Consider the following 57,671-nt stretch of genomic DNA (forward strand, 5'->3'; position numbering starts at 1 on the left):
TCAGAGCATCGGCGGGCAGCAGGTCGGCAGCGTCTGGGGGCACGGCGCTTACCAGGCGCCGGACTGGTCGGCCGACTGGCTCCATCGCGAGGCCGAGGCGCAGCTCGCGCTCTGGAGCCAGCGAGAGCACGGCGCGGCGTTCGCGGCGCTCCCGGACGAGGCGCAGGCCGCGCTCAAGGCGCGGCTCCAGCGGACGATGCGCCAGAACGGCTACGACGCCGCGACCGGCGCGCTCACGGTCTCCGAGGATCGCGCGCTGGCGATCGAGCAGACAGCGGCGCACTACCGCGCGCTCTTCGGCGACGAGCCGAGCCTCACCGGCCTGCGCGAGAGCTACGCGCTGCACACGAGCGCGGTCCCCGACGCCGGGCGGCGCGACAAGCTGACGGCTTTCTTCTTCTGGACCTCGTGGGCCACGGCCGCGGAGCGCCCTGGCACCGGCGCCAGCTACACGAACAACTGGCCTCATGAGCCGCTCGTCGGAAACGTCCCCACGGCCGCCAACGTGATCTGGTCGATCGTCAGCGTCGTGCTGCTGCTCGCCGGGATCGGCGCGCTCGTCTGGTACCACGCGTTCCGCCGCGCCGAGGAGCCGGTCGTCGCCGCGCCGGCGCGCGACCCGCTCTCGGGCTGGGTGCTCACCCCGTCGATGCGGGCGGTCGGGAAGTACTGCCTCGTCGTGGTCGCGCTGCTCGTCCTTCAGGTCGCGCTCGGCGCCCTGACCGCGCACTACACGGTGGAAGGACACGAGGTCTTCGGCCTGCCTGTCGCGGACTACCTGCCGTACGCGGTGACGCGCACCTGGCACGTCCAGCTCGGCGTCTTCTGGATCGCGACCGCGTTCCTCGCGACGGGGCTGTTCCTCGCGCCGGCGGTGGGCGGGCGAGAGCCGAGGGGGCAGCGGCTCGGCGTGAACGTCCTCTTCGGGGCGCTCGTCCTCGTGGTCTTCGGCTCGCTCGCCGGAGAGTGGCTGTCGATCAAGCAGCGCTTCGCGCTCGAGCACTCGTTCTGGTTCGGGCACCAGGGGTACGAGTACGTCGACCTCGGCCGCGCCTTCCAGATAGCGCTCTTCGGCGGGCTCGCGCTCTGGCTCTTCCTGATGCTGCGCGCGCTCTGGCCCGCGCTCGCGCGGCGCGACATGAGCCGGCACATCGTGCTGCTGTTCACCGGCGCCACGGTCGCCATCGGGATGTTCTACGGCGTAGGGCTGTTCTACGGCGCCAAGACGCACCTGTCGGTCATGGAGTACTGGCGCTGGTGGGTCGTCCACCTCTGGGTCGAGGGGTTCATGGAGGTGTTTGCCACCGCGGCGATCGCGTTCCTGTTCACCCGGCTCGGCCTCGTGCGTCCGGACAGCGCGGCGCGGGCGGCGATCCTGTCGACCTGCATCTTCCTCATCTCGGGCATCCCTGGCACGTTCCACCACCTCTACTTCAGCGGCACGCCGGTCTCGGTGATGGCGGTCGGCGCGAGCTTCAGCGCCCTCGAGGTCGTGCCGCTCGTCCTCGTGGGGATGGAGGCGCACGAGACCTGGCAGATGCAGCACCGGAGCGCGTGGATGCAGGCCTATCGCTGGCCCATCCAGTTCTTCGTCGCCGTCGCGTTCTGGAACTTCGTGGGCGCCGGGGTGTTCGGCTTCCTCATCAACCCGCCGATCGCCCTCTATTACATGCAGGGCCTCAACACGACCCCGGTGCACGCGCACGCCGCCCTCTTCGGCGTCTACGGGCTCCTGTCCCTCGGCCTCGTGCTGGTGATGCTCCGCCGCCTGCGCCCCGACGCGGTGTGGAACGAGGCGCGGCTCCGGGTGGCGTTCTGGGGGATGAACGGCGGCCTCGGCCTCATGATCCTCCTGAGCCTCCTGCCGATCGGGCTGGCGCAGGCGTGGGCCAGCGTCGAGCGCGGGCTGTGGTATGCGCGGAGCGCGGAGTTCATGCAGCAGCCGGTCCTCGAGGCGCTGCGCTGGATGCGGCTCGTCGGAGACACCCTGTTCATCGTCGGCGTCCTGGCCTTCGTGGGGTTCGTCGCGGGGCTCTTCACCCGCCGGCCGGCGGGCGCTGCTTCGGCGAAGCCCGCGCCCGAAGGTGAGGCGGCAGGGATGGCCGCGCCGGCTGCGAGCGGCGCGCCGGCGGTCTGAGCACCCGCGCGCCAGCGCCCTGCCGGGCGCTGGCGCGCCTCCTCGCCGCAGCGCCGAGCGGCGCCCCGAAATGTGCGCGTGGCGTCGAGCACAGCCTTGATCCTCCACGCTATGCTCGGGTCCTGGAGCGCCACGGCGCTCGCCCCCGGGAACCCAGCATGTCCACCGAGCACTTCGACGTTCTCATCGTAGGCGCCGGCCTCTCCGGCATTGCGGCCGGCTACCACCTCCAGACGCGCTGCCCCGGCAAGCGGTACGCGATCCTCGAGGGGCGCAGCGCGATCGGCGGTACCTGGGACCTGTTCCGCTACCCCGGCGTCCGCTCGGACTCGGACATGTTCACGCTCGGCTATTCCTTCCGCCCCTGGAAGGAGGCCAAGGCGATCGCGGACGGGGCGTCGATCCGCGAGTACGTGCGCGACACGGCCCGGGAGCTCGGCATCGACCGGCACATCCGGTTCAATCACCGGGTTCGAGCCGCGTCGTGGTCGTCGGAGCAGGCGCGCTGGACCGTCGAGGTGGACGTCGGCCCAGGCGAGGAGCGCGTCCGCATCTCCTGCAGCTTCCTGTACGTCTGCAGCGGCTACTACCGCTACGAGAGCGGGTATACGCCCAGCTTCCCTGGGCGCGACGACTTCCAGGGACAGCTCGTGCACCCCCAGCAGTGGCCGGAGGATCTCGACTACCGGGGCAAGCGCGTCGTCGTCATCGGCAGCGGCGCCACGGCCGTGACGCTGGTGCCCGCGATGGCCGCCGACGCGGCGCATGTGACGATGCTCCAGCGCTCGCCGACGTACATCGCCTCGCTGCCCTCGGAGGACCCGATGGCCAACGCGATCCGCGAGCACCTGCCGGAGCACATCGCCCACCGCGTCGCCCGCTGGAAGAACGTCGCGCTCAGCCTGCTGATCTACCAGATCTGCCAGCGCGCGCCGCAGCTGGCCCGGCGGATGCTCCGCGGCGGCGTCGCCCGGCATCTGCCGCCCGACTTCGACATCGATACCCACTTCAACCCTCGCTACGATCCGTGGGATCAGCGCCTCTGCCTCGTGCCGGACGCCGATCTCTTCCGTGCGGTGAGGGAGGGGCGCGCCTCGGTGGTCACCGACAGCATCCGGACCTTCACGAAGAGCGGCGTCCTGCTCGAGTCGGGCAAGGAGCTCCAGGCGGACATCATCGTGACGGCGACGGGCCTTGAGCTCCTGCTCTGCGGCGGCATCCAGCTCGCCGTCGACGGTGACGTCCTCGAGCCCGGCAGGTCGTTCATCTACAAGGGGTTGATGCTGGGCGGGGTCCCGAACTTCGCGCTCTGCCTCGGTTACACGAACGCCTCGTGGACGCTCCGCGCCGAGCTGGCCTCGACGTACGTCTGCCGGCTGCTAAGCCACATGGATCGCCACGGCTACCGGCAGTGCTTGCCGCGCCCTGAGGAATCCATCCCCGATCCTCGGCCGCTGCTCGGCCTGACGTCGGGCTACGTGCGGCGCTCGGCGGACCACCTGCCCAAGCAGGGATCGAAGGCGCCGTGGTGCTTCCGCCAGAACTACGTGCTCGATCTGCTCGCGATGAAGCTCGGCCCGGTGGACGACGGCACCATGGTCTTCTCCAGGGAGGCGGCCGAGATCCCTCAGGGGGACAGGATGAGCACCTTGACCTGACTCGGCACGATCCGCATTCCGGGGCAGTTCGTGGAGTTCTGCAGGCTCATGCTGGTCAGCCGGGTGGCCGGCATGCCGCCGACGAGGCAGGTGAACGCGGCGGTGATGTGGCGGGAGGGCCCCATGACCGAGCCGGACGCGACCCCCAGGGCGACGCCGGGCTGATCGCCGACGGAGATGAGCTGCGTCGTCAGCAGGTTATGCGCGGGCGCGCACATGAACAGCACGTTGTACGCGGCCGGCGCGCTCACCGGGCCAAAGGACATGTTCGGATAAGGGATCGGGGCGGGCACCGGCGGGGTGAGGCACACGTCCGGAAACCCGAGGTTCATCCCGCCCATCTGCGTGTTTGCGAACATGATGTCTCCTCAACCCAGGTGGATCTGCTCGCCGTCGATCTTGACGAGCTCCTGCGCGGTCACCAGCGTGTTCTCGCCGCGCAGGCTCATCGTCTTCTTCGCGACGTAATCGACCCGCTCGGCCCGGAGCTGCTCGAGCTCCTCGACGGTGCGGTAGGAGCGCTTCACCCGCTGCGAGAGCCGCTCCAGCACGGAGTCGAGGCTCCCGGCGAGGACCTTGGCCTTGCTGATCTCCGCGCGAAGGAATGTCCCGACAAACGAGAGGCGTTGCAGCGCGACGTTCCCGTCGACGGCGTTCACCGAGAGGCCCGCCGAGACCACAGCCACCTCCTTGGCCGAGACCAGGCCGATGCCGTCCTGCGCGGCGACGCCGAGGCGACCGGCAGGCAGCTTGATGTTCAGGTCGCCGTCCGCGACGATGCTCCCGGGCGCGCCGTCCTCCCGCTCCAGCACGGAGAGCACGTAGCAACGCCCGTCGGTCGCCACGGCAACGAGCACGAGGTCGCCCGCCTCGGGCTCGAGGAGGCACCCCTTGGCGCGCTTCGCCCGGAGCTCGCCCGCGTCGGTCTCCACGACGAGCGCCGCGCCGTCGGCGCGCACCACGGTGCCGAACTCCTGAGTGACCAGAGCCCTGGGCTCCTGCTTTCTCGCCAGACTGCGCATGATTCCCTCGTCAACGTGTAGACGTCTCGACACCCACGGCCGGAGGCTCCGAGCTCCCCCGGCCGCTGCTCAACACCCGTGATTGCCACTGCTCCGCCTCGGCGAGATCCGCGTCGTCGCCGAGGGCGGCCGCCCGGCTCGACCACACGGCCCCTTCGTCCTTGATCCGATGGAGGCGCGCTCGAAACAGGGTCGCCCTCGAGAAGTCGCTGGCCGAGACGTCGGCGTGGGAGAGGTCGGCGTACGTCAGGTTGGCGCCGTTCCAGCGCGCGCCCGTGCACGCGGCCCGGGTCAGGATGCACATCTCCAGGTTGGCGCCGGAGAGGTTGGCCTCGATGAGGCGAGCGCCCACGAAGACCGACTCCTTGAGCACGGCCCCGGCGAGGCTCGCGCGGGTGAGGTTGGCATTCACGAAGAGCGCCCGGCCCGCGAGCGCGCCGTCGAGCTTTGCGCCGGAGAGGTTCGCGTCCTTGAAACCGCATTGCGTCAGCGTCGCGCCGGAGAGGTCGCAGCCGCTGAGATCGGCGCCGGTGAACTGCGTCATCGTGAACGACATCCCGCGCAGGTCCTGGCCCGCGAGCTTCCCCTCCACGAGCACGGCGAGCTCGAAGACGGCGCCGCCGAGGGTCGCGGTCGAGAGATCGGCGCGCACGAGCGCCGTCTGCTTCAGCACGGCGCCCGAGAGGTCGATCCGCTCGGTCCGCACGTCCAGGAGGGCGGCGCGGTCCAGGTTGGCGCGCGCGAGCCGGGCGCCCGAGAGGCTCGTGTTGATAACGCTCGCGAGGGTCAGGTCTGCTCCGCTCAGGTCGATCCCCGAGAGATCGCCGCCGGTGAGCTGCGCTGCGATCAGGGAGGCGCCGTCCAGCTTCGCCCCCGTGAGGTCACAGTCCACCATCGCCGCGAGGTGCAGGTTGGCGCCGGACAGGCGCGCGCCGCTGAAGCTACAGCCGGTGGCTGTCGACTCCTTCAGCCGAGCGCGCGAGAGGTCCGCGCCGGCGAAGCTCACCTTGTCGAAGATCGCGCCGGAGAGGTCGGCGCCCGAGAGGTCGACGCCCGAGAGGTCGACGTCGGAGATGATCTCGCCGCCCTGGACCAGCTCGACCAGATCATTTCTGTCCATGGTTCTCCGGCGGCGCGACGAAGCGCACGTACTTCACATTGGCCCCCTTCAGGCTCGTCGCGGCGTTTCCGCGCATCTTCGCGGCGTCGACGCGGAACAGGTTGGCCCTCTCGAAGTTCGCGTCATCGACCTTCGCCTTCTGCAGCACGGCCTCCATCAGATCGATGCCGGACAGCGAGGCGCCCGTGAGGTCTGTCCGCGTGAGCATGGCGCCCACCGCGACGGCGCGATCCAGGCGAGCGCCGGTGAGGTCGCACTCGCTGAGATCGGAGCTCCGCAGGTTGGCCTCGGTGAAGTCGCTCCCCCTGAGGCAGGTGCCCCGAAGGTTGGCCTGCTCGAGCGAAGCGCCGCGGAAGTCGGCGCCGGCGAACGACGAGCCCGCGATGATGCGGATGTTGTCGAGCCTGGCGCCGCGGAAGACGGCGCCGTCTCCCTTGCCGGTGATGAACACCGATGCGCGGAGGTTCGCGCCGCGAAAGTCGACGCCCTCCACGCTGGCCTCGATGAACGTGCACTGCTCGAGGTCTGCGCCGGCGAGCTGGGCGCCGGAGAGGTTGGCGTTGATAAGGACGAGGTTGCGCGCGGTCACGCGGCTGAAGTCGGCCCCATCGAAGGTCGCCTCGGACAGGTCGGCGTCCGACAGGCGCGCGCCGGTCAGGTCGGCGCCCGACAGGTTGGCCCTGGCCAGCACGGCGCCGGTGAGGTCGAGCCCGCCGCCCATCTTCACGTCGGAGAGGTTCGCTCCGCCGAAGTTCGCGCCGGCGAGGTTCGCCCCGGTGAGATCCGCGCCGAGGAGGTTGGCCTTTGCCAGGACCGCGCCCGCGATGTTCGCGCCGCACAGCCGGGTGCCCGTGAGGACCGCGGCCTCGAGCAGCGCGCCCTCGAGATCGATGCCCGGCAGGTCGAGGTGCGAGAGATCGGCGCCCGTGAGATCGCGCCCCGCGAAGCTCTCCCCGGCCCGGTGCCCGGCGATCACCTCTTCCCGCACGCGAGCGGCCTCCTCGCCGCCCAGCCGGGAGGCCGCCGGGTAGTGGTGTGCGAACTTCCGGTAGGCAGAGCGCATCTGCTCCTCGACCTCGAACAGGCGCGCCGCGAGCTCCGGATCACCGAGCTGCGCCTCGAGCTCGGGCCACTCGACCCCGCCGTTCCGCGCCATCTGGGCGACCTCCTCGAGCCGCTCGATCTCCTTCCTGGCCGAGAAGCGGGGCGGGCCGCCGGCTTCCTTCTGCCGGTCGCCCATGATCGCGTCGTAATCGAATCCGTGCTTCGCGCACTCGGCGCGCGCCCTCTGCTCCTCGGCCGCGCGGCGCGCCTCCGCGTCCGCCTTGGCCTTCTCGGCCTCGGTCATCGCCCGCTCGACGTACGCCGGCAGCTCGTCCAGGCTGGGCTCGATCACGTCCTCGTCCGGCGGCAGCGGCGCGACGAGCGGCTCCGGATCGAGCCCCTGCGCCCGGATCTTCGCCTTGAGCTCCTCGACGTCGCGCTCCATCTTGGTGCGGGCGCGCTGCTGCCAGAGCCGTTCCGACTGGAGCAGCCTGGTCATCTCCGCCTGAGGGTCGTCCGGCAGCGGCCCCGCGCCCGGCTCCGGAGGCGGCATCAGGTCCGCGTCGCGCAGCAGGAACAGGTGCCCTTTCTCCTTGTCGAGTCGCTGGGCCATGACGGTTCGGTAATGCTCGCCCGGCCTGGGCTCGCCCATCGCCTCGCAGGCCGCGACGATGTGGAGCACGTCGGCCGCGTCGTCTTCACGGATCTTGAGCGCCCCGCGATAGACGAGGATCCCGCGCTCGTGGTGGGGGAAGAGCCGGACCGTGTCAAGGCGGGTCGCGATCTCCCGGAAGGACTCCCCCTCGCCGGTCTTCTGGTTGATGAAGCACCGCGTCGCCACCCCAGGCAGCGCCCCTTCGATCCGGGGCTTCCCGGGGTGCATGTTCTCGATGACGAACGCCTCGTCGCCCCGGAAATACCCCTCGATCTGCTGGTCCGGCGGCGCGGTGTTGAAGAAGCTCCAGTCGAGGTCCCTGGCGAGCTCGGGGAAGCGCTCCTTGAGCCACGCTTCATCGTACGTCCCGACCTTGGAGAAGCGCTGTGGCCATGTCGGATCGTAACCTCCGAACCCGGCGGGCGGGGGCCGGTCGCCGGGCGACCGGACGAGGCGGCGCGGATCCTCGATGTTGGGCAACGGGTGGACCGTGCCATTCTCGCCGCGCACCGGCGCGAAGCCTTTGCCGAGCGGGTTCGGCGCGTAGCCCTCGCCGCCGAAGGCGTTCCGCCATGTGATCGGCATCTCGGTGAACGGCTCCGGATCGGTCATCCCCAGGAGCTCGAAGCGGCGGTCTCCGACGACATAAAGCGTCTTGTCGATCGCCCCGAGCTGGACCCGCACCGAGCACGCGGCGCGCGGCACGGCGCCCGCGGTGAAGCAGCGGCCGTTCACGAGCAGCTCTCCCCGGAGCTTGGGCATGCACTCGTCGAGGATGGCGTCGCTCCCGAGCTCCGCGCCGGCGAACCTCCAGAGGCTCTGCTCGTAGAGCAGGCGCCTCGGCGCCTCGAACGGGAAGAAGACGAGGAGCGTCACGACGAGGTACGGCTCGCCGTCGTTCTCGAACACCTTCGTGAGCAGCCCCAGCCGGTTCGGCTTGATCGTCTTCATGAGGTTCGCAGCAGGCTCTCGCGGTCTTCTGCTGGGCGCCGCGCTAGTTCCGCCCGCCAGAAGTCCGGCCAACGTTATGGGGAGAGATCTCAACGCAAAGACGCAAAGGCGCAAAGACGCAAAAAAGAACAGATTTTGTGCAGGTTTGCGCCTTTGCGTCTTTGCGCCTTTGCGTTGAAATCTTTCTCCCCTCGCGACACCGATCCCTGACAGGATCTCTCACCCGAGGCACTAGTGGAACATGTGGATGAAGGATTGCCAGACCTGAGCCCCCGTCGAGGTCACCCTCGCCCCAGCATGCCTGGTGACCGTCACCGCCGAGCTACCCAGCTCGACGCCCTTCTGCCAGACCTCGAGGTAGTTCTTGTTGACCACCAGTTTGGCGTTCTTGACGTTGAGGCCGAGGACCGCCTCCGCCTTCACCCCGACGATGACATCCAGCTTCACCCCCGCGACCAGCTCCGTCCTTTGCGGCGCGACGACGTTCAGGGTGCCGTAGCCGTACGTGAAGTTGAACAGGCCACCTTGGGTCTTTTGAATCCTGAGGCCATTGATCTCGCGATAGTCGGATTTGGCCTTCGCTCTGAAGTGCTCTGCCTGGATAATGTAGTCACCCTTCGCGATGTGCTCGACGTTGCCGCCCGGGATGTCGACCTTCCAGCCATCGTTGAACTTCTGGTCGTGAAGGCCGGTGGTCTCCTCGTACCGGCCGCCCGTCGTCACCTTCGTCTCGTGATGGCCCTCGTACCGCTCCGTGACCTTCCCGTGGACGGTCGTCTCCTCGGTGCCGTGCTCGGATTTGCGCAGGTTGGTGACCGTGGTGGTCTGGGTGTCCAGGTATTTTTCCGTGACGGGCTTGGTGACCGTCTCGTTCTTCGCGTCCTTGTAAATCTCCGTGACGGCGCCGGTGACGGTCTCGCTCTTCGTGTCCTTGTAAATCTCCGTGACGGCGCCGGTGACGGTCTCTTTCAGGGTACCGCCGACCTCGATCTCCATTTGATCGACGACGTGATCTTTCCTCCAGGTGCCCGTCTCGATCTCGAGCGACTTGCCCGTCTTGATCAGGGCGGTGCCGTCCGTCCTGGAGATGAAATTGTGGTGATCGTTGGGCGCGCCCATGCGCAGGATCGTGTTCTCGGTCGGCGTGCTGACGGTGATGCGCTGCGAGCCCGCCTGGTCCTCGAGCTCGATGCGGTTCCTGCCCCCGGTCTGGATGACGTTCCTCGTCCTGTTGGCCGAGGTGACGGGGCTCGGCGTGAGCGCGTTGGGGGCGACGCCGGCGATGACGGGGCGGTCCGGATCCCCGCCGAGGAAGGTGCACATCACCTCGGTGCCCTTGCGCAGGGGGAAATGGAATCCCTCGGTGCCACCGCCGTGCGGCTGGAGCATGCGCACCCAGGTCGAGGCCTTGCCGCCCCGCAGGTCGCTCTCATCGAAGCTCAGCTTGACCGCGTAGCGACCGTGCTGGTCGATCTGCGCGTACTCGCTGTCCGCCGCGCCGTCGACGACGGCGTGCTCGGTCCCGTAGATACGAGGCCACGGCGTCCGCTGCGGCGCCCGGTACTGGACCGTCGAGGAGACGGCCTTGACCTCCATCCGATACACCTCGTCCCAGGTGAGCCCGATGATCTGCATCAGCTCGGGCGCCCAGCCCGTCTGGTTGCCCCAGTGCTCGACCTCGGTGGCCAGATACACCGCATTGAGCGCCGGCCTCGGATGCTCTTCGAGCTCGAACGTGTACCCGGGGCGCATGCTGAACGCCGCCCCGGTGCCGTGGTAGACGACCTGGCCCGCGAGCAGCTCCTGCGCCTTCACGGCCGCGAGGCGGCTGCCCTCGGCCGGCGTGAAGAAACGCGCGCCGTGGACGCTGATCTCGCCGAGCCCCTTCGCCGCGACGGGCGCCCTGCCGGAGATCTCGATCGCCGGATTGTTGTAATCATAGTCGCTCATGCGGACCCTGGACGGCATCGACGTGTGCCGGCACGTGAAGGTCCAGAGCACCTCTCCCTTGGCCCTGTGCTCGCCGAACTGCGGGACGTACCGGACCGCCTTCTGGCCGAGCGGGACGTGGACGCCCTTGTCGTCGGTGATGATGAGCGTCTCCCCGTCGTCTCCTTGCTCGAAGTAATAATAGAGCCCCTCGCGCTCCATCCACCGCGAGATGAAGTCGAAGTCGCTCTCGCCGTACTGGCACACGTGCTCCTGCGGCTTGTAGCTGCCGATCAGCCTGAGCTCGTACTCCGAGACCCCGGCGCCCGAGAGCACCGTCTTGATGATGTCGGGCACCGTCTGGTCGGTGAAGACCCGGCTATGCAGCGAAAGGGTGAGCTTCCAGAGCTGCGGCACGAGCACGGCGCGGAAGACGGAGCGCTCGCCGAACGCGTGGATGAGCTCCACCGTCGCGAAGATGCCGTTCACGAGGAGGGGAGCCCCGCCGTCCGGCGGGGAGAGGCGGAGTGTCGCCTTCGTGCCCACGGCGTCGGCGAGGTCGAGATCCTGGCCCGCGTAGTTCGTCATCACGAGATGGATCTCGAAGACGTACGGCTTCGACAGCCCCTCTGTTCCTCGAAATCCAATGACCCGCGTGGCGGCAGGGAACGCGCCGGCGCTGACGGTGAACGCATCTTGCATGGTTGTAATCCCCGTTGTCGGTGCGCGTTAGCTCCTGGCGCAGGAAGAACGTCGACTGTGGAGGCGATTCCTGGAAAGCAAGGCGATGATTGCATGCCGCGACGGCGCGGCGCCGTCGTGCGATCTGCATGCCTGACGTCGCATCGCGCGGATCATCCGGCCTGCGCCGCTGGGGCATTGCTGCCCTCGGGCCGCCGCGGCGCCCCGCGCAGCGTCGCGATCTCGGCCTCGACGTGGGCTCTCAGGCGCGGATCGCCGGCGAGCCGCCTGGCCCAGAGCCGCTTCATCTGCGCCCACACGGTGCGTCGAATGGCGAGCGGATCGAGCGCCGCGGCCGCACCGTCGCGCTCGGTCGCGACGACCAGCCGCGCATAATCGGTCGGATGCAGGACGCCGCGGATGGCCTCCCAGGCGGCCAGATAGGCTGCGTCGAACCGATCGCGGAGCGGTCGCTCGGGGCGTCGGGCCTCCTCCGCCATCGCCTCTTGCCATCGCGCCTCGGCCTGCTCCCAGCGCTCCTCGGAGAGGCCGTGCGCGCGGAGCACGTCGGCCCGGGGGATCGGCCGCTCCGCGAGCTCCGCCGCGACGATCGCGCACCGCTCGACGCTGACCTCGTCGCCCTCGCCCAGCGGCGGGAGCGGCCCCACGGGCGCGGAAGGCGCCGGCGAAGCGCGCTCGCCGGACCAGGGCGCGCCAGGGATCGGAAGCTCGGGCGCGACGCGCGGCGGAAGCGGCGGCGCGGCAGGGAACGGCGTCGCGGGCTGACCGGTGGCCCGCGCCTCGTCCTCGCTCGACAGGAGCGTCGTGCTGGTGAAGATGGCAGGGATTGGATCTGCGACCGGCCCAGGCTGGCCCTGCTCCTCCGGCGCAGGGGCTGCAGGCCCGAAGGGGAGCGCCGGCGCGCGCATCGACGGCTCGTCCGGCTCCACGGGGAGCGCGAGCGTTTGAAAGAGTGACGCCGCGGACAACGGAGGGTCGACGATCTCGACGTCCTCTGCGGAGAGGCTGATCGGCAGATCCGGGGCGAGCCGCGCCTCGCCCGCCCCGCTGGGAAGTTCCTTGATCCGGGCGGTCTCCTGGGGGCCCAGGCGGAGGGAAGGCGGATGCGCCGGCTGCGCGCGCTCCTGCTCCTCGAGGCGCACGTCGGGCCATGCGATCTCCTCGCCTTCGATCTCGACGCCGGCCACGATCCGCACGGACGCGAGGGCGTCCTCGCCGGAGACGGGGAAGACCCGGCGCCACACGACCGTGCAGCGCTGCTCGACGCCGTCGATGCGAAGCGTGTCGGCGTTGAGCTCGAGCACCTCGCCGTCTGCCGCGGCGGAGTCGGCGAGCCCCCGGATCCGCGCCACCCCGCGCGCCCCGGGCAAGCGCATCTGAAGCCGTGGAGCCGCCGGATTCACGTGCTCGAGCACGATCCACTCATCGCCTTGCAGGAATGCGATCCGCTGGTCCGCGGGCGCCGCCTGGAAGTACGACCAGTCGAAGCCCGCGGGGATGTCGGCGTTCGGCCCCTCGAGCGCCTTGCGAGGCGTGCTGCCGAGCAGCCGACGGCGCACCGGCGAGGCGTGCGCGAGCGGCGCGAAGCCAGCGAGGCGCGCGGGATCCTGGAGGTCGAGGATGCTGGCCGGGCCGTCCAGCGGCTCCCCATCGAACGGGTTCTCCCACCCGTTCGCGCCGCCAACCGCCCTCTCGTACACGAGGGGTAGGTGCCGGAAAGGGACCTTGTCGCGGACGAGGAGGCGCTTGTCGAGCACCCAGCCCCCCGCGCTGTAGACGGCGACCCGCACCGGCAAGGACTGGACCTCGGTGCCGCGCGGCGCGTGCGCGTCTCCGGTGAAGACCACATCGGCGCGACCGAGGTAGGGCGCGAGGTCCCCGCTCCAGCGGACGCTCCGCGCCGGGTTTTTGCCATGGTGGACCTCGGCGCGGAGGATCTCCTGCGGAGCGGTCCGCCACATCACCGAATCGATCGCAAAGGCGAAGCTCGCCTTGGCGATGACGGTGATGTGGTGCCGGCCCTGCGTGCGCCAGGCGATCGCGGCGGCCGCGGCGCCTTGCAGCGGCGTCACGGCGCCGCGCAGGAGCGCGCTCATGATCGTGCTCTCCGACGGCCGCGCCCGGCCATGGCTCGCCTCGGCACCATGAATCGCCTCCCGCGTTGAGTACCCTCGCTTGTGTTAAAAGCGCGCGGCAATCTCGCGATCTGTCTGTGACTGCAGCGCCGGCGCGCGGCACCTCTCATCGCCGGCGGGTCGAGCAGCAGCGTCCCCGCACGCCTGCGCTCGGGCGTTCAAGCGGGATGCGCCGGAAAAATGAGGAGCCGGTGCGTCGACGCGCGTCCACCGCGCGCGCTCATGCTAACAACCGCGCCGGTCGTCCGAACGCAGACGAGCTGGCCATGGACGACCGTGAGCGGCCCGCCTCACGGCCGAGTCGACGCGCGGGCCAGCGATGCATGGAGCTTTGAATGAAGTACTGTCTGTTCGCTGGATTGCTTGCATTGCCCCTCCTGGGTTGCGGATCGGATCCCGCTGACAACGCGGGCGCGACGACGACGGGCGCGACGACGAGCGCGGTCTCCACGGGGACGGGAGGTGCGGGCGGGGAGTCGCCGGGCTGCGCGCCGACCGCGGCGCCGGACGTCACCGATGTCTCCGGCACGTGGGCGTACCGCGCCATCGGGTCGCAGCTCACCCAGGCGCAGGGTCTCCCGCCGTTCCAGACGCGAATCGCCAGCGTGATGCTCATCACGCAGCAGCAGAATGGAGACGCCATCTCCCTGCAGGGCACGTATTGCGACCATTACACCGAGGACCCGGATGCGATCGTGCACGCCGTCATCCCGGACAGCTTCCGCGGGGCGCTCGCGCCGGTGACCCGCGAGGGCACGTTTGCGGCGAGCGAAGGGGGGCTCCGCTACAAGCTCGGGCCCCTCCACGAGGTGATCGGCGCGGCGCTCGGCGATCCGGCGCAGGACGAGCTGCCCACGGATCCGGAGGACGCCCGCGTCGTCGATCAGGACGAGGACGGGCACCCGGGGATGACGGTTCAGCTCCAGGGGCTCATCGACGGGTCGGTGTACGTGGCCGAGCGGGCGCGGACCGAGCTCGACGGCGTGGCGGTCGCGACCGATCGCATCGAGGGTCGACTCGGGTTCGTGTCGGAGCAGAGCGTGCTCGAGACGGATCCTGCGAGCCTCAAGGCGACCATGGCCGCCTCGAGGACGTATCCCGATCCGGAGGAGTGCAACAGCACCTTCGTGATGGTTCGTATCCCTGATGACGCGGACTGCGCCTGGATCAAGGAAAGGGCCGACACGCTCTTCCAGTAAAGCCCCTCCGGGCGCTCGCGGCGCCCCGCGTGACCGAGCGCCTCCGGGCCTACGCCTACGATCGAGAGGACGCCGGCTTCGCTGCGCTGCTCACTCGGGCAGCCGCAGGACGAAGCCGGCGCCGGCCAGCCAGCCGCCGCTGGAGAAGCCGGGATAACCTGGGTTGTTCGTCTGCAGCCCCTCCACGCCGTCGAGCGGCTCGCCGCTCACGATGTCGACAAGGTTGTCGGGGACCTCGTCGAACACGGGGTTCCTGGCGGACGGGCTCTTCGACACCTCCCGTGGCAAGAGCAGCTGGCCGTGCAGAAACGCTCCCACGCCGAAGTCGGCGCCGAAGAGCGACACAGGCGTCTCGAACGAGGCGCTGGCCGCGAGGCGCGCGTTGTCGACGTAGTTGGTCCTGCCGGTCTGGTCCGGCACGGGAGACGGCGTGAAGGCGACGTCCGCGGAGAACCTGCGACTCCCCAGCACGACCGCGCCGCCGAGCCCCACGGACACCGTGCTCGACCACGGGTCGGGCGGGGTCTCCGCGTGCCGATCGCGGTACTCTGACCATCGCGTCAGGAGCGCGTGCCCGCCGATCTCCCAGGAGGGCGGCGCCGGGCCCTTCGAGCGCGCGGCGCGCTCGCCCCCTCGGTCCTCGCTCGGCGGGCCCATGACCGAGGCCCCGACGCCGACGCGGGTCGGCTGGTGCCCGAGCGTCAAGCGATAGGCCTGGGGGACCGAGGTCTCGCCCTCCGGATAGGTCGTGTTCCAGAAGCGGATCCTGTTCTCGCCGTCGGTGTCCGACGCCGAGGCGAGGTGGAGCGTGGCCGAGAGGCGCAGCCAGGGGGCCGGGCTGGTCGTGAAGGCGAAGTAAGGAGCGAAGACGCTCTCGACCTCCACGTCGGGGTTGATGAGGGCGGTCCGCTGGTCGCTCGCGTCGGGCACGTGGACGGCGGTCCGCGCGCTGGTGCCGATCGTGACGTCGACCCCCGCCCCCACGGATAACCAGCGGGTGAGCCGGCCAGCCATCGACACGGCCAGGCTGGTGACCGACAAGCGATCTCCCAGCAGCTCGAACTCCAGCCGATTCGAGAAGTACTGCGCGCGCTCGTCGGCGAAGAAGGCCCGCTGCTCCTGGAAGCTCCTGAGCGGCAAGAGGGCGTAGAAGCCCAGGACGAGGCGGTCCTCGTAGAGCGGCCGCACGAACCCGAGCGTCGCGTAGCTGTTGATCTGCCGATCGCGCGTGTCGCCCCGCGGGCTCGGGAGCTTCGATCCCGGCAAGGGCCGGTGGGTGAGCCGAGAGGTCGAGCCGTCCGGATTCCGGATCTGGCCATCGTACACCGACTCGGGCACGTCGACGCCCGGGGGGCGCGGGGCCAGGGTGATGTCGCCGTGCGTGACGAGCACGAAGAAGCCCGCTTGCGTCGTCGCGGGCGCGTACGGCAGGAGCGCCGGGTTGAAGAACGCGGCTTCCGGTCCCCGCGCGAGCGCCCGTGCGTTCAGCCCGTTGGCGCTCGTGGGAGCGCCGGTGATCTCCAGCGCGCCCGACGCGCGGGCGGCTCCGGCCTGGAGGAGCAAGGCGGACGCCAGCGCGAACGGCGTGGCGACGCAGACTTTGTGCGGCATAGGTGCTCGAGGCGCGGGAGTCTGCCGGAGGGCCGGCCGCGAGGTCAAGCCCTGAGCCGCGCAATTCTCCGCGTCGTCACGGGCTCACCACGCCGATGCACGCCGAGAAAGAGACGCAGGTGTCACCGAACCTCCCTCTCGGAGCCATCTTCGCCGGCCGGCACCGGAACGAGCGGTGCATCGGGCGGTGAGGGAGGGGGACCGGAGATGAAGAGACGGCCGCGGACGATTTGGTGAAGGACGGCCCGCCACCGGAGCATCCACCAGACGCGAGGGAGACCGGGATGGGGACGGTCCCCTCCATCAAGAAACTCCCAGGAGAACAAAAAGACGAGCTTGTTCCGAGAAATGGTCTTCCCGCTCACGCTCCTCGGCGCCGCAGCAGCGGAGGCGGCTGATCCCGCAGCGCAGCCCGAGAGCGTCGGCGCGCTCCGGGCCGCCGCCTGAACCCTTTACTCACCCGTGAGGTTCCCCCATGTCCGAACTGTTTGTCGTTCACTCGAGCGCCTTGCCCTCCTCCACCAAGCTCGTAGCTTTTCATGGCACCGAGGGCATCTCGAAGCTCTATCGCTTCGAGCTCTACCTGACGATGACCAACGACGTCGGCCACGATCTGGACATGGCCGCCGCCGTGGGCAAGCCGGTGACCCTCTCCCTCGACCGGAGCGACGGCGGCCCGCGCTTCCTCCGGAGCGGCGTGCTTGAGAGCATCGAGCTGGTCAACGATCTTGCCGGTCGGTGCGTCTTCAGGGCCACCATGGTCCCGCGCCTCGCGTTGCTCACCCTGTCGCTTCACAGCCGTGTCTTCAGCGAGAAGACCGTCCCGGCGATCATTCAAGATGTCCTTCAGAAGGGCGGCGTCACGGACTGCGCGTTCCAGCTCCGGGGCGCCTACGGCGCCGAGGAGCATGTCTGCCAGTACCGCGAGAGCGACTATGCCTTCATCGCCCGGTGGATGGAGCGCGAGGGCATCTACTATTACTTCGAGCACGGGGAGGGCGGCGAGACGCTGGTGCTGGTCGACGATCGGTCGGTCCATCAGCCCCATGGCGACAAGCCGGTCCGTTATTACCCGCAAAGCGGCGGCGTCAACACGGCGAGAGACGCCTTCCGCGCCTTCACGTGCCGGCATGGCGCCACGCCCGGCTCGGTCCGCCTCAAGGACTATGACTACACCAATCCGGCCGTGGCGGTCGCCGGGCAGGCGCCCGTCTGCGCCAGCGGATTCGGCGAGGTCAGCCTGTACGGCGCGCGGTTCTTCTCGCCGGGTGAAGGGGCGCGGCTGGCGCGGATCAAGGCCGAGAGCCTCTCCGCCGCCGGCGTCGTCCACCAGGCGATGGGCGCGGCGGGGACGCTGATCCCTGGGTTCACGTTCGAGCTCGACGACCATCCGCGGGCCGCGTTCAACACGAGGTATCTGACCACCGAGATCGAGCACTGGTCGAACCAGGCCCCGGGCGTCCCCGAGCTCCGGGAGCTCGCGCCGTGGGAGGAGAGCTACCGCATCGAGGCCAAGGCCATCGCCGCGACGACGCAGTTCCGCGCGCCGCAGGTCACCGAGTGGCCGCGCATCTACGGCACCGAGACCGCGATCGTCGATGGCGCGGCGGTCAGCGACTACGCCCAGATCGACAGCCATGGTCGCTACCGGGTCAAGTTTCACTTCGACGAGAGCGACCTGAGCGGGGGGAAGGCGTCGACCTGGGTTCGGATGCTCCAGCCCCATGGCGGCGGCATCGAGGGCTTCCATTTCCCGCTCCGAGCTGGCGTCGAGGTCATGTGCGCCTTCGCGGGAGGCGATCCCGACAGGCCGGCCATCGTCGGGGTCGCGCCCAACGCGCTGACGCCGAGCCCGGTCACGGCGGGGAACAGCACGCGGAACGTGATCCAGACGGGCGGGCGCAATCGCCTCGAGCTGGAAGACCAGGCGGGGCAGGAGCGGATCACGCTGTCGACGCCCCATTCGAACACCTACATCCGGATGGGGGCGCCCAACTTCGGAGCGACGCTCGAGTCGAAGACGTGGGGTAACGCGTTCGCGTTCGTCGGGCTCTCCGCCGAGAACATCGTGGGTCTCAACCGAACGACGGTCACCGGGGGGTTCTCCGAGAATGTGGTGCTAGGCTTCGGTCTGTCGGTCACCGGGCTCTACTCGTGCAACGTCGTCGGTGGATACTCGGACAGCGTGGTCGGGCGCTGGCGCAGGACAAACATCTATGGTCACGACAAGATAACCGTTCGTGGGTACCGGGAGACGCTCATCAGGGGGAAGCGGACCACGACCGTCGATGGTGACGACAAGACCACGCTCAACGCCAATCGCAATGTCGAGATCGATGGCCATAGCCGATTGCACGTCGGCAAGACCCGCACCACCACCATCCAGGGCAAGGACACGGGCATCTTCCGCGATGATCGCGAGACGACGGTCGTTGGAGACAACGAGACGACGATTCGAGGCAACAGCAAGACGACCGTTCAGGGGACGAGGACCACGGAGATCCGTCGTCGCGCCACCACCGACTTTCACGACGGGAGAACGACCACCATTCACAAGGGGGGGAGCGTCACGCAGATCACGGGCAGGACCACCAGCACGTTCAACGGCGGAGTCACCTCCACGGTGAACGCGTGGAGGAAGAGCACCGTCACAGGCAACGCCACCAGCGTGGTGAATGGTCTCTATAAAACGGAGATCGGGAGACGGGTCGAGAGGATCAAAGGGACAAAGTACGAGAGGATCGATGGGCTGGCGTTCAAGAAGGCCCCGAACGAGGTGAAGGAGATCAGTATATCGAAGCTGAAGGCGAAGGGGATCAATGTCGGTGTCGAGATACACAGGATGAAGTGCCACCTCGACCTGAGGCACTCACAGCTGCATATCCTCAAGTGATCCGTCGATCGAAGACCGTCGGCGCTACTTCAGGATCGGGTCGCAGTTCGTGAACCTGAACGACGTCATCATCGTGAACACCGCGCTGCTGCCGCGGCGCTCCGCGTAGAAGAAGTCGAGCGGATACTCCTTGCCGACCTCGATGCCGAGCTCCTCGGCGTGCGCGTCGAGCTCGAGGAGCGCCGAGGTCGGGACGTGGAGCCCGCCCATGTCGATCGCGAGGCGCCTGTTGATGAACACCCAGAGGTCGTCGTCGCCGTTGAAGAAGAAGACGCCGCCGCGCTGGTAGTCGAACGTCATGTGGAGCTCGTACGTGAAGCCGAAGTTGTGGTCCCGCCCCTCGTTGCCCCACCCCTGATCGTCGATGGGGAAGAACTGGTCTCCCGAGAAGAGCCCGAGGCCGCTTTCGCTCACCTGGAGCGGGACGTCGTACCGGATCGGTACGTTGACCGTGGGGTCGTCGTGATACCACTGATAAAACGCCTCGGGCCCGGTCGTGTGCTCCGTCCCGCCCTCATGGGCATAGACCGGCTTGTCGTCGGGGCCGAGCTCGGGCTCGACGATCCCTTTCAGGCCGTCGCCCGCAAAGGTCTCGAAGTCGGGGTGCCCGCCGTCAAGGCCGAAGGCCTTGAAGTCGCGCACCACCCCCGCGAGCTTCGGCTCGCAACGCTCGTCCCCGCCAGCGCCGGCGGTGCCTTGGAGAGAGCCGCCGCCAGCGCCGGGATCGAGGATGCCGGGGTCATCACCGCCGGCGGTGGACGAGGCGGGCGACGACGATGTCGTGGCGCCGAGGTCGCGACCGATGACGGCGATCTCGGTGGTGCACCCCGCGAGCGCCGTGCCCGTCGAGAGAAGGACGGCCAGGAATCGCGGGGTGCCCGCGCGGTTGGCCGCCGTGGGCTGGGCTAGCTTCATCGAGATCGTCTCCTGTCGCATGGATGCCTCCGAGCTTGCCGGTCCGGCAGGCAAGCTCATGTGAACGCGTCGTTTCGAGGGGCGGCGCCCGAAGGGGCCCTGCCGATGAGGCGGCGCACCCGACGGGCGTCATCGGCCGCGGGCGCGCGGCCGAACGCAGCAGCTCGCGCGCCCCGGCCGGGGCGCCTCCCTCCTCCTCGATCCACCGCTTCGGTTCGCTCATGTGCCCCGCTCGTCTGAATGCCGGCATCCGACGGGTCCTTCATCAAAACGCGATCCCACCGACCACGCGCACGGCGAGGCGCGCGCCCTCACCGGGGCTGATCCAGCGCCGGGCTCCCGGGTCGCAGCCCTCCGGCTCGTGGATGGGGAGCGCGACGTCGTGCTCGCGTGGCCGCGATCGCTTCACCGACGCCCCGCACGGGGCCTCAGCTCCAGTGAGCCGTCAACTCGAGGTGATCGTCGTTGTCGCCACCGCCGGAGATGATGCGCTGGCGGACGTGGTCGGCGCCGCCGATCACGAGGAGCTGCTCGCAGGAGCCGATGACCTCGGTCCACATGTTCTCGTCGAAGCCTTGGCAGCCGATCCAGAGAGCGCGGGTGAAGCCGCGGCGGGATTCGAGGACACGGACGTGGCCGGCGGAATAGTAGTTGGAGAAGACGCGCTGGCCGAGGGAGAAGAGGGTGGAAGGGGAGATGAGGTTCGCGATGACCTTGTAGATACCGCTCATGTCGTCGTGCGTGCACTGGCGGCCAATCTGGTGGATGAGCTCCTTGCCTTCGCCGGTCGTGCGCCGGATGGCCTGGAACAGGTCCTTGTACCAGGCGATCGGGTACCAGCCGGTGGAGACGAGGCTGCCGTAGCGGATGCCGTCGCGCAGCGGTTCACACATCTCATCCAGGCTGCGCTTCTGGACAGGCTCGCCGCGCAGCTTGCCAAAGCTCGCCACCACGGAGCGAAACGCCACCCCCTTGACCTTCGGTTCGTCGGTCATCCCATCGCGCGAGCGCGCTCGGCAAGGAAGGTACCGCATCCGGCGGGGGCAGGCCAGCGCCCCGGGTGGCAGCGACGGGCCCGGACAGGCGCGAACCGCGGCTTGGCAGTGCTCAAAATTGAACATGAAGGCGGGAAGAAGAGATCAATGATCTTCCCGCCTTCCCGCCTTCATGTGAACTCTCTCCGGGCAAATTTGAGCACTACCCAGCGCCGGGTGTCCCCTCAGGTCCTCACCCATGACTCCCGCCGCCCGGTACACGATCCTCGAGACGCTCTCCGGCGAGGGGAGGGCGGTCGTTCATCGCGCGCGGAGGGACGCCGATGGCCATCCGGTCATCCTCAAGGTGCTCGACCCGCGCCGCAGCGGACCGAAGGAGCTCGAGCAGCTCAGGCGCGAGTACGAGCTCGGAACGTTGTTCGACACCCCCGCCGTCGTCCGGCCGCTCGCCCTCGCGACGTACCAGGGGATGCACGCCCTCGTCCTCGTGGACGAGGGCGCTGACTCCCTCGATGGCCTGCTCGGCGAGCCGATGCCCATGGATCGGTTCCTCCCGGTCGCCATCCGCATCGCCGGGGCGGTCGCGGAGATCCACGGCAAGGACGTCATCCACAAGGACCTGAAGCCCCAGAACATCCTCGTGAGCCCCGCGAGCGGCGAGGTGAAGATCACCGACTTCGGCCTCGCGTCGCGTCTCCCCCGGGAGCACCGGCCAACGCAGCCGGCGCGCCTCATCGAGGGCTCGCTCCCCTACCTCGCGCCGGAGCAGACGGGGCGGAGGATCGCTATCAGAGCGCTCGCGGCCTCCGGCGCGATCTGGAGAGATGCCTCGCCGAGTGGACCCGGAACGGCACGATCAAGCCGTTCACACCGGGGGAGCACGACGCGCCCGATCAGCTCCAGATCCCCCAGAAGCTGTACGGGCGGGACGCGGAGATGGCCGTCCTGAAGGAGGCGTGGGGCCGCGACCGCGGTCCTGGCCCTTAAGGCACAGGCGCGGTCTCCGGCGGCGCGGGCGCCCCCAGGCCTGCCGCGGGGCGGCGCAGCGTGAGCACCGCGCGGCAGCCGCCGCTCGGCGCGGCCTCGAGCCAGCACTCGCCGCCGTGGCGGCGCGCCACCTCGCGCGCGAGCGGCAGGCCGAGGCCGAGGCCGGCGCGGTTGCGGCGCCGCCCCTCGCCGGTGCGCGTGAAGCGGTCGAACACCGCGTCGCGCTCGCCGGGCGGCACGCCGGGGCCTCGATCGTCGACCTGGAAGACCACCCGGTCGGGCTCGGGCACGACCCTCAGGATCACTGGCGCGCCCGCGGCGTAGGCGGCCGCGTTGCGGAGGAGATTCGCGAGCGCCGCCTCCACGAGCGCCGTGTGCACGCGCAGATCGGCGTCACCCTGCGCGTCGAGCTCGAAGGCGCAGCCCGCGCGGACCAGCCCCGGCCGCTCGTGGGCTGCGGCCTCTTCCGCCAGCGCGACGGCGCCGGCCGGCTCGAGGCCCTGCTCGACCTGGCCCGCGTCGACCCGGGCCAGCGCGAGCAGGCCCTCCACGAGGCCCCGCAGGCGCTCCACCTCCTCGCGCACGGACTCGAGCACCTCGCGGTACTCCTCGGCCCCGCGGGACCGGCGCAGCGCCACCTCGATCTCGCCGAGCATCGCCGTCACCGGGGTGCGCAGCTCGTGGGCCGCGTCGGCGGTGAAGCGGACCTGGGCGCGGTGCGCGGCGTCCAGGCGGTCGAGCAGCGCGTTCACGGCGGCGAGCAGGGCGCGGAGCTCCGCCGGGCCCGCCTCGGTGAGGCGGTCGCCGCCCGCGAGCGCGGTCACGCGCGCGGCCTCGGCGCACGCGCGATCGAGCGGCGCGAGCGCGCGGCGCACCGTGCGCCGGAGCAGCAGCGCCGCGGTCAGCGCGGCGGCGGCGGCGAGCGCGCCGTAGATGGCGGCGAAGGGGCCGACGCTGCGCGCGAGGGTGACGCGCGGGGCAGCGGCGGCGATGAGCACGTGCTCGCCATGTCCGTCGCGCACGGCCTCGACCTCGGCCGGCAGGACCAGGAGGCGGAGATCGCCGACGTCGCCCGCGGTCGGGCGCTCCGCGGCGAGCGCTTCCCGCGCCAGATCCGCCGGGACGCGCCGGTCGCTCTGGCGCGAGACCCACACCGACGCCGGCGAGCGGCTGTGCTCCACCTCCCACGCGCCGGGGGCCTCCGGGTGGGCGTGCTCGTGGGCCGCGGCGAGCAGCGCCCGATCGAGCGAGCGCACCTCGGCCTCGTGCAGCAGCGCGGCGGTGCCGACGCCGACGCCCGCGAGCGCGCCGAGCACCACGGTGACCGCGCCCGCGACGAGCGTATCGGCCAGCGAGCGGCTCACCGCGGCCGCTCCTCGAGGACATAACCGACGCCCCGCACCGTGTGGATCAGCGGGCGCGCGAAGCCGCGATCCACCTTGGCCCGCAGCGCGCTGACGGCCACGTCGACGACGTTGGTGCCAGGGTCGTGGCCCACGTCCCAGACGCGCTCCAGCAGGCGGGTGCGGCTGAGCACCCGGCCGGCGCTCTCCGCGAGCGCGCGCAGCAGCGCGAACTCCTTCGCCGTGAGGTGGATCTCCCGCCCGGCGCGCTCGACCCGGTGGGCCGCGAGATCGATCAGCAGGTCGGCCACCTCGATGCGCTCGCTGCGCCCGGCGCGGCGCGACACGGCGGCGATGCGCGCCAGCAGCTCCTCGAACGAGAACGGCTTGGGGAGGTAGTCGTCCGCGCCGCCGTGGAGGCCCTCCACGCGCTCGCCCACCCGGTCGCGCGCGGTGAGGCAGATCGCCGGGGTGGCGGCGCCGCCGCGGCGGAGCTCGCGGATGAGGTCCAGGCCGTCACCGTCGGGCAAGGCGCGGTCGACGAGGAGGAGGTCATAGTCGCCCTGGGCGAGCGCGCGCCGGGCGCCCGCGAGGTCCTCCTCCACGTGCACCTGGTGCCCCTCCTCGGCGAGGCCGCGGCGCAGGAAGCCCGCGATCTTACGCTCGTCTTCGATGACCAGGATGCGCATGGGTCTCCGCCGTGCTCGAGCCGGGGCTCAGTCGTCGTCCTCGTCCCGTTCGCGTCGATCCGCGCCGGCGGCAGGCGTCGCCTCGCCGGCCGGTGCACTCTGGCCTCGGGCAGGCTCGGCGGCCAGGGCGCCACCGCGCACCTCTGGGTGCCGGATCTCGCCGCCCGCGGCGCCGGTCCAGGCCATGGCGCCGCTGGTCAGGATCGCGCCTCCGAGGGTGATCACCACCGGCGCGCTGGACACCGTCCGCCGGCGCTCGGGCGCGTCGGCGAGCGTCATCGCCGCCGGCGCGCCGGGCGCCGTCCGGCGGCGCTCGGCGAGCAGCAGCGCCGCGATCCCCGCGAGCGCGGTCAGGCCCGCGAGCGCGGTCGCCACACCGGCCCGCTCCTCGTGGACCTCCATGGCCTGCTCGGAGGTGCCCGGCAGGCGCTCGACGACCTCCTCGGCCGGCTCGCCGCTCAGGTAAGCGGCGGCGGCGCCGGCGGCCGAGAGCACCAGCACGAGCACCGCGGACCGCAAGGCGCCGCGCTCGGCGCGATGGAAGAACGCCAAGATAAGGAGCACCGCCGCGATGGCGAAGCCGACGATGGGGAGGTGGTTGATGATGAGGTGAAGATGCGCTGCGTTCATGAGGACCTCGCTCGGTTCAGCCCTCAACGTCTTCCCGGAACCTGGACCGGACCTGTGGCGATCATGAGAATTTCATGAGAACGCGGCGCCCAGCGCCCACGCCTCCTGCACCCCTCCGCCCGGCCCCCATGGCCCGCCCGCAAGCGAGCGCCGGGCGCGTTGCGCCGACGCGCGGCGTTTGCACCTCCTGCCGCGCGGCGCCGCGCTGCCGGCGGGGCTCGGCGCTGGTACGTCTCATGCTCGGTCCCTGGATCGGAGGACATCATGAAGAAGGGGCTGTACGACGCGCTGCGCTCGGATCATCAGCGGCTGGACGAGGTGTTCGAGGGCCTGCTCAACCGGATGCACGCCGGCGATGCGGAGGCGGCGCGCGAGATGTGGGGAGCGTTCGAGCGCGACCTCTCGGCGCACATGGAGGCGGAGGAGGCGGTGCTCCTGCCGGTGCTCGATCGCTTCGACCCGGAGGAGGCGGGCACCGTTCGCGCCGAGCACCTCGGCATCCGCAAGCTGATCGCGGAGATGGGGGTCGCGATCGAGCTCCACACGTTGCGGGAAGAGCGGGTGGAGGCGTTCGTCCGGGCGCTGCGGCAGCACGCCGCCCACGAGGAGGAAGGGCTGTATCCGTGGGCCGACCGGGAGCTGCCCGAGCCGGCCGTGGCGCGCCTGCTCGATGGGCTCGCCGCGGCGCGCGACGCCGTGAAGCGCGCCGCTCACCGGTCCTCGACGGCCGCGCCGGGGCCTCGGGCTCCTTGACCGGGCCGACGCGGCCCGCGGCGCCTCAGCCCGCGCGCAGCCTCAGGGGCCCTCGGCGTCGAAGATCGCGCCGACGTACCGCAGCGTCGTCTCGCGCCGGCGGCGCGCGCGCTCTGCCGGGTCCTCCTCCACGAGCACCTCGTCGGGCTTCACGCGGAAGAGCGGCTGGCCCTTCTGCACGATCGTCCCCTCGCCGCCGTCGATGAGCACCTCCTCGATGGTGCCGGAGCACGGCGCGAGCACCTTGTTGAACATCTTCATGACCTCGATCACGTAGAGCGGATCGCCGGCGGCGAAATGGCTGCCCTTCGTCACGAGCGGAGGCCGATCCGGCGCCTCCTGCGCATAGAACATGCCGCCGGTGACCGCGACGATCTCGTTGGCCCGCATGGCGGGCGGCGGCGCGAGCACCTTGCGCATGCGGGCCGAGAGCTCGCGATCGAGCAGGCGCTCGGGGATGTCGACCGTGCCGTCCTCCCGCGCGCGGAGCTCGAAGAAGCGCGCGGCGTCCCCCGCGAGGACCAGCGCGTCGAGGAGCTCGAGGCCCGCCTGGAAGCCGAGGTGCGAGCCGCGGACCCGCCGCCACAGCTCGGCGTCGTAGCCCTGAGGCGCTGTATCCCGGGACAGGTGCGCTCGCAGCTCGGGCCACGAAGGCGCGCCGCCCGCCTGGCCCATCCGCTCGCCGACGCGCCGGTAGAAGCCGAGCGCCCGCGAGAGCACCTCCTGGTCGTGATCCCAGATCACATGGGCCGCGGGCGCCTGCGGCTGCGGCGTCATGTTGAGCAGCCAGTACGTGTCCGCGAGCACCTCGATCGGGTTCTTGAGCCAGCGCACCCGCCCCGACCGGATCTCGAACGACTCCATGTTCCGGCTGAGCCACGCCGACAGCAGGTGCGGCTCCGCGCAGATCTTCTCCACGGGACGGCGCACCAGCGTGTCCTTCAGCGTGAAGACCTTCTTCAACGCGCCTCCGCCGGTCGCCTCCGCGGCCCCGGCCCGCGCCGCGAGGCGGCGCTCGTGACGGGCGCCGAGCTCGGCCCACATCGCATCGAAATCGAGCCCCCCGAGCTCCACCGCGAGCAGGCCGACCTGCGTGATGTAGGGGACCACGAAGCGCGTCGTCGGCTTCGTCCACACGCTCCGCGCGAGGAACCAGTGCACGAGCCCGTAATGGAACAGGAGGTTCGTTTGGAGATCGCTGCCGCGCAGCGTGGTCCTGCGCAGGATCTCGCAGATCCGCTGATAGGCCTCCTCGCGCGAGGCGCCGTAGGTCACGAGGAGCGCGATGTTGCTGTCGTAGGCGCCGGCGACCCGGTAATGCATGAACACCCCCGTGTCGGGGTTCTTCACGCAGATGCCCTGATCGTCGCGGATCTCGTGCGGGTGCGGATCGCTCCAGGACACGATGATGCCGGCCGCGTGGGGCTCCAGCGCGCCGTTCGTCGCGTTGAGGCGCGCCTCCACCGCGGACCCTTCCCGCCGGACGCGGATCGGCCGGGGCAGCCGCTCGCCGTGGCGCGCGAGGAGGACCATGCATTCGACGAGCGAGGTCACCTCGAACGCGTCGGCCGGATCGGCCGGGTTCTCGAAGCGGAGGCCATAACAGAGCTCCGACACCCGGTGCTCGACCTGGATCCGGGTGTTGACCTCCATGAAGTAGTGGTGAGCCCCCTCGACGATGCACTCGAACGTCGAGGCCGAGTTCAGCCCGACCGCCTGCCCGAACCGCTCCGCCTCGGCCTCCATCCGGGCGAGCGACGCGAGCTCGCGCTCGAGCGACGCCGCGCGCGGCGCCTCGCCGGCCGCGCGCGCCCGCTCGATCGCCTCGAGCAGCCCCTCCTGCGTCATCGCCACCTCGAGCAGCTTCTGCTCGTGCATCTGCAGCGAGCAGTCGCGCCCGCCCAGCGCGACGCACCACGCGCCGTTGCCGATCAGCTGGATCTCGTTGTGCCGCGTCTCCTCGATGTTGAGCTCGAGCAGGATGTTCTTGTTGTCGCCGACGCCCGCGGCCTTCACCTCCGCGAGGACCTCCCGCGCCAGCGCGGGGACCTGGGTCGCCCGCGCCCGCGCCGAGACCTCGAGCTCCGCCGCGTCGGGCGCGATGCCGGCGAGGAGCCGCTGCCCCTTGCCGCCGCCGCCGCCGATGGCCTTCAGCCGGATCCGCCGCCCCGGGTGGCGGGCGAGCAGCTCGGCCGCGCCCCGCTCGAGCTCCTCGCAGAGCTCGTCGGTCGTGTAGAGATCCACGCGCTGCGCGTACGCCGCCGCGAGCAGGGCGTCCGCCGCCTCGGCGAGCGGGATCCCGTCGGCGAGCCGCGCGCCCGCGGCGCCCTCGCCGAGCAGCCCGCGCTCCGCCGCGGCCGCGCGCAGCGCCGCGTGATCGGGCCACTTGCGGAGCACGATCCGCCGGGTCGCGTCGTCGATGCCGGGCGTCACGCTGACCGCGGTCGCGAGCGCCGTCCGCTTCGCCTCGTCCTTGAGCCCGGCGGCGCGCTGCACCGACGAGCGCGGGCCGATGAAGACGAGCCCGGCCTCCTCGAGCGTGCGCACGAACTCCCCGTCTTCGGCCATGAAGCCGTAGCCCGCGAACACGTGCGTGTAGCCGCCGGCCCGGGCGATCGCGACGATCTCCTGCATCAGCTTGACGCGCTCGTCCTTGGTGGCGCCGGTATAGTCCTTCACGCGGTGCACGTGCGCCGGGTGGACGCAGCGCAGCTCCGGCGCCAGGGCGTGCGTGTAGACGATCGAGTCCTTCTCCGAGAGGAGGATGCCGTAGTGCTCGATCCCCATCTGGGCGAAGACATCCATCGCCTCTTTCCGGATGGGGCCCCGGCAGACGATCAGCGGCCGCACGTCGTCGGCGGCGAAGGAGCGCGCCCACGCCGAGCTCGAGCGGCCGAGCCTGCGGTCGCGCACCACCCTGGGGTTGCGGTCGTAACCTCGCTTGGTCTCGAATCCATCCATGATCAATGGAACTCCCGCTGAACACCGGTGAACGGCCCTGGCTGGTAGTGCCGCAGCAGGAACTCGAGGTTCTCTGCGATCACCGAGCGGAGCTCGCGCGGCATCACGAGCCGCGAGATGGAGCCCAGGCTGAGCCCCTCGCGCGGGTTCATGAGCTCCCGCTCGTACCGCGCGCTGAACTCGGCCTCTCTCGCCTTCAGCCACGCCGCGGCCTCGTCGCGGGCCTCCGCCTTCGCCTTGGCCTCGTCGAGGCCGCGGGCGAGCCGCTCCTTGACGCCGGCCTTCTCCCTGGCGCTCGCCTGCGCGCGCACCTTGCGGAGCTCGTCCTTGTAGACGAACTCCTTGCCGGCGGGGCCCATCACGGCGACGCGCGTCGTGGGGAGCGCGAGCACGACGTCCGCGCCCGTCGCGTAGTTGTTGAACGAGGCATAGGCGCCGCCGAACGCGTTGCGCACGAGCAGCAGGATGCGCGGGGTGCGCACGTCGATGATCGCGTCGAGCATGGCCCGGCCGGCCTGCACGATGCCCATCGCCTCTTGCTCCCTGCCCGGGAGGAACCCTGTGGTGTCCTCCATGAAGAGCAGCGGGATGTTGTAGAGGTTGCAGAAGCGGATGAAGCGCGCGTTCTTGTAAGCGGCCGCCACGTCGATCTGACCGGACGCGACAGCGCTGTTGTTCGCCACGAAGCCGACGACGCGCCCGCCGACCCGCCCGAACGCGGTGATCGTGTTGCGCGCGCGCTGCGGCTGCACCTCGAAGTAGTCGCCGTGATCGCAGATGCGCTGGATGATGATGTTGATATCGAGCGGCGTGTTGTAGCCCGTCGGCGACGAGATCGTCCTCCGGAGGAGCGTGTCGATCTCGGTCGTCTCCCGGCCCACCGGATCGCTCGTCCGCTGGAAAGGCGCGCTCTCGCGGTTGTTGCTCGGCAGGTAACCGAGCAGCCGGACGGTGGTGCGCAGCGCGCCCACCTCGTCTGGCACCGTGAGATCGGCCACCCCCGAGGCGCCGTGGACGCGCGGGCCGCCGAGGTCGTCGGGCGAGACCACCTCGCCGAGGACCGACTTGACGACCGCCGCCCCGGTCAGGCCGAAGAAGGTGCCGCCCGGCTGGATGACGAAGCTGCCCTGCCGCGGCAGGTAGGAGCCGCCGCCCGCGTTGAACCCGAACATGCACATGATGCTCGGGACCACACCGCTGATCTTGCGCAGCGCCGCGAACGCCTCGGCGTAGCCGTCGAGCCCTCCGACGCCCGCGGGCACGTAGGCGCCGGCGCTGTCGTTGAGGCCGATGAGCGGGATGCCCCGCTCTCCCGCGAGCTGGAACAGCCGCGCGAGCTTGCGGCCGTTCGTCGCGTCCATCGACCCGGCGCGGATCGTGAAATCGTGGCCGTACAGCGCCACGTCGCGGCTGCCGATGCGCAGGATCGCGGTGACCAGCGAGGCGCCGTCCAGGTTGGGCCCCCAGTTCTCGAAGACGACCCGCGGCGGCTCGGGCGTGAGCACCCGGATGCGCTCCCAGATCGTCATCCGGCCTTTGCTGTGCTGCCGGATGATGCTCTCCGGGCCTGCGGAGACATAGGGGCGCCTGCGGAGCTCCTCGGCCTCCCGGAGCGCCGCGTCGTACGCCGATGCAGGCGCGGCCGGCGCCGAGGCACCCTCGTCGAGCGGATCGTCGAGCGAGGGCACGAGGGCGGAGGGATTCACGGCGACATCGTTGTGATCAAGAGGGCTCATGGACGGGCGAGGCGCTCTATATCATGGTCATCCGCGCGAGAGGACATGATCGCCGAACACATAGCGGCGCTGCTTGGCCGCGGCGAGCAGGTCGGCGCGGTGATCGGGGTGGGCGATCTCGATGAGCGCCAGCGCGCGCTCCCGGATGTTCCGGCCCCAGAGATCGGCGACGCCGTGCTCCGTCACCACGTAGTGCACGTCCCCGCGGCTCGTCACGATGCCGGCGCCCTGCTCGAACGCCGGCTGGATCCGGCTGATCGTGCCGTCCTTCGCGGTGGACCGGAGCGCGATGATCGGCTTGCCGCCGGCGCTTCGCGCCGCGCCCCGGATGAAGTCGACCTGCCCCCCGATCCCGGAGAAGAAGCGGCCCATCAGCGTGTCGGCGGCGACCTGGCCCGTCAGATCGACGGCGAGGGCCGCGTTGATCGCGATCATCCTGTCGTTCCTCGCGATCGTCAGCGGATCGTTGGTGAAGGCGGACCCGCGCATCTCGATGACGGGGTTTTCGTGGGCCCAGGCGTAGAGGGCGCGGCTGCCGAGGAGGAACGAGGTCACGAGCTTCCCCGGCAGGAGGGTCTTCCTGCGGTTCGTGATGACGCCGCGCTGGACGAGAGCCATCACGCCGTCGGAGAGCATCTCGGTGTGCACGCCGAGGTCGCTCCTGCCTCCCAGGGCGGCGAGGACGGCGTTCGGGATCTTGCCGATGCCGGTCTGGAGCGTCGCGCCGTCGGGCACGAGCGTCGCCACGTTGCGGCCGATGGCGAGGTCGACGTCGTCGAGCGGCTCGATCGCGCGCTCGGGGAGCTCGCGGTCCACCGGGACGAGGTGGGTTATCCGATCCACGTGCAAGAACGAGTCTCCGTGGGTGCGGGGCATCCGCGGGTTGACCTCGGCGAGGATCAGAGCCGCCGAGTCGACGGCGGCGCGGACGATATCGACGGAGACGCCGAGGCTGACGAAGCCGTGGGCGTCCGGGGGGCTCACCTGGATGAGGGCCACGTCGATGCCCACCCGGCCCGAGAGGATCAGGCTCGGGATCTCGGAGAGGAAGACCGGCATGAAGTCGGCGCGCCCCTCGTGGATCGCCTCGCGGACGTTCTGGCCGATGAAGAAGGCCGTGTGACGGAACCGCCGCTCGAGGCCGGGGCGAACATACGGCGCGGGGCCCTCGGTCATCAGGTGGACGATCTCGTTGCCGGCGAGGTGGTCGCCGGACTCCACCATGGCGTTCACGAGATCGGTCGGCTCCGCGGCGCCCGAGCCGACGAGGATGCGCCGCCCCGCGGGGATCGCGCGGATGGCCTCCTCGGCCGTCTTGATCTTGTCGCCGAAGCGCGATCGCCAGTCCGTGATCGTCTGCTGCATCGTGTGCCTTCTTCCGGTGTTCTCGGGTGGATGAACGGAGCGTGTTTGCCGGCGTCGGGGCGGGCGATGGCCGGCCGCGCCGTCACGCGGGTCGCGCCTCGGGTCAGGCGATCTCTCTCTCGGTGAGCAGGGCGGCCAGCACGGCCAGCGCGTCGGTCGTCGTGAAGACGCCGACGACCTGCGCGCCGCTCAGCACCACCGCCGATCCGTACTTGTGCTCGGCCATCTCGCGGACCACCTCGGAGAGCGGGGCGCTCGGCGCGACGGCGTAGGGGCACGGCGACATGGCCTCGCTGACGAGCAGATCGTCTCCCTCTCGCTCCTTGAGCGTCTCTATCCAGTAGATGTCCCGCTCGGAGAGGATGCCGACCAGCCGGCCGCCGCTCAGCACCGGCAGGTGCCGGATGCGATGTCCGCGCATGAGCGCGCGGGCGAGCCCGACCTTCTGATCGGCGCCGATCGAGTGGGGGCTCCGGGTCATGCAGTCCTGGATGCGAATGGTGGAAGAGCTCATCGTGCCTCCCCTGGCGCTGGACGTCCGCGACGATCGAGTCGAGCTGATCGAACCGGCGCCCTTCGATCAAGCTCGGTTTTCCACGACCTCTCCTCAGGCCCGCTTGCGCGCCGACGGGATCAGGTACCCGCAGCACCGCCCGAACCACCGCAGCACGTCGAGCGACGACACGATGCCGACGACCTTGCCGTCGTCCGCGACGACAGGCAGCCGGTGCACGCCCTCGTAGGCCATGAGCGACGCGGCCTGCCGGATGCTGGCGCTCTCGTGCAGCTGCACAACGACGGGCGTCATCACGTCGCGCGCGGTGACCCTGACGGGCTCGTAGACATGGAAGCCCTGATTCATCTCGATCGGCGCGACCTCGTCCGACCGCGAGGCCACCCGCCGCGACTCCTCGGTGTCGCCGCGCTCCTCTGCCGCGCGGAGCACGTCGGCCCGCGACACCATGCCGACCGGCTTGCCCATCGCGTCCACGACCGGCATCCCGCTGATCTCGTGGCGGACGAGCAGGGCGGTGATGTCGTCGAGGGAGACCTCCGATCGGATGCAGATGACGTCCTTGGTCATGATCTCCGCGAGCGGCGCCTCCGGATTCACGGCCACGTCGGCGCCCACGCTGCGCAGCGGAGCCGCTTCCTCCGGGCCCGGCGCCGCGTGGCTGGCGTGGCAGACGACCGACGTCGTGCGCGAGCTCTTGTCGAAGTGCAGCGCATGGAAGCGACTGCACGACTCGCACTCGCGCGCCGCCATCGAACGCTCCCGCACCGGACAGTAGACGGTCGCCACGACCGATTCCTCGCCGTCGTCTCCAACGATGCGTGCGCTGCGGATCGTGTGGTGCCGGAGCTGGTGCTCTCCGCCGGTAGGTCCAAGGGTTGTCATCGTCGTCTCCCGTTCGCCTCTGCGTCCTTCGCTCGAGGTGCGCCGTGGGATGAGCACCGTTCGTGCCACGCACGCCAGATCCCCGGCGCGCGGCGGCGGCCCTGGTGCGCCGCGGTCGCTTCTGCGCCTCCGCGCGCCGTTTGCGCCGTGGCGCAAACGGCTGCGGGCCGCCTCGCGAGGCGCCCGCCCACGGCGCTCGCGGCCCGAGGAGCTCGCTCCCGGCCCGCGCGACGCGTCCAGCGCGCGGGAAGAGCCCCGCTCGCGCGAGGGAGCCGGCGCGCGCGAAACCCTCCTCTCCGGCGCCCGGGACGCCTGGCATGCGGCGTGCTGAGTGGCAGAGGGCAGACGAGCAGATGGGTGGATGGGCAGAGCGAGGCGACCGCTGGTCGGGCCTCGCATGGAGGCTGAGGAGGCTGTCATGTCGAGCGCAAACGCAACGAATCGGTTCATCGTCGTCGTCGGGATCGACTTCTCGGAGCCGAGCAACCGTGCGCTTGATCAGGCGCTCGAGTCCGCTTGCTGTCGCGAGAACGCCGAGGTGCACGGGGTCTACGTCGAGCCCGAGAGCTGGGTCGGCGTCGGGCTCTCGCGGGCGCCCATGGTGGCCACCAAGCCCGAGGTGGCGCTCCAGCAGCTCCAGCAGCGCGCGAGCGAGCGCGTGAGCGCCATGGGCGACAAGCTCGACGGGGGGCGGCTGAAGCGCGTCGTCGTGCACTTCCGCCGCGGGGATGCGGCCGAGAACATCGCGCAGCTCGCCGCCGACCTGGACGCCGACCTCGTGGTCGTCGGCTCGCACGGCTACCGCGGGCTCGAACGGCTGCTCCTCGGCTCGGTCGCCGAGCGCGTCTCCCGGCTCGCGCGCTGCCCGGTGTGGATCGTCCGGCCGAAGGATCACGCGACCGCCGGCCGGGTCCCCGAGATCGAGCCGCCCTGCCCGGAGTGCGTGAGGCACCGGCAAGAGACGGGCGGCGCAGCGCTCTGGTGCGCGCGCCACTCGGAGCACCACGTCCGGCCGCACCGCTACTCGTATGCGACCAACGGGGTGTACGCGGCGTCGAGCGCGGCTTACCAGTCGACGCCCGAAGCGACGTGATCGCGCGGCGAGCTCGACGGGCCGCCCCTCCGGTCGATCGCGATCCCGCCGCGTCGACGTTCGTCGACGTTCGTTGACGTTTCACCGCGCGCAGGGGATACACAGCGCCATGAAGCGGTCTTGCGTCGCCCTGGCGGCTTTCGTCTTCTCCCTCTCCGCGTCCGCGATCGCGCAGCCGGTGAAGGTGTTCGTCCTCGCGGGCCAGTCGAACATGGTCGGCTACGGCGTGGGCCGCCAGCTCCCGGTCGAGCTCCAGAGCCAGCCGGACGTCTGGTACGACCACTACAACCCGGACGCGCGCGAGGGAGGGCCGTACGCCGCGGCGACGAGCGCCGACTGGGGGCCGCTCGAGCCGAAGGGCGAAGCCCGCCGCTACGGGCCCGAGATCACGTTCGGCCGCGCGATCGCCGCGGCGTACCCGGAGCACCGGATCGCGATCGTGAAGATGGCGCAGGGGGGCACCAACCTCGTCGAACACTGGGGGCGCGGCCTCGCGCCGGATCCCGAGGTGCTCTACAAATCGCAGCTCTACCACGCGCTGCTCGGCAAGCTGGACTCCGCGACGTACGAGGGCGACCGCGCCCTCCGTTATCCCGAGGAGGTGACGCGGCTCGACGGCGCCCTGGCGAGGCTCGAGTCGGAGGGGCACCCGTACGAGATCGCCGCGCTCGTCTGGATGCAGGGCGAGAACGAGGCGGGGTGGTCGGCCGCGTTCTCCTACGGCGACACGCTGCGCGGCTTCATCGCGGCGATCCGCGCTGACCTCGGCGTCCCCGGGCTCCCGGTCGTGCTCGGCAGGGTCAGCGACAACCTCTACCCCGCGAACGGCGGGCCCATCGCCGCCGGAAAGGAGGCGAACATCGACGCCGTGCGCGCGGCGCAGGTGACCGTGGCCGAGGAGGACCCGCGGGCCGCATGGGTCGACACGGACGACTTCACCGTGCGAGCGCCCGACGACGCGTATCACTTCGACTCCGCCGCGTACCAGCTCCTCGGCGAGCGCTTCGCCGAGGCGTACCTCGCGCTCGTCCGCGAGGAGGGCTCGTCGACCGCGTCGTCGGCGAGCAGCGCCGGGAGCGCGGCCGCAGGGGGAGGGGGCGCCACGGGAGGCGGCGCGACCGGAGGTGGCGCCACGGCCGTATCGAGCGGGAGCACGGCGACGGCGGGCGGCGCCGGGAGCGCAGGCGAGGGGGGGAGCGGCGCCACGGCCGTGTCGAGCGGGAGCGCGGCGGCGACGGGCAGCGCCGAGGCCGCGTCCAGCTCGGGCGGGGTCGCGCCCGGGAGCGCCGGCGGCTGCGGCTGCCGGACCGCCGCCGGCCAGGGCCCCGGGGCAGCGGCAGCGCTCGCGCTCGTCGCGCTCGCGGGCCTGCGCCGCCGCCGCTCGCGCGGGTACGGGCAGGGCTGAGCGCCGAGCGGCGCCTCGTGGAGAGCTGGTGGAGCGGGGAGGGGGCGCGCGCCGGCCGCGCCAGGGAGGGTGGAGCAGCCGCGCCGCGCTTCGTGGGAGAGGCCTCGTCGTCGCCTCACGGCGACGCGGAGGTTCATCGCTTCAGGGGAGCCGCAGGGGTCCGTCGTCAGGTCGTACGGACCAGCCTGCGAGCCTGCCGGTCATCAGGTCATCCTTGCGGGACGCAGCCGTTCTCCGCCGTGCACTCATAGCCGTCGCGGCAGTCGGCGTCCGTCTCGCACGCGTGGTTGCAGGTGTTGTCCACTGCGGCGCAGATGCCGCCCTCGGCGCAGTCGGTGTCCGCCACGCAGTCGCCCGTGCAGGAGCCGCCAGGCCAGCCGGCGTAGCACATGCCGCTGAGGCACTGGCTGTCGGCGGTGCAAGCGTCGCCGTCGGCGCGATCGGGGGGCGCCGGGAGGCAGCCCTCCGGCGTGCACAGATAGCCCTCGCGGCAGTCGGTGTCCGTCTCGCACGCGCTGTTGCAGGTCTCGTCCGATGCGCAGACCCCGCCGCCGGCGCAGGGACTCGACGCGTCACAGGAGCCCGAGCAGTAGCCACCGGGCCAGTCCCACTCCTCGAGGACGCAGAAGAGGCCGGCGCAGTCGGCGTCCGCCGTGCAAGGGGAACCGTCGGCGCCCTCGCCGGGCGGCGGGGCGCAGCGACCCACCTCCACAACGCAGGTTGCACCCTCGCCCGTGCACTGAGCGTCGCTGGTGCAGGCCGGCGCGCAGAGCCCCTGGTCGCACCCATAGCCGTCGCGGCAGTCGGCGTCCGTGTCGCACTCGACGAGGCAGAAGCCTGCGTCGATGCAGGTGCCGCCGTCGCAGTCGCTGTCATCCCCGCACTCACCCGTGCAGAAGCCGCCCGGATAGCCGTCGACGGCCTCGGTGGCGCAGAGGTAGCCGCCGCACTGGGCGTCCGTCTCGCAAGCGCTGCCGTCCGGGAGGTAGCAGCCGCCGGACGCCTCGTGGCACGAGCCCACCTCCGTGCACTGATCATCGCTGGTGCAGCCCATCCAGCAGGCCCCGTCGTCGCACCTATAGCCGTCGCGGCAGTCGGCGTCCGTCTCGCACGCGGCCGTGCAGATGGAGAGTGTCTGGTCCACCCGGGTGCAGACGCCGTCGCCACAGTCGTCGTCCGACAGACAGGCGGCGGTACAGTAGCCGGAAGGCCAGCCAGTATCGTCCTCCTCGAGGCAGATGTCGCTGGCGCACATCGCATCGGTGGTACAGGCAGCGCCGGAGCCACCGAGCTCGCCGCCGCCGGCGCCGGTGGTGGTGACCGCCGTCGTGGAGGTGACGCTGCCGCCGCCGTCGCCGCCAGCGCCCGTGGTGACCGAGGTCGTGGAGGAGACGCTGCCGCCGCCGTCGCCGCCGGCGCCCGTGGTGACCGAGGTCGTGGAGGAGACGCTGCCGCCGCCGTCGCCGCCAGCGCCCGTGGTGGCCACGGCCGAGGTCGAAGAGGCGCTGCCGCCGCCGTCGCCGCCAGCGCCGGTGGTGGCCACGGCCGAGGTCGACGAGGCGCTGCCGCCGCCGTCGCCGCCAGCGCCGGTGGTGGCCGCGGCCGAGGTCGACGAGGCGCTGCTCGATGAGGCCGAGCTCGAGGTGGTGCCGCCGCCCGCACCGCCGCCGCCCGTGTCGCCGCCGCCGTTGCCGCCGGCGCCGCCCGCACCGCCGCCGCCCGTGTTGCCGCCGCCGGTGCCACCGCCGGTACCGCCGGTGCCGCCCGCACCGCCGCCGCCCGTGTCGCTGCCGCCGTCGCCGCCGGTACCGCCGGTACCGCCGCCGCCCGTATCGCTGCCGCCGTCTCCTGACGTGCTGCTGGCCGAGGTGGCGCCTTCGCCGCCGGTGCCGCCCGCACCCCCGCCGCCCCCGGTCCCGATGATCGTCGCGTCGTCGTCGCCGCACGCCGTCGTCATCAGTCCAAGAACGAAGAGACACACCAAAGATCGCATCTTCATCCGCTGCTCTCCAGCCGGTAGGGGTCCAGTGACGCGGCGCCGGCCGTCGGAGGGCGAGGAGCCGCAGCGCGAACCGCGCGCACGCATCTTCTGTCGAAACGGCGCGGATGCCAACGCCTCTTTACTCCTTCACGGCGCTTTCGGGCGGAGGGCGCGCGCGCTGCCCGCATCCTACCTCGTCCGCGCTCATCCTCGCCCCGGGCCAACGACGAACGAAGCAGCATTTCGACGGCCGAGCGCGCGCGATTGTCGCGTCCGCTCAACGTTTGTGAAGCGCGGTTTGGAGGTCGCGACGCTCTCTTCTCCACTCGTTTTCACCCGGTGCACCCGTCCGGCGAGCCGTCCTTGCCGACCAGCGCGTTTCTCTTCTCGGCACCTTCCCGAGCCGGAGTGCACCTCCCGATGTCCGTGAGGTTTCGGGCGTCCGCTCCTCAGCTCGCTGGCAAGCCCGAGCGCATCGAGCGCACCTCCTGAGTTCGGTGAAGCGTTGGCCATTCCGCCCCTGTCGCCACGAGCGCAGCGGCGGCCGCTGCCCGCCCGCTGTCGGCCCCAGCGTCGCCTCGCGACGCGTTGTCGGCCCCAGCGTCGCCTTGCGATCATTGACCGGCCGCCGCCGGGGCTGGTATAGGTAGTCGTTTTCTTTGAGTTGAATTTTTCAGTCACAGCCGAAGCGAAAGGCGGTCGAGCGCGGTGTGCGCAGGTGAAGGGTGCCCTGGTGCTTCCAGTGCCAGCCATGTCGTCTTGCCTTTGCCGCGTCGCGTCGGCGCCCTGCGCCTCAGCGGACGACCTCTCGTTTCAGCCAGAGGATGAGGAGACCCCATGCGTGTCCGACACGTGATGATCACAGCAGCCATCGCCGGTCTATTCGCGGCCTGCGCCAGCTCGGGGAGCGATGGTGGCAAGACCGAACAGCCGGTCTACGGGACGGTCTGCGAGGCCCGCTGCGCCTGCGAGGGCTGCTCTGGCGACGAAGAGGGCCTGTGCGAGGCCGAGGAGGAAGCCACCGCCGAGCGAGCCGAGGAGCGCTGCCAGGACGAGCACACGGCGTACATCGATTGTGTCCGGCTGGAGGGCCGGTGCGTGGACGGTCATCACCAGGCGGAGGCCTGCGACGTCCATGAGGCGGCCCTGATGGGCTGTCTCGATCCCACGGACCACTGCCCCAGCGCGGGTGATGGCATCTGCGACGAGCCCCAGGGCACCGGCGACTGCCCGGCTGGGACCGACGCCGCCGACTGCCTCTCTCCCTGTCCCTCGACCGGCGACGGCACCTGCGACGAGCCCGAGGGCACGGGCCGCTGTCCGGAGGGCACGGACGTCGACGACTGCAAGCTCGCGCCGTGCGACCGCGTGCAGGACGGCGTCTGCGACGAGCCCGAGGGCACGGGCGAGTGCGAGGAGGGCACGGACGTCGCGGACTGCGCGGCGAGCGAGCCGTGCGATTCCAAGAACAACGGCGAGTGCGACGAGCCCGAAGGCACCGGTCTCTGCGAGGAGGGCACGGACCTCGCCGATTGCAACGCCGTCCTGGCCTGCGACGACCTCGACGAGTGCGGCAGCGACACGAGCGGGTGCATCGGATGCGCGGTCCAGGGGAGCTGCGCCGATGAGCTCGATGCGTGCCTCCTCGACGACGAGTGCATCCTGTTCGCTCAGTGCGCCGTGACCTGCAGGGACGGGGACGACGCCTGCTTCACCGCGTGCATCGACAGAACTCCGGATGGCGCGGAGCTCTATCTCACCTACGACAGATGCGTGAACTGCGATGAGTGTTATTACTCGTGCGGCAACGCCAGCATCCGCGGGTGCTGATCCGTGGCTCATCCCAGCGCTGCGGGGGGATGAGCCTGCTTGATCGACGAACCGTTCGCGGGCTCTCGGCCTGCGCCGCCCTCCGCGCCCTCGTTCTGGTAGCATCGCCCGTCTTGCCGGAGCTCCCTCTCACCCCCGCCGATCTCGACGCGGTGCTGGCGCCGCTCCCCAGCGCCCGGCCGCTGCCCGCGCGCGCGTACTGGGACGAGGACGTCTTTGCCTTCGAGCAGGCCGAGATCTTCGGGCGCTCCTGGCTCTGCGTCGGCCGCGAGGACGAGATCGCCCGCCCGGGAGAGTGGCTGCTCGCCCCCCTCACGCCGGCGGGCGTCGTCGTCCTCCGCGGCGCCGATCTGGAGATCCGCGCGTTCCACAACGTCTGCCGCCACCGGGCGGCGACGCTGGTCGACGGCCCGTGCGGTCGCCTCGCGCACCTCGAGTGCCCGTACCACGGCTGGATCTACGAGCTCTCCGGCGCGCTGCGCGCCGCGCCCCACGCGCCGCCCGGCTTCGACCGCGGCGCGCACGGGCTCCTCCCGGCGCGCGCCGGCGCCCTCTTCGGCTTCCTCTTCGTGACGCTCGATCCCGGCGCGCCGCCGCTCGAGAGCGCGATCGGCGAGGCGCCTCCCTGGCTCTCGCGCCCCGGGCTGCGCTCGCTCCGGCGGGGCAGGCGGGTGGAGTACGAGGTCGCCGCGAACTGGAAGCTCTGCGTGGAGAACTTCCAGGAGTCTCACCACTTCCCGCGCGTTCACCCCGCGCTGGAGCGGCTGACCCCGTGCGACAACGCCGTGTCCTGGGGCCGGGGCGGCCCGTGGCTCGGCGGCGTCATGGACCTCGCGCCCGGCGCCGACACCGTCTCGACGAGCGCGGCGCCCGGCGCGCGGCCGCTCATCGTCCCCGAGGCGGAGCGGCGGCGCGTGCGCGACGCCATGCTGTTTCCGGGCCTGCTCACGAGCCTCCAGCCCGACTACCTGCTCACGTACCGGCTCGCCCCGCGCGCGCCCGACCGGACGCTCGTGATCGCCGACACGTACTTCCACCCGGCGGCGTTCACGAAGGGCTTCGACCCCGGTGACGTGTTCACCTTCTGGGACGCGGTGAACCGGGAAGACCGCGCCATCTGCGAGCGGCAGCAGCGCGGGATCCGCGCGCCCGGCTACACGCCGTCGACCTACGCCATGGTGGAAGACGGCGTCCACGCCTTCGACGGCATGGTCGCGCGCAGGTACCTCTCGGCGCTCCGCGCGGGGACGGCATGAGCGAGCGCCGCGGCCGGCGGGGTCGCCCGTAGACCGTTCTCTCGTTACTGCGCGACGCAGTTCTCCTTCATCACTTCCCAGACTGCATCTCCGGTGGCGATGCTACCGGCAGAGGTGGGGTGGATCCCGTCCTGCGTATACTCGTTGTGTCCGTTCCAGGTCGGACGAAGGTCGAGCCAGTAGCACTTCGGCGACGTGAGCCCGTCGCACAGCGCCTTCATCTTCGGCCGGAGCGTGTCGAGGCAGCTCTTGAGCGACGAGAAGTTGTTTCCGATGGGGTCGGGATAGAAGAAGTAGACCACCTTCTCGACGTTGTCCTTCTCCATGGTCTCGAACAGCGACTCCGCCGCAGCGAGGGCCGCGTCGCCGTCCCCTCTCAACAAGCAGTCGTTCCCGCCCCCATCCATCAGCACGTACTTGATCATGCCGTTCTCCGCGGCTTTGCGGTACTGGCTGGGGATCTGATCGTTGGCCAGCGTCGTGCCGCTGACCGAGTTGTCGATATAGCGGTCGCTCTGGGGGAGGGAGCCGCTCGCCTTGGCCTGCTTCTCGATCTGCTGCGTGATGCCGTGGGTCGCGGCGATGAACGACTCTCCGATGACCGCGACTTGATTCCCCTTGGTCTGGCCCTTGACGCACTCGGCCGGGTCTCCGCCCGTGCCGACCGTCTCTCCGCCGCTGGCCGAGCTGCTGGCCTCCGCGGTGCTTGCGCTGCTGCTGCTGCTGCTCGAGGTGCTCCCGGCTGTCGCGCCTCCGGCGCCGGTCGTGGCCGCACCGCCCGTGCCGACCGTGGCCGTGGTCTCCGCGCTGCTGGAGGTGGTCTCGTCAGGGGCGCCTCCGCCGGCCGACGACGTACCACCGTCATTGACCTCACCGCAGGCCCAGATGCCGATGCTCAGGAGACCGAGAACGCTCAGTTTCGTAGCGACGTAGGGACGTGTCGACCTCATTTTATTTCTCCAGTGTCCGCTTGGCGCCGAGGTTTCAAGCGGCGAAAGCCATTCATTGCCGTGTATTGACGATTCATCCATGCATCGAAGGGGCCGCGTTCGCCCGATGCAGGTGACTGCCACGACGTCGTACCCAAGCCGGCTGACGCAATGTATAGGCATACTCGCCTATGCCTCGATGTGAGCGTTCACATTGTGTTGGTGGATTGAACAATTCAGGCAAGAGTCGAATTCGGTGTCTGCGCCACGGCCCATCCTCCTGGGAGGCCCCCGAGGCGTTCGGTCCCGAGCGCTCCACGCCCGAGCCCGGCTTCCCGCCCGTGCTGGTTCACGCCAGGCTTCGATCCGGGCCACGTGGGCGCCTCCTGGGACGCCGTGAACCGGGAGGACCACGCCATCTGCGCGCGCCGGCAGCGCGGGATCCGCGCGCCGGGCCACGCCCCGTCGACCTGCGCCCTGGTGGAGGACGGCGCCCACACGTTTGACGGCATGGTCGCGCGCGGGTACCGCTCGGAGCGAGGACGGCATGAGCAAGCTCTGCGGCCTGTGGGGCCGCCCCTACATCGACCTGTCGCCGCTGATCGACGCCGCGTGCTTCCCCGAGCTCGATCGCGAGATCGTGCGCGGCCTCTGCCGCGTCGAGCCCTCGTACACCGGCGGCAGCCTGAAATGGATGGGCGTGGTCGCGCCCTGGGTGCGCGACGACCCGTACGTGGATTACGGGGAGGTCATCGGGGGCTTCTCGCGCGACGAGTTCTGCGACTTCATCGCGCTCGGTGACGACCCGTCCGCCTTCGATCCCGACCGGCGGCGCGAGTACACGTTCGGAGACGAGACGGATCACCCGCTCACGCGCGCGCAGATGCTGTATCTGAAGTACCGCTACGGCGTCTATTTCCCCTGGAAGGTCTGCTATCATCTGCTCGAGAACGATCGCTGGGAAGACAAGCACTCGGGCGCGGGCAAGGACTTTTCGGCGGAGGCCAGGGCGACGTTCCCCCGGACGGTCGATTTCATCCGGGGCCTGCCGTTCGTCGAGATCGGGCGGTGCGTGATCTTCGGCCTCGAGGCGAACGATCACGCGCCCGCGCACCGGGACACCGAGCCGGGAAGCGCGATCGGCCCGGCGCAGTCCATCTCGTTCGACCCGCGCGGCGACAAGCGGTTCTATGTCTGCGACAGGGCAGGGGAGGAGCGCACGGTCGTCCGTGCGCCCGTCTACTGGTTCAACGACATGGATTACCACGGGGTCGAGCCGGACCCGTTCTTCCGGTACTCGATCCGCGTGGACGGCGTGTTCAAGCCGGAGTTCATGAAGCAGCTCCAGCGCCTGTACGGGCGGTAGGCGCGGGCGAGCGCCCTTTCGTGCGTGCTCCGCCGGCTACCGCACCGCCGGCGAGGCCCCGTTCACCACGAGGTGGATGAACTGCAGCTTCGCCACGGCGGGGCGCGGCAGCACGAACGGGTAAAAGTCATGCTGGCCCATGCTGCGCGACATCTCGTTGAGCACGGCCGTCAGCTCCACCCAGGCGTTCAAGAAGCCCAGGAAGGTCTCGGCCCCTCGGTCGTCCGGCCGCCACAGCGCGTCCGCGCCCCATGGCTCGACGTCGAGCTCCACATCATCGGCGTCGATGCCGAAGCTGAGGGCCGTGTCTACGGTGTCGACCATGTGGAGATAGTGGGCCCAGGTCTCCGCCCAGTCTTCCCACGGGTGCATGCTGGCGTAGGCGCTGACGAAGCGCTCGGGCCAGTCCGCCGGCGGCCCCTGCTCGTAGTTGGCCTTCAGCGCGGCGGCGTAGTCCTGCTGCTCGTCGCCGAACAGCTGCCGGAAGGGCCCCAGCCACCCTGTGTCCTTCACCAGGCGGTCCCAGTAATAGTGGCCGACCTCGTGCCGGAAATGCCCGAGCAGCGTGCGGTAGGGCTCGCGCATCGCGGCGCGGGTGCGCTCGCGCGTGGCGTCGTCCGCCTCCTCGATGTTCAGCGTGATCACGCCGTCGGCGTGGCCGGTCATCACCCTGGGCCCGTCGGGCGGCGAGGCGAGGAAGTCGAAGCAGAGGCCGCGCTCCGGATCTTCGCCGATCTTGGACTTCACCGGCAGGTTCAGCGCCAGGAGCTGCGACACGAGCCGCCGTTTGGCCGTCTCGAGCAGCCGCCACAGCGCCTGGTGGTCGGCGATGGAGAGATCGGGAATGGTGCGGTTCAGCCGGCACGCGGCGCAGAGCGCGGGCGCCTCCGCCGCCGCCGGTATCAGCCAGTTGCAGCCCGACGCCAGGTCGAAGTTGCCGCAACGCCTGTAGAGCTGCGGCGCGTCCGCCGCGTCGTGCCAGATCTGCCACGTACCCTCGGTCGGGCCGGCCTTGAGCGGCAGGACCTGGGCGCGATCGGGCTCGTAGCCGAGCGGCGTCTTGCAGGCGAGGCATTCGCTGTTGCGGAAGAACACCGGCCTTTCACACTGGCATCGGTAAGCGCGCGGGGCGGTCGGCTGCTTGGTCCGCTTCCATGCGCTGCGCAGGCGCGCGATCAGACTGTCAAAGCGATTGGTCATGGTGGGTTGAGCGGCCTCGATCGTGTCGGCCTCAGCTCACGTTCGCAAGGGTCGCAATTTATATGCCGGGCCTGTGGCTCGGCGCTCGCGACACGGGCGGGACCCGACGCGCCGTGGACGGACGTCGCGAAGTGTCTCGGTGTGGCAAGAATGCCCGCGACCCGACCCAGCTTGAGCGCCGACCCAGGTTGGGAATCGACCCCCGCCTCTCCGGAACTTCTGATCACGCCTGGCACGGCGAGAGCGGGAGGCCCGTCGGCCCCGAGCGCGCCGGCTCCTGCGGGCGTACGGGGCCGCGCCACACTTCTTGGAGGTTCAGGTCGAGCGGCAGCTTCCTCGCTGCTCGCGGCCGTCAGGCCGGCCGGGAAGGGGGCGGCCGCCGGCGACTCCGCCGGCGGCTTTGCCACCCGTGGCGGGCAGGTCAGTTGGTGGGCACGAAGCGCAGCGATGCGAGGCGCACGAGCTCGCCCTGGCCGCCCTTCACCTTCAAGTAGACCTCGTGCGTGCCCGACGTGGGCGCCACGTTGCACGTCGTCGTCGTCCACTTCTCCCAGCCGTCGGTGCCGGGGAGGGCGCAGGTGCCGATCATCGAGCCGCCCGCCAGCGGATCGATCCAGACCTCCACGGTGCCGCCGGCCCCGGCGCTCGAGGCCTCCAGCGCGATCGCCTTCGACTTTACACCCCCGCTGCCGAGGTCGACGCTCCCGAACATGGCCCAGTCGCCGTTCTCCAGATCGCCGAGCACCGGTCCCGCCGACGTGCTCGACACGACCTGGGCGCCGGACTGCTGGTCCGCCTCCGCGGCCGGGATCGGGGTGAATCCGTCACGGTAGGTGAACAGGTCGAAGTAGGCACGGCTGTTGGTCGCGAACATGCCGGCCTGGTTGCCAATCCAGGTGTGCGCCATAGCATAGAACCCGTCGAGCGTGGAGACGTCGATCTCGGAGCCTACCTGGGTCCATTCGACTCCATCCGTGCTGAACCAGCCCGTGGCCTTGTGCTCGGAGCGGACCAGCTTCAGCCAGACCGCTTTCCCGGCGGGTGCGGGGACCGACGCGCCCACAACGACCGGCTCGGCAAGCTCGGTGTACGCAGCCCCCGCCTCGGCCGGGGCCTGCACCGAGCGCGACCGGAAGGAGAAGCGGATCCTGTCTTCCTCGCCCTCCATGACCCGCGCCACCGAGACGTCCATGATGGCGGGGAGCCTGAACTTCTCGCCGTCGTTCATCCACGTCGGGCAGGAGAGCACCTGCTCGTCCTGCCAGTAGCCGTTGCCCACGCGGATGCCGGCCGCGTCCCCGTCGGCCGCGGGCGTGAACTCGACCTTCGCGACCATGCTGCTCGAGTGCAGCGCGTCCTTCTGGACGACCCACGTGGTCTCTCCGGTACCCGGCGTGATCCGCAGCCACCCCGGGCGATCCACCACCGAGTACCTGTCCTCCGACGGGCCGTAGGTGGTCCACGCGGCGTCGATCGTGGCCGACGAGAAATCGTCGTTCACGGGCAGCAGGAAGGGCACGCCGCTCTGCGGCAGCTTGGGCGCGGACAGATCGCCCTTCTTGGTCGGGTAGTGCGGGACCGGGATCGTCTTCCCGTTCACCTCCTGGTCGACCCAGGTCACCTCCAGCAGCAGCCCCTCGCGGCCAAGCCCCTGCCAGTCGCCGTTCTTCGAGGTCTTTGTGTCGTCGGTGCCCACGTTGCTGCAGTCGTACGAGTGGGCAAAGGCCCACCACGAGCCGTCCTCCAGCGCGATCGGCGACGTGGTGTGCTGGACGCCGGCGTACGGCTCCTCGCCGGTGAGGACATAGCCGAGCCACGTCCAGTCCTCGGCGGTGCTGCCGACAAGCTTCTTCGACGCCCAGGCGTGCAGCTGGCCGCCGCAGGCCGTGTGCGTCGAGACGAAGTAGTAGTACCAGTCGCCGCGCTTGGCCATCGTCGGCCCCTCGGCCCACTTGCTCCAGTCAGGATTCGTGAAGTCGCCGCAGCCGCCGGTCTCCTGATCCCAGTTGATGAAGCTCATGTCGATGCTCGACTCGGGCAGCAGCATCCCGGTCTTGGGATCGATCTCCGTGACCAGGTTGATGCCGAAGTCGTTGGGGTGCTCCGCGTCCCATTTGCACAGACCGTTCTTGATGATCATGTACGTCTTGCCGCTGTCGGGATCGACGAACACGGAATTGTCGGAGCCGGTCCCTCGTTCGTACGAGGTCTCGCTGCCGGGCGGCGTGTAGGGGAAGATGTCGACCTTGGTGGGCTCTGACCACGGGCCCTCGAGGCTCGGCGCCGAGGAGAAATGCTGGGTGGCCCCGATGGAGTAATAGACCCGGTACACATCGCCGGCCTTGACGATGAAGCCGCCCCAGGTGCCCTGGCCCGGGCCGAGCTGCGCCTCCAGCGCGGGAGCGGTGGAGTGGACCACCCGGTTCATGCGCTCCCAGTGAAGGAGATCCTTCGAGCGCAGGATCTCGAAGGCGGGCATCATGTGGAAGTTCGACCCGACCAGGTAGAAGGTGTCGCCTTCACGGTAAATGTTCATGTCCGGGTGATCACCGGGCAGAACGGGGTTCTGGTAGGTCGTCACCTCGAAGGCCGCGTCGCCGTCGCCGCCCGCCCCACCGCCGCCGGCGTTCGGAGATCCACCCGCGCCGCCCGAGCCGCCGTCGCCGCCGCCGTCGCCGCCGTCGCCGCCGGTTCCACCTCCCGATCCGCCCTGACTTGAGGAGCTTGTCGAGGTGGGTCCGGACGAGGTGCTAGATCCCGCCGGGCTCGGATTGGGCTCGTCCGAGCCGCACCCGATCGCGATCAATCCAACGAAAGTGACAATCCCTGCTGCATAAGAGCGCACGATGACCTCTCAGTTCCTTGTTGTGGACCCTTGAATTCCCGGGGGCTTCCGAAATGATCAGTGAATAGGCACGAAAGTGCCTATCGGAGCCACACGGACCCTGGCGGAATGCATTTCATCCACGTCGTGTCACGCCGTACGGGCGCGCCGCTCGAAGAGCCGCTGGAGCAGGCAGGCGACCAGGAGGAGCAGGCCGATGACGATCTTGGTCCACCAGGAGCTGAGCGTGCCCTCGAACATGATGAGGGTCTGGATGGTGCCGTAGATGAGCACACCGAACAGGGTGCCGACGACCGTACCATGGCCGCCGGTCAGCAGGGTGCCGCCGATGACGACGGCGGCGATTGCGTCCATCTCCATTCCGCCGGCATGCAGCGCGTAGCCGGACACCATGTAGAACGTGAAGGCGACGCCTGCCAGCGCCGAACAGAAGCCGCTCAAGGTATAAATGAGCACCTTGGTCCGTGGCACCGGCAGGCCCATGAGCAGGGCGGATTGTTCGCTGCCGCCGATCGCATAGACCGTGCGGCCGAAGCTCGTGTAGTGGGCGATGTAAATGGCCGCGGCGAACAGCGCGAGCGCGATGACCACGTTCCAGGTGATCGAGGTGTCGAACAGGAACGGAATGCGGTGCGACGAGACGTCAACGTAAAAACCGTTGCGGATCGTGATGGAGTCGATGCTGATGAGGTAACAGAGCCCGCGCGCCAGGAACATGCCTGCCAGCGTGACGATGAAGGGCTGCACCTTGAAGTACTGGATGACGACCCCCATCACGAGGCCGATGGCCGAGCCCATGGCCAGCACGAGCGGGATGACCACGGCCGGGCTCACGCCGTGCTTCTCGACGAGCGACGCCGAGACCATCGTTGTCAGCGCGATGACCGAGCCGACCGAAAGGTCGATCCCGCCGGAGAGGATGACGAAGGTCATCCCGATGGCGGTGATCAAGAGGAACGCATTGTCGATGAAGAAGTTGAGGAACACCTGCAGCGAGAAGAACCCGTTGAACAGGTACGACCCGGCCGCGAACATGAGCACGAACAGGCCGCTGGTGACAGCGAGCGGCAGGTGCCTCGGGTCGATCCGGACGGCGCGCCCGGTCGCGGCGGTGGTGCCGCTCCGTCCGGGCGCGGCGATGGTGCCGCTCCGTCCGGTCACGGCGGCGGTGTCGATCATGATGTGACCACCCTCCTCGTCCGTTGCTTTGCGATGAGATCCCTGACCTTCTGCGACTGCAGGATGGTGATCAGGAAGACGACGAGCGCCTTCACCACCAGGTTGACCTCCGGGGGCACGCCGGCGGAGTAGATGGTGGTGGTGAGCGTCTGGATGATCAGGGCGCCGACGACGCTCCCCCCCAGCGTGAACTTGCCCCCGGAGAGCGACGTCCCGCCCAGGACCACGGCCAGGATGGCGTCGAGCTCGAAGAGGAGGCCCGCGTTGTTCCCGTCGGCGCTCTTGACGTTCGAGCTCACGATGAGCCCGGCGATGCCGGCGCACAGGCCGCACACGGCGTAACAGGCGAAGGTGATCGTGCGCGCGCGGATCCCGGTCAGCCGCGAGGCGACCGGGTTCACGCCGATCGCCTCGATGAACATCCCGAGCGCGGTCTTGCGGGTCAAGAGCCAGACGACGGCGCTCACGCCCGCCACGATGAACAGCGAGACCGGGATCCCGAGGAGGAAGCCGTTCCCGATGACGTGATACGGGCTGTAGTAGATGGTGATGATCTGGCCGCCCGTGATGAGCTGGGCGATGCCTCGCCCCGTGACGAGCAGGATCAGGGTCGCGATGATCGGCTGCATGCCGAAGATCGACACCAGCGTGCCGTTCCACATGCCGAGCGCCAGCGCCACGCCCAGCGCGCTCCAGATGACGATCGGCAGCGGGACACGCGTCGCGTCCACCATGCCGGTCCCGCCGCTCGGCGAGAGCTCGCCGCCGATCAGCACCGCCGCGACCGCGCCCGAGATGGCCACGACCGCGCCGACGGAGATGTCGATGCCGCGGGTCGCGATCACCAGGGTGAGCCCCATGGCGATGATCATGAGCGGCGACGCGCGGTTCAGGATGTCGATGACGCTGCCGTAGAGGTGGCCGTCCTTGACCGTGATCGCGAAGAACTGCGGATTGCTGACGAGGTTGAACAGCAGGAGGGAGCCGAGCATCGCCAGCGGCCAGAACGCGTTCCGGCTGGCGAGCCGGCGCAGGGAGGCGGCGGCCGCGCTCACGGCTGACCTCCCGCGATGATCTGGTAGACCGCCTGCTCGTCCGTCTTGTCCGTGGCGAGCTCCGCCACCTTGCGCCGGTCGCGCAGGACGACGACCTGGTCAGAGTAACGCAGCGCCTCGGCCATCTCCGAGGAGACGAGCACCACCGCCATGCCCCGATCGCAGAGCTCCATGACCTTGCCCATGATCTCGCCCTTGGCCGCCACGTCGATGCCGCGGGTCGGCTCGTCGAGGATGAGCATGCGCGGATCGGTCACCAGCCAGCGCGCCAGGAGCGCCTTCTGCTGGTTGCCGCCGCTCAGCTTGGAGATGGGCACCTCCGCGTCGGCGGCCACGATGCCGAGCTGCTGGATGTAGCGGCGGGCGATGTCGTCCTGCTCGTCCCGGGACAGGTTGCGGAAGATGCCGCGCTTGGCCTGGAGGGCGACGACGATGTTCTCGCGCAGCGAGAGGTCGCCGAGGATCCCCTCGACCTTCCGGTCCTCGGGGCAGAAGCCGAGGCCGCGCGCGATCGCGTCGAGCGGCGAGCCGATGCGCGCCGGCTCCCCGTCGATCTCGATGGATCCCTGGTCCGCCCCGTCGAGCCCGAACAAGAGCCGCACCGTCTCCGTCTTTCCGGCGCCCAGGAGGCCGGCGAGGCCGAGCGCTTCGCCGCGCTGCACGTCGAGATCGACATCGCTGACCGAGCCCTTCTTGCCGAGCCCTCGCGCCCGCAACAGGGGCGCTTGTCCGCCCGCCGACGCCGCCCGCGCGCGCTCGGCCCGGGCCGGACCGTCCTCCGACACCTCGCGCCCGACCATCCGCGTGACGAGCTCCATGCGCGACAGCTCGGCGGCCGGCGTCTCGCTGACCAGCTGACCGTTCCTCAGCACCGTGATCCGGTCGGAGATCTCGAACACCTGGTCGAGGAAGTGCGAGATGAACAGGATCGCCATCCCCTGCGCCTTGAGCCGCTGGATGACGGAGAAGAGCGTCTTCACCTCGTCCTCGGCCAGGCTCGAGGTCGGCTCGTCGAGGACGAGGATCTTCGCCTGGGCGCAGATCGCGCGGGCGATCGCGACGAGCTGCTGCACGGCGATCGAGAAGGTCGAGAGCGGCGCGGTGACGTCGACGTGGATGTTGAGGTCCGAGAGCAGGGCGCTCGCCTTCCGGCGCATCTCCCCCCACCGGATCGCGAAGACGCCGGCGTCCTCGCGCCCGAGGAAGATGTTCTCGGCCACGGAGAGGTTGGGGCAGAGGTTCACCTCCTGGAACACGGCGCTGATGCCGAGCGCCTGCGCGCCCTGCGGGCTCGAGGGCCTGATCTCCCGGCCCTCGAGCAGGATCTGCCCGTCATCCGGGGGGTGGACGCCGGTCAGGACCTTGACCAGCGTCGATTTCCCCGCGCCGTTCTGCCCCATGAGCGTGTGCACCTCCCCGGGCAGCATCCGAAAATCGACGGAAGAGAGCGCCTGTACGCCAGGAAATCCCTTGGAGATCCGCTTCATCTCGAGCACGGGCACGGCTCCGCTCTGCATCGCTCACGTCCTCCCCGGCGGCCTCCGCGGCGCCGCCGTCACGCGCTCAGTACTTGCGCTTCGGGAACTCCTGGGCGGCCGTCTCCATCGGGAAGACGCCCTCCTCGGTGACGATGCGCTTCGGCAGCTGCTTGCCCTCCTTCAGGTCCTTCACAGCGCTCATCAGCTGCGGCCCGAGGAGGGGGCTGCACTCGACCGTCACGTTGAGCTTGCCGGCCATCATCGCCTCGAACGCGCCCTTCACCGCGTCGATCGAGATGATGAGGATGTCCTTGCCGGGTTTGAACCCCGCCTCCTCGATGGCCTGGATCGCGCCGATCGCCATGTCGTCGTTGTGGGCGTAGAGGACGTTGATGTTCTTGCCCTCCGCCTTGAGGAACGCCTCCATGACCTCCTTGCCCTTGGCGCGCGTGAAGTCGCCCGTCTGCGAGCGGATGATCTTGAACTGGGGCTTGTCCTTGATGATCTCCTCGAACCCCTTCTTGCGATCGATCGCGGGGGCCGAGCCGACGGTGCCCTGCAGCTCCACGATGTTGATCGGGTCCTTCTGGTCCTTCGTCTTCTCGACCAGCCACTTCGCGGCGCGGCGGCCCTCCTCGACGAAGTCCGACCCCATGAAGCTGACCCAGAGGGTGTCGTCCTTCGTGTCCACCGCGCGATCGGTCAGGATGACGGGGATCTTGGCCTCCTTGGCCTCGCGCAGGACGGGCTCCCAGCCGGTCTCGACCACGGGCGAGAACGCGATGACGTCGACCTTCTGGGCGATGAACGACCGGATGGCCTTGATCTGGTTCTCCTGCTTCTGCTGCGCGTCGGAGAGCTTGAGATCGATCCCTGCCGCCTTGGCGGACTCCTCGATCGACTTCGTGTTCGCGGTCCGCCACTCGCTCTCCGCGCCGATCTGGGAGAACCCGAGCGTGATCTGCTTATTTTCCTTTTGACAGCCCGGCCCTGCCAGGATCAGCGCCAGCCCTGCCAGCGCCACCATCCCCGTGGTGACAAAGTTTCTCCTCTTCATGGCGCAGCTCGTCTCCTCTCGTCCATCGCCTCGTTCCATGAGGCACCTGACTTGTCCTCGCCGTCGTCCCCCGACGTCCGGCGTCACTTCTGCCCGTAATACGCCCGTTTCCCGTGCTTCCGGTCGAAGTGCTTGCGCACGAGCGCGTCCGGCAGGCGCGCGGCGCCCGGGTGGATCGTGCGGGTGATGAACGCCATCCGCGCGATCTCCTCGAGCACCGCCGCATTGTACACGGCCTTCTCGGCGTCCTCTCCCCACGCGAACGGGCCGTGTCCCGCCACCAGCACCATCGGTGTGTGAAGCGGGTTACGATCCCTGAAGCACTCGATGATCTGCTTCCCCGTCTCCGTCTCGTAGTCGCCCTCCACGGCGTCCGGCCGCATCACCTCGGTGCAGGGTACGTCCTCGGCCAGGTGATCCGCGTGCGTCGTACCGTAGATCGGGATCGGCATGCCTGTCTGCGCCCAGCCGGTCGCGTAGGTCGAGTGCGTGTGCACAACGCCGCCGAGCCCGCGGAAGCTCGCATACAGAACGATATGCGTCCTGGTGTCCGAGGAGGGGCGGAGGTGTCCCTCCACCACCTTCCCCTCCAGATCGACCACGACCATGTCGTCGGCCGACAGCCGATCGTAAGGGACGCCGCTCGGCTTGATCGCCAGGACGCCCCTGTCGCGATCGAACGCCGAGACGTTGCCGAACGTGTAGATCGCGAGCCCCCGGCGCGGGATCTCCATGTTCGCCGTGAAGGCGCGCTCGCGCAGCTCTCGATAGGTCGCGCTCACGTCGTGGCCCTCAGTGCGCCAGCCGGTAGGCGAGATCGTTCCAGCGGAGCTCGTTCTTGAGCGAGCGGATGTCGGTCCCTTCGCCGATGCGGACCAGCTCCACGCCGGCGATGGAGGCGAAGTCCTCCACGTGCGCCATGCTCACGGCGCGGCTGTAGGCACAGTGATGGGCGCCCCCAGCCAGGATCCACGCCTCGCAGGCGAGCCTGAAATTGGGCTTCGGGATCCACACCGCGCGCGCCACAGGCAGCTTCGGCATCGCCTTGTCGGGCGCCACCGACTCGAGGTCGTTGGCGACGATCCGCATGCGGCCGCCCATGTCGATCATGGCAACGTTCACAGCGGGCCCGATCCCGGCGTCGAAGACGAGCCGGCACGGGTCCCCCTTGCCGCCGATCGAGAGCGGGTGGATCTCGAGCGACGGCCTCCCGGCGGAGATCGACGGACAGATCTCCAGCATGTGCGCGCCGAGGACGCGCTCGTGCCCCGGGACCAGGTGATACGTGTAGTCCTCCATGAAGGAGACGCCCCCGCGCAGCCCCGTCGCCATGACCTTCAGGGCGCGGACCAGGCCGCAGGACTTCCAGTCGCCCTCCGCCCCGAAGCCGTAGCCGTCGTTCATGAGGCGCTGCACGGCGAGGCCGGGGAGCTGCTTGAGACCGTGCAGATCCTCGAAGGTCGTGGTGAAGCCGCCGAAGCCGCCCTCCTTCAGGAAGGAGCGCATCGCCGCCTCCTGCTTCGCCGCGTACCGCAGATCCCCGTGGCGATCTCCGCCCCTCCTCAGGGAGGGAGCGATGGTGTACGCCTCGTCGTACTCCGCCACCAGGCGATCGACCTCACGCTCGTCGACCTCTGCGATGCGCCCCACGAGATCGCCCACGCCGTAGCCGTTGACCGACCAGCCGAACTTGACCTGCGCCTCGACGCGGTCGCCGCCGGTGACGGCCACCTCTCTCATGTTCATGCCGCCGAAGCGCGCGATCTTGAGCCGCCGCGCGTCGGTGATGGCGCAGGCGGCGCGCGCCCAGATGTCGAGCTTGGCGAGGACGTCGTCGTCCGTCCAGTGGCCGACGATAACCCTCCGGTCGATGCGCAGGCGAGCGCCGATGTACCCGAACTCGCGGTCCCCGTGGGCCGACTGGTTCAGGTTCATGAAGTCCATGTCGATGCTGTCCCAGGGAAGCTCGCGGCCGTACTGCGTGTGCAGGTGCGCGATCGGCTTCTCGAGGCGCTTGAGCCCCGCGATCCACATCTTCGCGGGCGAGAACGTGTGCATCCACGTGATCACGCCGGCGCACCGCGGTGACGCGTTGGCCTCGCGACAGACGGCGAGGATCGCCTCGGGGCTCTTGAGCGTCGGCTTCCAGACGACCCTGACCGGGAGCTTGCCCGAGGCGTCGAGGGACGCGGCGATCTCCCGCGCGTGTTCGGCGACCTGCTTCAGCGCCTCCTCACCGTAGAGGTCCTGACTGCCGGTCAAGAACCATACCTCGAAGCCTTCTCGAAGATCCTGCATGGCGATCCCGCTCATTGCGTCAACTCCCTCTCCACAAACGATCCCAGCGCGACGTAATCCCGGTACAGCGCGTCATAGAGCCTGGCGCGCGTGGGGTCCGGCAGATACCGGGCCTCGGTTCCAGGCGACATCGCGCGCTGCGCGTCCTCGACGGTGGCGTGCAGGCCGGCGGCGGTCGCGGCGAACATCGCCGCGCCCAGCGCGACCGGCTGCTCGCCGGCGCGGACCTCGACCGTCATGTCGAGCACGTCCGAGAGGACCTGCATGGTGAGGGGGCTCTTGCGCGCGACACCGCCGACACCGATGATGCCGTCGATGCGGAGCCCCTCGGATCGGAAGCGCTCGACGATGGCGCGCGATCCGAAGGCGATCCCCTCCACGAGCGCGCGGTAGATCCGCGGCGCGTCCGTGCCCAGATCGAGGCCGACGATGGCGCCCCTGAGCCGCTGGTCCGCGTCCGGGGTCCTGCGCCCGTTCAGCCAGTCGAGCGCCAGCACGGAGCTCCGCGCCGGCGGGATCTCCGCGGCCGCCCGCTCCAGCTCGGGGATGATCCGATCGATCGCCGCATCGGCGAGCGTCACGTCGGCGACCGTCGTCCGGAGCGAGTGGCCTTCGCCGGGCAGGGCAGGGAGGATGGAGAGGAGCGGCCAGCTAAGGAGCTGCTTGAACCAGGCAAAGACGTCGCCGAAGGCGGACTGCCCCGCTTCGTAGCCGATCGTGCCCGGGAGGATCGAGCCGTCGACCTGGCCGCAGATCCCGGCGACGAGGACCTCCGGCCCGCCGGTCTTCGGGACGACGAGCATGTCGCACGTGCTCGTGCCCATGACCTTGAGCAGGCGGTTCGGCTGGATGTTGCCGCCGACCGCGCCCATGTGCGCGTCGAAGGCGCCGACGGCGACGATGACATCGTCCGGGATGCCGAGCGTCGCGGCCCACCCGGGCGAGATCGTCCCGAAGGGCACGTCGGCGGTCCAGGTCTGCGAGCCGAGGGTGGCCTTGAGCGCGGGCAGGCGCGGATGGAGCCTCGCCAGGAACTCGTTCGAGGGATAACCGTCGAACTCCGGGTGCCACATCGCCTTGTGCCCGGCGGCGCAGCGGCTCCGCCTGATCTGCCGGAGGTCGTCGGTGCCTGTCAGGACGGCGGGGATCCAGTCGCAGTGCTCCAGGACGGTGACCGCCGCGCGCGCGACCGCCGGGTTGGTCTCGAGGACGTGGAGCACCTTGGCCCAGAACCACTCGGACGAGTACACCCCGCCCTCGTACTTCGTGTAGTCAACGCCGCCCCAGGTCCGGGCGACGCTGTTGATCCGCGCCGCCTCGGCCACCGCGGTGTGGTCCTTCCAGAGGATGAACATCGCGTCCGGGTCCTCCTCGAAGCGTGGGCTGAGCGCGAGAGGCCTGCCCTTCGCGTCGGCCAGGACCGGCGTGGATCCGGTCGTATCGACCGCGATCCCGCGCACGTGCGCGGCGACGTCGCTGCCCGCCTGGTTCAGGGCCGCGCGGATGGACGCCTCCATGGCATGCAGGTAGTCGAGCGGATGCTGGCGGAACCGGTGCGCGCGCGCGTCGCAATAGAGGCCCTGCGCCCAGCGCGGGTAGGGCGCGACCGAGGCCCCCGCGAGCTCGCCGTTCCGCGTGTCCGCGACGACCGCCCGAACGGAGTCGGTGCCGAAATCGATCCCGATGACGAATGTTCCCTTGCTCATGACGACCCGTTAACCGAGCTAAGCCAGTAAGGATGTGCCCCGGGTTAAATGTGAACGTTCACAATGTGACTGTCAATCACAATCTGCCGGATCGCGACGGTTCTCGCGTCCCGGAGGATGAACCAGGCTGCAACTCTCTTCTCGTGCGGTGAGGCCGGGAGGGGGAGATGGTCCGCCGGCTCACGCGACGACCACAACGGCCACGACCACGACCACGTGAACGTTCCCGTTGGTGACCGATGGTGGTGGAGGGGGGCTTCGTGCCCTGAGCGTGATCGAACGAGCTTGGCGAACGCCTGTGGGGAAGCGGCTCAGCCGCCTTCGAGGCAGATCCTGCGCACGAAGCGCCTCACGGTCGAGGCGCGATGCTCGGCGTAGTAGCCCTCCGCCGCCGCTCTCGACGCCTCGCCAGGCGCGTCGAGGCAGTCCGCGATGATCTCGTAGCCGTCCTGGAGATGGTTCGGGTCGCCGGGATGCGTGCGACGATATTCGTGCACGAGCTCCCGCATGCGCGCGCCGTTCCGCGCGCTCATCGCGTCGTTGAGCAGCCCGATCAGGCCGTTCTCATGCTGGATCTCGACGTGGCGCTGCGTGATGGGGTGGGGGTGGGCGGGGCCGTCGTGCCGGTCGCCGGGGCTCGGCCCGATGACGGGAAGGTCGTCGATCGCCGCGGCGAGCACGGTGCTGCCGGTCGACGCCGGCGGCTCGCTCGACGCACGGCGCGACGTTGCCTCGCGCGGCGCCTCCTCTCGCGACGTCTCCTGCCGGGAGGAAGGCAGCCGTCGCGCGTCGGGCTCTCGAGAGCGATGCACGAGGTAAAGCGCCGCGCCGAGGAGCAGCAGCGCGGCGACCGACCAGCGCCTGCGCGCCGAGCTCATGGAATCGTCACGGTCCACGTCACCGTCTCTTGCGAGCGGGGCCAGTTGTCGCGACCCCAGCAGGGATCGTAGTAGCGGGGATTGGTCGAGGGAGGAGGGTCGAGGCACTCGCCGCTGCGGTAGCGCACCAGCTCTTCGCCGGCGTTGTCGTAGGCCCTGGCGACGATGGTGTGGGTGCCCGAAGCGAGGCCCGCCGCGGCGACGTTGTAGACGGGGCCGCCGTCCGTCGCGATCACCTCGCCGTCGAGCGTCCAATCCACGCTGATGACGTCGGGATCGATCACCTTCACCGCGAGCGTCGCCGGATCCGTGACGGCCCCTGCGGGCGGATCGGCCGAGTCGATCGGCTTGATGCGCGTCCAGATGTCCATGATCATCTTCTCGCGCGAGACCGGGTTGAAGCTCGTGTTCTTGTTGTCTCCGAACAGGCTGTTCATCATCGAGTTCGAGGACGGGCGGTACTGTCCGCTATCCACGTAGCGGCTGCCGATGAACGTGCCCTGGACGCCGGTGGCGTCGACGGCGTCGTACTCCAGCCACTTGTCCCATTTGCCCGCCGTCGTCGTGCAGTTGCCCGTGGTGTTCACCTCGACGTACTCCGTGCCGCTGCCGCTGCACGTGTTCGCGCCGCAGGCAGAGCCCGTCGCCTTCGCGCAATACTCGTCGGCGAGCTGATGGAAGCCGTGGCCGCCTTCGTGCAGGGCCGCTCCGGCGGCTTCCTCGTGCCCGCCGGACCAGAGCATCCAGGCCGAGCCCGTGTTCCACCAGCGATCGTTGTTCAACACGATGGCGTGCCAGTCGACCTCGAAGTCCTCGGGGAGGTTCGCCTTGAGCGCCAGATCCGCCGCGCGGGTGTCGCACTCCGCGAGGCGGCTCTCGTCGTCGCCCGTGCAGCCGAGCGCTCCAGGGATGCCGTTCGAGCGGCTGACCAGCTTGACGGCGCAGATGTTGACGAACTTGCGATACCTGCCGTACGGCTCGCCGATCGGGCTGCTGAAGCGCTTGGCCATCGCCTCCTCGATGTGCTCGAGGTACGTGGTGTTCACGGTCGTGGCGTCGTAGCCGTCGCCCACGATGACGTAGTTGATGCGGTTCTCTGGTGGGCCCGCGCTCTCGATGGCCACGCCGTTCGCGCCGCAATCGAGCACGTAAGCGGAGTCGCCTCCTCCTGTGCCGCCGGGCACGAAGCTCCCCCCTGCGCCCGTGCCGGTCGAGCCGCTCTGGGCCGCGCCGCCTGCGCCGCCGGAGCCCGGAGTTCCGCTGCCTGTTGCTCCGCTGCTGGCAGA

At 69.9% G+C, this 57,671-nt stretch carries 41 protein-coding genes (2 of these 41 only partly in view); 11 read left to right on the forward strand and 30 right to left on the reverse strand.

From position 1 onward, the window contains the following. Positions 1-2,137, forward strand: partial view of a nitric-oxide reductase large subunit gene (locus WMF45_RS18700; RefSeq protein ID WP_437718234.1) — the 3' portion only. Its footprint begins 182 nt before the window's first position; 2,137 of the gene's 2,319 nt are visible here — the last part of the coding sequence; its start codon lies off the left edge, out of view; it ends in the stop codon at positions 2,135-2,137. Positions 2,138-2,295: 158 nt separating this feature from the next. Beyond that, positions 2,296-3,795 (forward strand): flavin-containing monooxygenase, encoded by a 1,500-nt coding sequence (locus WMF45_RS18705; protein ID WP_437718235.1) that lies wholly within the window; start codon positions 2,296-2,298, stop codon positions 3,793-3,795. On the opposite strand, the gene WMF45_RS18710 is transcribed toward WMF45_RS18705, so the two are convergent. From WMF45_RS18710 to WMF45_RS18735, 6 genes are all read right to left on the reverse strand, one after another. After that, the gene (locus WMF45_RS18710) at positions 3,765-4,154 is read right to left on the reverse strand and encodes a DUF4150 domain-containing protein (protein ID WP_272095087.1); all 390 of its coding nucleotides are present in this window, start codon (positions 4,152-4,154) and stop codon (positions 3,765-3,767) included. The two genes, WMF45_RS18705 and WMF45_RS18710, sit on opposite strands and share 31 nt — an antisense overlap. Positions 4,155-4,163: 9 nt before the next feature. Further along, the gene (locus WMF45_RS18715; protein WP_437718236.1) at positions 4,164-4,817 is read right to left on the reverse strand and encodes a DUF3540 domain-containing protein; all 654 of its coding nucleotides are present in this window, start codon (positions 4,815-4,817) and stop codon (positions 4,164-4,166) included. Between the two features lie 10 nt (positions 4,818-4,827). After that, entirely contained in the window at positions 4,828-5,937 is a 1,110-nt protein-coding gene (locus tag WMF45_RS18720) for a pentapeptide repeat-containing protein (protein ID WP_437718237.1), read from the reverse strand. Continuing rightward, positions 5,924-8,587, reverse strand: coding sequence for a DUF2169 family type VI secretion system accessory protein (locus WMF45_RS18725; RefSeq protein ID WP_437718238.1), 2,664 nt, complete (start codon positions 8,585-8,587; stop codon positions 5,924-5,926). Before WMF45_RS18725 ends, WMF45_RS18720 begins: the two co-directional genes overlap by 14 nt. A gap of 231 nt (positions 8,588-8,818) precedes the next feature. Further along, positions 8,819-11,218: a type VI secretion system Vgr family protein gene (locus WMF45_RS18730; RefSeq protein WP_437718239.1), complete on the reverse strand. Its 2,400-nt coding sequence runs from the start codon at positions 11,216-11,218 to the stop codon at positions 8,819-8,821. A 152-nt stretch (positions 11,219-11,370) separates the two neighbouring features. After that, positions 11,371-13,314, reverse strand: coding sequence for a DUF2169 family type VI secretion system accessory protein (locus tag WMF45_RS18735; RefSeq protein ID WP_437718240.1), 1,944 nt, complete (start codon positions 13,312-13,314; stop codon positions 11,371-11,373). A gap of 374 nt (positions 13,315-13,688) precedes the next feature. On the opposite strand from WMF45_RS18735, the gene WMF45_RS18740 reads away from it, so the two are divergent. Next, on the forward strand, positions 13,689-14,552 hold the full coding sequence (locus WMF45_RS18740) for a hypothetical protein (protein WP_437718241.1): 864 nt from the start codon (positions 13,689-13,691) through the stop codon (positions 14,550-14,552). A 90-nt stretch (positions 14,553-14,642) separates the two neighbouring features. Here WMF45_RS18740 and WMF45_RS18745 read toward each other — a convergent pair whose 3' ends face one another. Then, positions 14,643-16,163 carry a hypothetical protein gene (locus WMF45_RS18745; protein WP_437718242.1) on the reverse strand — a complete coding sequence of 507 codons (1,521 nt, stop codon included), beginning with the start codon at positions 16,161-16,163 and terminating at the stop codon, positions 14,643-14,645. A 475-nt stretch (positions 16,164-16,638) separates the two neighbouring features. Here WMF45_RS18745 and WMF45_RS18750 point away from each other — a divergent pair, with 475 nt between their 5' ends. Next, positions 16,639-19,056 (forward strand): type VI secretion system Vgr family protein, encoded by a 2,418-nt coding sequence (locus tag WMF45_RS18750; protein ID WP_437718243.1) that lies wholly within the window; start codon positions 16,639-16,641, stop codon positions 19,054-19,056. 24 nt (positions 19,057-19,080) lie between these two features. Here the strand turns inward: WMF45_RS18750 and WMF45_RS18755 are convergent, their stop codons facing one another. Next, on the reverse strand, positions 19,081-19,992 hold the full coding sequence (locus tag WMF45_RS18755) for a fibro-slime domain-containing protein (protein WP_437718244.1): 912 nt from the start codon (positions 19,990-19,992) through the stop codon (positions 19,081-19,083). A gap of 407 nt (positions 19,993-20,399) precedes the next feature. Next, entirely contained in the window at positions 20,400-20,966 is a 567-nt protein-coding gene (locus tag WMF45_RS18760) for a hypothetical protein (protein ID WP_437718245.1), read from the reverse strand. A gap of 238 nt (positions 20,967-21,204) precedes the next feature. Here WMF45_RS18760 and WMF45_RS18765 point away from each other — a divergent pair, with 238 nt between their 5' ends. Next, positions 21,205-21,915 carry a serine/threonine protein kinase gene (locus WMF45_RS18765; protein WP_437718246.1) on the forward strand — a complete coding sequence of 237 codons (711 nt, stop codon included), beginning with the start codon at positions 21,205-21,207 and terminating at the stop codon, positions 21,913-21,915. 34 nt (positions 21,916-21,949) lie between these two features. Here the strand turns inward: WMF45_RS18765 and WMF45_RS18770 are convergent, their stop codons facing one another. Genes WMF45_RS18770 through WMF45_RS18780 form a run of 3 tightly spaced genes read right to left on the reverse strand, consistent with a single transcriptional unit; the run spans position 21,950 to position 24,615 of the window. Beyond that, the gene (locus tag WMF45_RS18770) at positions 21,950-23,317 is read right to left on the reverse strand and encodes a sensor histidine kinase (RefSeq protein ID WP_437718247.1); all 1,368 of its coding nucleotides are present in this window, start codon (positions 23,315-23,317) and stop codon (positions 21,950-21,952) included. Further along, positions 23,314-23,985, reverse strand: a complete 672-nt coding sequence (locus tag WMF45_RS18775) for a winged helix-turn-helix domain-containing protein (RefSeq protein ID WP_437718248.1) — start codon at positions 23,983-23,985, stop codon at positions 23,314-23,316. Before WMF45_RS18775 ends, WMF45_RS18770 begins: the two co-directional genes overlap by 4 nt. Before the next feature lie 27 nt (positions 23,986-24,012). After that, positions 24,013-24,615: a hypothetical protein gene (locus tag WMF45_RS18780; RefSeq protein ID WP_437718249.1), complete on the reverse strand. Its 603-nt coding sequence runs from the start codon at positions 24,613-24,615 to the stop codon at positions 24,013-24,015. Positions 24,616-24,879: 264 nt separating this feature from the next. Between WMF45_RS18780 and WMF45_RS18785 the strand changes: the two genes are divergently transcribed. Beyond that, complete coding sequence (locus WMF45_RS18785; RefSeq protein ID WP_437718250.1) at positions 24,880-25,368, forward strand: hemerythrin domain-containing protein; 489 nt, start codon at positions 24,880-24,882, stop codon at positions 25,366-25,368. Between the two features lie 42 nt (positions 25,369-25,410). On the opposite strand, the gene WMF45_RS18790 is transcribed toward WMF45_RS18785, so the two are convergent. From WMF45_RS18790 to WMF45_RS18810, 5 genes are all read right to left on the reverse strand, one after another. Then, a complete protein-coding gene (locus WMF45_RS18790) occupies positions 25,411-28,329 on the reverse strand; it encodes a biotin/lipoyl-containing protein (protein WP_437718251.1) in 2,919 nt (972 codons plus the stop codon). A 2-nt stretch (positions 28,330-28,331) separates the two neighbouring features. Next, a complete protein-coding gene (locus WMF45_RS18795; RefSeq protein WP_437718252.1) occupies positions 28,332-30,065 on the reverse strand; it encodes an acyl-CoA carboxylase subunit beta in 1,734 nt (577 codons plus the stop codon). Positions 30,066-30,092: 27 nt separating this feature from the next. Further along, positions 30,093-31,430 carry an acetyl-CoA hydrolase/transferase family protein gene (locus tag WMF45_RS18800; RefSeq protein ID WP_437718253.1) on the reverse strand — a complete coding sequence of 446 codons (1,338 nt, stop codon included), beginning with the start codon at positions 31,428-31,430 and terminating at the stop codon, positions 30,093-30,095. Positions 31,431-31,533: 103 nt separating this feature from the next. Then, positions 31,534-31,944: a CBS domain-containing protein gene (locus WMF45_RS18805; RefSeq protein ID WP_437718254.1), complete on the reverse strand. Its 411-nt coding sequence runs from the start codon at positions 31,942-31,944 to the stop codon at positions 31,534-31,536. 93 nt (positions 31,945-32,037) lie between these two features. Beyond that, positions 32,038-32,829 carry a CBS domain-containing protein gene (locus tag WMF45_RS18810; protein ID WP_437718255.1) on the reverse strand — a complete coding sequence of 264 codons (792 nt, stop codon included), beginning with the start codon at positions 32,827-32,829 and terminating at the stop codon, positions 32,038-32,040. Positions 32,830-33,247: 418 nt separating this feature from the next. Here WMF45_RS18810 and WMF45_RS18815 point away from each other — a divergent pair, with 418 nt between their 5' ends. Next, positions 33,248-33,922 (forward strand): universal stress protein, encoded by a 675-nt coding sequence (locus tag WMF45_RS18815; RefSeq protein ID WP_437718256.1) that lies wholly within the window; start codon positions 33,248-33,250, stop codon positions 33,920-33,922. Between the two features lie 109 nt (positions 33,923-34,031). After that, a complete protein-coding gene (locus WMF45_RS18820; RefSeq protein WP_437718257.1) occupies positions 34,032-35,327 on the forward strand; it encodes a sialate O-acetylesterase in 1,296 nt (431 codons plus the stop codon). Positions 35,328-35,535: 208 nt separating this feature from the next. On the opposite strand, the gene WMF45_RS18825 is transcribed toward WMF45_RS18820, so the two are convergent. Beyond that, entirely contained in the window at positions 35,536-37,326 is a 1,791-nt protein-coding gene (locus WMF45_RS18825; RefSeq protein ID WP_437718258.1) for a hypothetical protein, read from the reverse strand. An 819-nt stretch (positions 37,327-38,145) separates the two neighbouring features. Here WMF45_RS18825 and WMF45_RS18830 point away from each other — a divergent pair. Together WMF45_RS18830 and WMF45_RS18835 are read left to right on the forward strand one after the other, a co-directional pair. Continuing rightward, positions 38,146-39,138: a latent transforming growth factor beta-binding protein gene (locus WMF45_RS18830; RefSeq protein ID WP_437718259.1), complete on the forward strand. Its 993-nt coding sequence runs from the start codon at positions 38,146-38,148 to the stop codon at positions 39,136-39,138. A gap of 113 nt (positions 39,139-39,251) precedes the next feature. Next, the gene (locus WMF45_RS18835; protein ID WP_437718260.1) at positions 39,252-40,394 is read left to right on the forward strand and encodes an aromatic ring-hydroxylating oxygenase subunit alpha; all 1,143 of its coding nucleotides are present in this window, start codon (positions 39,252-39,254) and stop codon (positions 40,392-40,394) included. Positions 40,395-40,438: 44 nt separating this feature from the next. Here WMF45_RS18835 and WMF45_RS18840 read toward each other — a convergent pair whose 3' ends face one another. Beyond that, positions 40,439-41,344: an SGNH/GDSL hydrolase family protein gene (locus tag WMF45_RS18840; protein ID WP_437718261.1), complete on the reverse strand. Its 906-nt coding sequence runs from the start codon at positions 41,342-41,344 to the stop codon at positions 40,439-40,441. A 526-nt stretch (positions 41,345-41,870) separates the two neighbouring features. On the opposite strand from WMF45_RS18840, the gene WMF45_RS18845 reads away from it, so the two are divergent. Continuing rightward, positions 41,871-42,689, forward strand: coding sequence for a hypothetical protein (locus WMF45_RS18845; protein WP_437718262.1), 819 nt, complete (start codon positions 41,871-41,873; stop codon positions 42,687-42,689). Positions 42,690-42,725: 36 nt separating this feature from the next. On the opposite strand, the gene WMF45_RS18850 is transcribed toward WMF45_RS18845, so the two are convergent. The 11 genes from WMF45_RS18850 to WMF45_RS18900 all read right to left on the reverse strand — a co-directional run. After that, positions 42,726-43,889, reverse strand: a complete 1,164-nt coding sequence (locus WMF45_RS18850; protein ID WP_437718263.1) for a zinc-binding metallopeptidase family protein — start codon at positions 43,887-43,889, stop codon at positions 42,726-42,728. 421 nt (positions 43,890-44,310) lie between these two features. After that, positions 44,311-46,734 carry a family 43 glycosylhydrolase gene (locus WMF45_RS18855; RefSeq protein ID WP_437718264.1) on the reverse strand — a complete coding sequence of 808 codons (2,424 nt, stop codon included), beginning with the start codon at positions 46,732-46,734 and terminating at the stop codon, positions 44,311-44,313. A gap of 129 nt (positions 46,735-46,863) precedes the next feature. Next, entirely contained in the window at positions 46,864-47,913 is a 1,050-nt protein-coding gene (gene yjfF / locus WMF45_RS18860) for a galactofuranose ABC transporter, permease protein YjfF (protein ID WP_437718265.1), read from the reverse strand. Continuing rightward, positions 47,910-48,968: an ABC transporter permease gene (locus WMF45_RS18865; RefSeq protein WP_437718266.1), complete on the reverse strand. Its 1,059-nt coding sequence runs from the start codon at positions 48,966-48,968 to the stop codon at positions 47,910-47,912. The genes yjfF and WMF45_RS18865 overlap by 4 nt, the downstream gene beginning before the upstream one ends. Continuing rightward, on the reverse strand, positions 48,965-50,485 hold the full coding sequence (locus WMF45_RS18870; protein ID WP_437718267.1) for a sugar ABC transporter ATP-binding protein: 1,521 nt from the start codon (positions 50,483-50,485) through the stop codon (positions 48,965-48,967). Before WMF45_RS18870 ends, WMF45_RS18865 begins: the two co-directional genes overlap by 4 nt. A gap of 46 nt (positions 50,486-50,531) precedes the next feature. Next, positions 50,532-51,503, reverse strand: coding sequence for an ABC transporter substrate-binding protein (locus tag WMF45_RS18875; RefSeq protein WP_437718268.1), 972 nt, complete (start codon positions 51,501-51,503; stop codon positions 50,532-50,534). Between the two features lie 83 nt (positions 51,504-51,586). Continuing rightward, positions 51,587-52,285 (reverse strand): L-ribulose-5-phosphate 4-epimerase, encoded by a 699-nt coding sequence (locus WMF45_RS18880; RefSeq protein ID WP_437718269.1) that lies wholly within the window; start codon positions 52,283-52,285, stop codon positions 51,587-51,589. Positions 52,286-52,295: 10 nt separating this feature from the next. Beyond that, positions 52,296-53,801, reverse strand: a complete 1,506-nt coding sequence (gene araA / locus WMF45_RS18885) for an L-arabinose isomerase (RefSeq protein ID WP_437719552.1) — start codon at positions 53,799-53,801, stop codon at positions 52,296-52,298. A gap of 11 nt (positions 53,802-53,812) precedes the next feature. After that, on the reverse strand, positions 53,813-55,507 hold the full coding sequence (locus WMF45_RS18890) for a ribulokinase (protein ID WP_437718270.1): 1,695 nt from the start codon (positions 55,505-55,507) through the stop codon (positions 53,813-53,815). 311 nt (positions 55,508-55,818) lie between these two features. Continuing rightward, on the reverse strand, positions 55,819-56,403 hold the full coding sequence (locus tag WMF45_RS18895) for a hypothetical protein (protein WP_437718271.1): 585 nt from the start codon (positions 56,401-56,403) through the stop codon (positions 55,819-55,821). Beyond that, positions 56,382-57,671 carry the 3' portion of a M64 family metallopeptidase gene (locus WMF45_RS18900; protein ID WP_437718272.1) on the reverse strand. Its footprint extends 135 nt past the window's final position, so only the last 1,290 of its 1,425 coding nucleotides appear in the window; its start codon lies off the right edge, out of view; its stop codon occupies positions 56,382-56,384. The genes WMF45_RS18895 and WMF45_RS18900 overlap by 22 nt, the downstream gene beginning before the upstream one ends.

Origin of the sequence: Sorangium sp. So ce448 (assembly GCF_051520915.1) — a bacterium.
GTDB classification, from domain to species: Bacteria; Myxococcota_A; Polyangia; order Polyangiales; family Polyangiaceae; genus Sorangium; species Sorangium cellulosum_B.

Coding starts and splice junctions, on each gene's coding strand:
- WMF45_RS18705 (WP_437718235.1), top strand. CDS start 2,296: ATGTCCACCGAGCACTTCGACGTTCTCATCGTAGGCGCCGGCCTCTCC.
- WMF45_RS18710 (WP_272095087.1), bottom strand. CDS start 4,154: ATGTTCGCAAACACGCAGATGGGCGGGATGAACCTCGGGTTTCCGGAC.
- WMF45_RS18715 (WP_437718236.1), bottom strand. CDS start 4,817: ATGCGCAGTCTGGCGAGAAAGCAGGAGCCCAGGGCTCTGGTCACTCAG.
- WMF45_RS18720 (WP_437718237.1), bottom strand. CDS start 5,937: ATGGACAGAAATGATCTGGTCGAGCTGGTCCAGGGCGGCGAGATCATC.
- WMF45_RS18725 (WP_437718238.1), bottom strand. CDS start 8,587: ATGAAGACGATCAAGCCGAACCGGCTGGGGCTGCTCACGAAGGTGTTC.
- WMF45_RS18730 (WP_437718239.1), bottom strand. CDS start 11,218: ATGCAAGATGCGTTCACCGTCAGCGCCGGCGCGTTCCCTGCCGCCACG.
- WMF45_RS18735 (WP_437718240.1), bottom strand. CDS start 13,314: ATGAGCGCGCTCCTGCGCGGCGCCGTGACGCCGCTGCAAGGCGCCGCG.
- WMF45_RS18740 (WP_437718241.1), top strand. CDS start 13,689: ATGAAGTACTGTCTGTTCGCTGGATTGCTTGCATTGCCCCTCCTGGGT.
- WMF45_RS18745 (WP_437718242.1), bottom strand. CDS start 16,163: ATGCCGCACAAAGTCTGCGTCGCCACGCCGTTCGCGCTGGCGTCCGCC.
- WMF45_RS18750 (WP_437718243.1), top strand. CDS start 16,639: ATGTCCGAACTGTTTGTCGTTCACTCGAGCGCCTTGCCCTCCTCCACC.
- WMF45_RS18755 (WP_437718244.1), bottom strand. CDS start 19,992: ATGCGACAGGAGACGATCTCGATGAAGCTAGCCCAGCCCACGGCGGCC.
- WMF45_RS18760 (WP_437718245.1), bottom strand. CDS start 20,966: ATGACCGACGAACCGAAGGTCAAGGGGGTGGCGTTTCGCTCCGTGGTG.
- WMF45_RS18765 (WP_437718246.1), top strand. CDS start 21,205: ATGACTCCCGCCGCCCGGTACACGATCCTCGAGACGCTCTCCGGCGAG.
- WMF45_RS18775 (WP_437718248.1), bottom strand. CDS start 23,985: ATGCGCATCCTGGTCATCGAAGACGAGCGTAAGATCGCGGGCTTCCTG.
- WMF45_RS18780 (WP_437718249.1), bottom strand. CDS start 24,615: ATGAACGCAGCGCATCTTCACCTCATCATCAACCACCTCCCCATCGTC.
- WMF45_RS18785 (WP_437718250.1), top strand. CDS start 24,880: ATGAAGAAGGGGCTGTACGACGCGCTGCGCTCGGATCATCAGCGGCTG.
- WMF45_RS18790 (WP_437718251.1), bottom strand. CDS start 28,329: ATGGATGGATTCGAGACCAAGCGAGGTTACGACCGCAACCCCAGGGTG.
- WMF45_RS18795 (WP_437718252.1), bottom strand. CDS start 30,065: ATGAGCCCTCTTGATCACAACGATGTCGCCGTGAATCCCTCCGCCCTC.
- WMF45_RS18800 (WP_437718253.1), bottom strand. CDS start 31,430: ATGCAGCAGACGATCACGGACTGGCGATCGCGCTTCGGCGACAAGATC.
- WMF45_RS18805 (WP_437718254.1), bottom strand. CDS start 31,944: ATGAGCTCTTCCACCATTCGCATCCAGGACTGCATGACCCGGAGCCCC.
- WMF45_RS18810 (WP_437718255.1), bottom strand. CDS start 32,829: ATGACAACCCTTGGACCTACCGGCGGAGAGCACCAGCTCCGGCACCAC.
- WMF45_RS18815 (WP_437718256.1), top strand. CDS start 33,248: ATGTCGAGCGCAAACGCAACGAATCGGTTCATCGTCGTCGTCGGGATC.
- WMF45_RS18820 (WP_437718257.1), top strand. CDS start 34,032: ATGAAGCGGTCTTGCGTCGCCCTGGCGGCTTTCGTCTTCTCCCTCTCC.
- WMF45_RS18825 (WP_437718258.1), bottom strand. CDS start 37,326: ATGAAGATGCGATCTTTGGTGTGTCTCTTCGTTCTTGGACTGATGACG.
- WMF45_RS18830 (WP_437718259.1), top strand. CDS start 38,146: ATGCGTGTCCGACACGTGATGATCACAGCAGCCATCGCCGGTCTATTC.
- WMF45_RS18840 (WP_437718261.1), bottom strand. CDS start 41,344: ATGAGGTCGACACGTCCCTACGTCGCTACGAAACTGAGCGTTCTCGGT.
- WMF45_RS18845 (WP_437718262.1), top strand. CDS start 41,871: ATGAGCAAGCTCTGCGGCCTGTGGGGCCGCCCCTACATCGACCTGTCG.
- WMF45_RS18850 (WP_437718263.1), bottom strand. CDS start 43,889: ATGACCAATCGCTTTGACAGTCTGATCGCGCGCCTGCGCAGCGCATGG.
- yjfF (WP_437718265.1), bottom strand. CDS start 47,913: ATGATCGACACCGCCGCCGTGACCGGACGGAGCGGCACCATCGCCGCG.
- WMF45_RS18870 (WP_437718267.1), bottom strand. CDS start 50,485: ATGCAGAGCGGAGCCGTGCCCGTGCTCGAGATGAAGCGGATCTCCAAG.
- WMF45_RS18875 (WP_437718268.1), bottom strand. CDS start 51,503: ATGAAGAGGAGAAACTTTGTCACCACGGGGATGGTGGCGCTGGCAGGG.
- araA (WP_437719552.1), bottom strand. CDS start 53,801: ATGCAGGATCTTCGAGAAGGCTTCGAGGTATGGTTCTTGACCGGCAGT.
- WMF45_RS18890 (WP_437718270.1), bottom strand. CDS start 55,507: ATGAGCAAGGGAACATTCGTCATCGGGATCGATTTCGGCACCGACTCC.